General features: G+C 64.4%; 51 protein-coding genes. 26 read left to right on the top strand and 25 right to left on the bottom strand.

Annotated features, from left to right (window positions below; all coding sequences use genetic code 11):
• Nucleotides 1-43 precede the first annotated feature (43 nt).
• A complete protein-coding gene (gene secA, locus JQ631_RS31820; protein WP_212333951.1) occupies nucleotides 44-2,884 on the bottom strand; it encodes a preprotein translocase subunit SecA in 2,841 nt (946 codons plus the stop codon).
• Between the two features lie 353 nt (nucleotides 2,885-3,237).
• Here secA and JQ631_RS31815 point away from each other — a divergent pair, with 353 nt between their 5' ends.
• Both JQ631_RS31815 and argJ read left to right on the top strand, forming a co-directional pair.
• The gene (locus JQ631_RS31815; protein ID WP_212333949.1) at nucleotides 3,238-4,179 is read left to right on the top strand and encodes a peptidylprolyl isomerase; all 942 of its coding nucleotides are present in this window, start codon (nucleotides 3,238-3,240) and stop codon (nucleotides 4,177-4,179) included.
• A gap of 123 nt (nucleotides 4,180-4,302) precedes the next feature.
• The gene (argJ, locus tag JQ631_RS31810; protein ID WP_212333947.1) at nucleotides 4,303-5,544 is read left to right on the top strand and encodes a bifunctional glutamate N-acetyltransferase/amino-acid acetyltransferase ArgJ; all 1,242 of its coding nucleotides are present in this window, start codon (nucleotides 4,303-4,305) and stop codon (nucleotides 5,542-5,544) included.
• Nucleotides 5,545-5,547: 3 nt separating this feature from the next.
• Here the strand turns inward: argJ and JQ631_RS31805 are convergent, their stop codons facing one another.
• Nucleotides 5,548-6,897, bottom strand: coding sequence for a TadE/TadG family type IV pilus assembly protein (locus tag JQ631_RS31805; protein WP_212333946.1), 1,350 nt, complete (start codon nucleotides 6,895-6,897; stop codon nucleotides 5,548-5,550).
• 139 nt (nucleotides 6,898-7,036) lie between these two features.
• Here JQ631_RS31805 and JQ631_RS31800 point away from each other — a divergent pair, with 139 nt between their 5' ends.
• Nucleotides 7,037-7,447, top strand: a complete 411-nt coding sequence (locus JQ631_RS31800) for a (deoxy)nucleoside triphosphate pyrophosphohydrolase (protein ID WP_212333945.1) — start codon at nucleotides 7,037-7,039, stop codon at nucleotides 7,445-7,447.
• A 25-nt stretch (nucleotides 7,448-7,472) separates the two neighbouring features.
• Here JQ631_RS31800 and JQ631_RS31795 read toward each other — a convergent pair whose 3' ends face one another.
• Nucleotides 7,473-8,321 carry a methyltransferase domain-containing protein gene (locus tag JQ631_RS31795; protein ID WP_212333943.1) on the bottom strand — a complete coding sequence of 283 codons (849 nt, stop codon included), beginning with the start codon at nucleotides 8,319-8,321 and terminating at the stop codon, nucleotides 7,473-7,475.
• A gap of 64 nt (nucleotides 8,322-8,385) precedes the next feature.
• Here JQ631_RS31795 and JQ631_RS31790 point away from each other — a divergent pair, with 64 nt between their 5' ends.
• Genes JQ631_RS31790 through JQ631_RS31775 form a run of 4 tightly spaced genes read left to right on the top strand, consistent with a single transcriptional unit; the run spans nucleotide 8,386 to nucleotide 10,859 of the window.
• Complete coding sequence (locus tag JQ631_RS31790; RefSeq protein WP_212333941.1) at nucleotides 8,386-9,183, top strand: ComF family protein; 798 nt, start codon at nucleotides 8,386-8,388, stop codon at nucleotides 9,181-9,183.
• A gap of 46 nt (nucleotides 9,184-9,229) precedes the next feature.
• Nucleotides 9,230-9,505, top strand: coding sequence for a glutaredoxin 3 (gene grxC, locus JQ631_RS31785; protein ID WP_212333938.1), 276 nt, complete (start codon nucleotides 9,230-9,232; stop codon nucleotides 9,503-9,505).
• Nucleotides 9,502-10,380, top strand: coding sequence for a carbon-nitrogen hydrolase family protein (locus JQ631_RS31780; RefSeq protein WP_212333935.1), 879 nt, complete (start codon nucleotides 9,502-9,504; stop codon nucleotides 10,378-10,380). Before grxC ends, JQ631_RS31780 begins: the two co-directional genes overlap by 4 nt.
• The gene (locus JQ631_RS31775; protein WP_212333932.1) at nucleotides 10,377-10,859 is read left to right on the top strand and encodes a DUF1178 family protein; all 483 of its coding nucleotides are present in this window, start codon (nucleotides 10,377-10,379) and stop codon (nucleotides 10,857-10,859) included. The genes JQ631_RS31780 and JQ631_RS31775 overlap by 4 nt, the downstream gene beginning before the upstream one ends.
• Here the strand turns inward: JQ631_RS31775 and JQ631_RS31770 are convergent.
• The 3 genes from JQ631_RS31770 to JQ631_RS31760 form a co-directional block, all read right to left on the bottom strand.
• Nucleotides 10,856-11,755, bottom strand: a complete 900-nt coding sequence (locus tag JQ631_RS31770; protein ID WP_212333928.1) for an EamA family transporter — start codon at nucleotides 11,753-11,755, stop codon at nucleotides 10,856-10,858. The genes JQ631_RS31775 and JQ631_RS31770 overlap by 4 nt on opposite strands.
• A gap of 261 nt (nucleotides 11,756-12,016) precedes the next feature.
• Nucleotides 12,017-12,787: a bifunctional 2-polyprenyl-6-hydroxyphenol methylase/3-demethylubiquinol 3-O-methyltransferase UbiG gene (gene ubiG / locus JQ631_RS31765; RefSeq protein ID WP_212333925.1), complete on the bottom strand. Its 771-nt coding sequence runs from the start codon at nucleotides 12,785-12,787 to the stop codon at nucleotides 12,017-12,019.
• Nucleotides 12,788-12,801: 14 nt separating this feature from the next.
• Nucleotides 12,802-13,269: a PH domain-containing protein gene (locus tag JQ631_RS31760; RefSeq protein WP_212333922.1), complete on the bottom strand. Its 468-nt coding sequence runs from the start codon at nucleotides 13,267-13,269 to the stop codon at nucleotides 12,802-12,804.
• A 162-nt stretch (nucleotides 13,270-13,431) separates the two neighbouring features.
• On the opposite strand from JQ631_RS31760, the gene JQ631_RS31755 reads away from it, so the two are divergent.
• From JQ631_RS31755 to prfA, 3 genes are all read left to right on the top strand, one after another.
• Nucleotides 13,432-14,688: an aspartate kinase gene (locus JQ631_RS31755; protein ID WP_212333919.1), complete on the top strand. Its 1,257-nt coding sequence runs from the start codon at nucleotides 13,432-13,434 to the stop codon at nucleotides 14,686-14,688.
• A gap of 269 nt (nucleotides 14,689-14,957) precedes the next feature.
• Nucleotides 14,958-17,225: a phosphoenolpyruvate--protein phosphotransferase gene (gene ptsP, locus JQ631_RS31750; RefSeq protein WP_212333915.1), complete on the top strand. Its 2,268-nt coding sequence runs from the start codon at nucleotides 14,958-14,960 to the stop codon at nucleotides 17,223-17,225.
• Between the two features lie 57 nt (nucleotides 17,226-17,282).
• Nucleotides 17,283-18,368 carry a peptide chain release factor 1 gene (gene prfA / locus JQ631_RS31745; RefSeq protein ID WP_212333912.1) on the top strand — a complete coding sequence of 362 codons (1,086 nt, stop codon included), beginning with the start codon at nucleotides 17,283-17,285 and terminating at the stop codon, nucleotides 18,366-18,368.
• 9 nt (nucleotides 18,369-18,377) lie between these two features.
• Here prfA and JQ631_RS31740 read toward each other — a convergent pair whose 3' ends face one another.
• Together JQ631_RS31740 and JQ631_RS31735 are read right to left on the bottom strand one after the other, a co-directional pair.
• The gene (locus JQ631_RS31740) at nucleotides 18,378-18,848 is read right to left on the bottom strand and encodes a MarR family winged helix-turn-helix transcriptional regulator (protein WP_212333909.1); all 471 of its coding nucleotides are present in this window, start codon (nucleotides 18,846-18,848) and stop codon (nucleotides 18,378-18,380) included.
• A 122-nt stretch (nucleotides 18,849-18,970) separates the two neighbouring features.
• Nucleotides 18,971-19,588 carry a hypothetical protein gene (locus tag JQ631_RS31735; protein WP_212333906.1) on the bottom strand — a complete coding sequence of 206 codons (618 nt, stop codon included), beginning with the start codon at nucleotides 19,586-19,588 and terminating at the stop codon, nucleotides 18,971-18,973.
• Nucleotides 19,589-19,837: 249 nt separating this feature from the next.
• On the opposite strand from JQ631_RS31735, the gene JQ631_RS31730 reads away from it, so the two are divergent.
• The 4 genes from JQ631_RS31730 to JQ631_RS31715 all read left to right on the top strand — a co-directional run bounded on the left by JQ631_RS31730 (nucleotide 19,838) and on the right by JQ631_RS31715 (nucleotide 24,690).
• A complete protein-coding gene (locus JQ631_RS31730) occupies nucleotides 19,838-21,172 on the top strand; it encodes a substrate-binding protein (RefSeq protein ID WP_212333903.1) in 1,335 nt (444 codons plus the stop codon).
• A gap of 94 nt (nucleotides 21,173-21,266) precedes the next feature.
• Nucleotides 21,267-22,142, top strand: coding sequence for a branched-chain amino acid ABC transporter permease (locus JQ631_RS31725; RefSeq protein ID WP_212333900.1), 876 nt, complete (start codon nucleotides 21,267-21,269; stop codon nucleotides 22,140-22,142).
• 11 nt (nucleotides 22,143-22,153) lie between these two features.
• Nucleotides 22,154-23,995, top strand: a complete 1,842-nt coding sequence (locus JQ631_RS31720; protein WP_212333897.1) for a branched-chain amino acid ABC transporter ATP-binding protein/permease — start codon at nucleotides 22,154-22,156, stop codon at nucleotides 23,993-23,995.
• Nucleotides 23,992-24,690 carry an ABC transporter ATP-binding protein gene (locus JQ631_RS31715; protein WP_212333893.1) on the top strand — a complete coding sequence of 233 codons (699 nt, stop codon included), beginning with the start codon at nucleotides 23,992-23,994 and terminating at the stop codon, nucleotides 24,688-24,690. The genes JQ631_RS31720 and JQ631_RS31715 overlap by 4 nt, the downstream gene beginning before the upstream one ends.
• Here JQ631_RS31715 and JQ631_RS31710 read toward each other — a convergent pair whose 3' ends face one another.
• Nucleotides 24,691-25,116 (bottom strand): HIT family protein, encoded by a 426-nt coding sequence (locus JQ631_RS31710; RefSeq protein WP_212333890.1) that lies wholly within the window; start codon nucleotides 25,114-25,116, stop codon nucleotides 24,691-24,693.
• 91 nt (nucleotides 25,117-25,207) lie between these two features.
• On the opposite strand from JQ631_RS31710, the gene prmC reads away from it, so the two are divergent.
• Both prmC and JQ631_RS31700 read left to right on the top strand, forming a co-directional pair.
• A complete protein-coding gene (gene prmC / locus JQ631_RS31705; protein WP_212333888.1) occupies nucleotides 25,208-26,104 on the top strand; it encodes a peptide chain release factor N(5)-glutamine methyltransferase in 897 nt (298 codons plus the stop codon).
• Between the two features lie 458 nt (nucleotides 26,105-26,562).
• Nucleotides 26,563-27,354, top strand: a complete 792-nt coding sequence (locus JQ631_RS31700) for a DUF4167 domain-containing protein (protein ID WP_212333886.1) — start codon at nucleotides 26,563-26,565, stop codon at nucleotides 27,352-27,354.
• Between the two features lie 61 nt (nucleotides 27,355-27,415).
• On the opposite strand, the gene JQ631_RS31695 is transcribed toward JQ631_RS31700, so the two are convergent.
• Entirely contained in the window at nucleotides 27,416-28,159 is a 744-nt protein-coding gene (locus JQ631_RS31695; RefSeq protein WP_212333884.1) for a methyltransferase domain-containing protein, read from the bottom strand.
• 108 nt (nucleotides 28,160-28,267) lie between these two features.
• On the opposite strand from JQ631_RS31695, the gene gloB reads away from it, so the two are divergent.
• The 3 genes from gloB (at nucleotide 28,268) to JQ631_RS31680 (ending at nucleotide 30,239) form a co-directional block, all read left to right on the top strand.
• Complete coding sequence (gloB, locus tag JQ631_RS31690) at nucleotides 28,268-29,035, top strand: hydroxyacylglutathione hydrolase (RefSeq protein ID WP_212333882.1); 768 nt, start codon at nucleotides 28,268-28,270, stop codon at nucleotides 29,033-29,035.
• A gap of 23 nt (nucleotides 29,036-29,058) precedes the next feature.
• Nucleotides 29,059-29,481 (top strand): cupin domain-containing protein, encoded by a 423-nt coding sequence (locus JQ631_RS31685; protein ID WP_212333880.1) that lies wholly within the window; start codon nucleotides 29,059-29,061, stop codon nucleotides 29,479-29,481.
• A 74-nt stretch (nucleotides 29,482-29,555) separates the two neighbouring features.
• On the top strand, nucleotides 29,556-30,239 hold the full coding sequence (locus tag JQ631_RS31680; RefSeq protein WP_212333878.1) for a flavin reductase family protein: 684 nt from the start codon (nucleotides 29,556-29,558) through the stop codon (nucleotides 30,237-30,239).
• Nucleotides 30,240-30,245: 6 nt separating this feature from the next.
• On the opposite strand, the gene yddG is transcribed toward JQ631_RS31680, so the two are convergent.
• From yddG to JQ631_RS31665, 3 genes are all read right to left on the bottom strand, one after another.
• A complete protein-coding gene (gene yddG / locus JQ631_RS31675; protein ID WP_212333876.1) occupies nucleotides 30,246-31,115 on the bottom strand; it encodes an aromatic amino acid exporter YddG in 870 nt (289 codons plus the stop codon).
• A gap of 100 nt (nucleotides 31,116-31,215) precedes the next feature.
• On the bottom strand, nucleotides 31,216-31,941 hold the full coding sequence (gene phbB, locus JQ631_RS31670; RefSeq protein ID WP_212333871.1) for an acetoacetyl-CoA reductase: 726 nt from the start codon (nucleotides 31,939-31,941) through the stop codon (nucleotides 31,216-31,218).
• 236 nt (nucleotides 31,942-32,177) lie between these two features.
• A complete protein-coding gene (locus tag JQ631_RS31665) occupies nucleotides 32,178-33,356 on the bottom strand; it encodes an acetyl-CoA C-acetyltransferase (protein ID WP_212333866.1) in 1,179 nt (392 codons plus the stop codon).
• Nucleotides 33,357-33,662: 306 nt separating this feature from the next.
• Here JQ631_RS31665 and phaR point away from each other — a divergent pair, with 306 nt between their 5' ends.
• Nucleotides 33,663-34,247, top strand: coding sequence for a polyhydroxyalkanoate synthesis repressor PhaR (gene phaR, locus JQ631_RS31660; RefSeq protein ID WP_212333863.1), 585 nt, complete (start codon nucleotides 33,663-33,665; stop codon nucleotides 34,245-34,247).
• 106 nt (nucleotides 34,248-34,353) lie between these two features.
• On the top strand, nucleotides 34,354-34,971 hold the full coding sequence (locus JQ631_RS31655; protein WP_212333860.1) for a class I SAM-dependent methyltransferase: 618 nt from the start codon (nucleotides 34,354-34,356) through the stop codon (nucleotides 34,969-34,971).
• A gap of 137 nt (nucleotides 34,972-35,108) precedes the next feature.
• Here the strand turns inward: JQ631_RS31655 and JQ631_RS31650 are convergent, their stop codons facing one another.
• Nucleotides 35,109-35,996 (bottom strand): branched-chain amino acid aminotransferase, encoded by an 888-nt coding sequence (locus JQ631_RS31650; RefSeq protein WP_212333858.1) that lies wholly within the window; start codon nucleotides 35,994-35,996, stop codon nucleotides 35,109-35,111.
• Nucleotides 35,997-36,144: 148 nt separating this feature from the next.
• Between JQ631_RS31650 and JQ631_RS31645 the strand changes: the two genes are divergently transcribed.
• On the top strand, nucleotides 36,145-37,080 hold the full coding sequence (locus JQ631_RS31645; RefSeq protein ID WP_212333855.1) for an alpha/beta hydrolase: 936 nt from the start codon (nucleotides 36,145-36,147) through the stop codon (nucleotides 37,078-37,080).
• Between the two features lie 9 nt (nucleotides 37,081-37,089).
• Here JQ631_RS31645 and JQ631_RS31640 read toward each other — a convergent pair whose 3' ends face one another.
• On the bottom strand, nucleotides 37,090-37,335 hold the full coding sequence (locus JQ631_RS31640; RefSeq protein ID WP_212333852.1) for a hypothetical protein: 246 nt from the start codon (nucleotides 37,333-37,335) through the stop codon (nucleotides 37,090-37,092).
• A gap of 228 nt (nucleotides 37,336-37,563) precedes the next feature.
• Between JQ631_RS31640 and JQ631_RS31635 the strand changes: the two genes are divergently transcribed.
• Both JQ631_RS31635 and JQ631_RS31630 read left to right on the top strand, forming a co-directional pair.
• The gene (locus JQ631_RS31635) at nucleotides 37,564-38,418 is read left to right on the top strand and encodes a hypothetical protein (RefSeq protein ID WP_212333953.1); all 855 of its coding nucleotides are present in this window, start codon (nucleotides 37,564-37,566) and stop codon (nucleotides 38,416-38,418) included.
• 204 nt (nucleotides 38,419-38,622) lie between these two features.
• Nucleotides 38,623-40,206, top strand: coding sequence for a sensor domain-containing diguanylate cyclase (locus JQ631_RS31630; protein ID WP_212333848.1), 1,584 nt, complete (start codon nucleotides 38,623-38,625; stop codon nucleotides 40,204-40,206).
• A gap of 23 nt (nucleotides 40,207-40,229) precedes the next feature.
• On the opposite strand, the gene JQ631_RS31625 is transcribed toward JQ631_RS31630, so the two are convergent.
• Nucleotides 40,230-41,375, bottom strand: a complete 1,146-nt coding sequence (locus tag JQ631_RS31625) for a PLP-dependent cysteine synthase family protein (protein WP_212333845.1) — start codon at nucleotides 41,373-41,375, stop codon at nucleotides 40,230-40,232.
• Nucleotides 41,376-41,399: 24 nt separating this feature from the next.
• The gene (locus tag JQ631_RS31620; protein ID WP_212333842.1) at nucleotides 41,400-41,864 is read right to left on the bottom strand and encodes an Lrp/AsnC family transcriptional regulator; all 465 of its coding nucleotides are present in this window, start codon (nucleotides 41,862-41,864) and stop codon (nucleotides 41,400-41,402) included.
• Nucleotides 41,865-42,023: 159 nt separating this feature from the next.
• Here JQ631_RS31620 and JQ631_RS31615 point away from each other — a divergent pair, with 159 nt between their 5' ends.
• Entirely contained in the window at nucleotides 42,024-43,040 is a 1,017-nt protein-coding gene (locus JQ631_RS31615; RefSeq protein ID WP_212333839.1) for a 1-aminocyclopropane-1-carboxylate deaminase, read from the top strand.
• A 62-nt stretch (nucleotides 43,041-43,102) separates the two neighbouring features.
• Here the strand turns inward: JQ631_RS31615 and recQ are convergent, their stop codons facing one another.
• The 7 genes from recQ to JQ631_RS31580 form a co-directional block, all read right to left on the bottom strand.
• Nucleotides 43,103-44,968: a DNA helicase RecQ gene (gene recQ, locus JQ631_RS31610; RefSeq protein WP_212333837.1), complete on the bottom strand. Its 1,866-nt coding sequence runs from the start codon at nucleotides 44,966-44,968 to the stop codon at nucleotides 43,103-43,105.
• A 99-nt stretch (nucleotides 44,969-45,067) separates the two neighbouring features.
• Nucleotides 45,068-45,811 (bottom strand): polysaccharide deacetylase family protein, encoded by a 744-nt coding sequence (locus JQ631_RS31605; protein WP_212333835.1) that lies wholly within the window; start codon nucleotides 45,809-45,811, stop codon nucleotides 45,068-45,070.
• 108 nt (nucleotides 45,812-45,919) lie between these two features.
• Entirely contained in the window at nucleotides 45,920-46,921 is a 1,002-nt protein-coding gene (gene metA / locus JQ631_RS31600; protein ID WP_212333833.1) for a homoserine O-succinyltransferase MetA, read from the bottom strand.
• Between the two features lie 12 nt (nucleotides 46,922-46,933).
• Nucleotides 46,934-48,235 (bottom strand): O-acetylhomoserine aminocarboxypropyltransferase/cysteine synthase family protein, encoded by a 1,302-nt coding sequence (locus JQ631_RS31595; protein WP_212333831.1) that lies wholly within the window; start codon nucleotides 48,233-48,235, stop codon nucleotides 46,934-46,936.
• Nucleotides 48,236-48,506: 271 nt separating this feature from the next.
• Entirely contained in the window at nucleotides 48,507-50,075 is a 1,569-nt protein-coding gene (locus JQ631_RS31590) for an amidase family protein (RefSeq protein WP_212333829.1), read from the bottom strand.
• A 122-nt stretch (nucleotides 50,076-50,197) separates the two neighbouring features.
• Nucleotides 50,198-51,232, bottom strand: coding sequence for an aldo/keto reductase (locus tag JQ631_RS31585; RefSeq protein ID WP_212333827.1), 1,035 nt, complete (start codon nucleotides 51,230-51,232; stop codon nucleotides 50,198-50,200).
• An 11-nt stretch (nucleotides 51,233-51,243) separates the two neighbouring features.
• Nucleotides 51,244-52,425, bottom strand: coding sequence for an MFS transporter (locus tag JQ631_RS31580; RefSeq protein ID WP_212333825.1), 1,182 nt, complete (start codon nucleotides 52,423-52,425; stop codon nucleotides 51,244-51,246).
• A gap of 98 nt (nucleotides 52,426-52,523) precedes the next feature.
• On the opposite strand from JQ631_RS31580, the gene JQ631_RS31575 reads away from it, so the two are divergent.
• Nucleotides 52,524-53,477: a LysR family transcriptional regulator gene (locus tag JQ631_RS31575; RefSeq protein WP_212333822.1), complete on the top strand. Its 954-nt coding sequence runs from the start codon at nucleotides 52,524-52,526 to the stop codon at nucleotides 53,475-53,477.
• 136 nt (nucleotides 53,478-53,613) lie between these two features.
• Here the strand turns inward: JQ631_RS31575 and JQ631_RS31570 are convergent.
• Nucleotides 53,614-53,904, bottom strand: a 291-nt coding sequence (locus JQ631_RS31570; RefSeq protein WP_212333818.1) for a beta-barrel domain-containing protein, incomplete at its 5' end; no start/stop codon positions are given.

Raw genomic sequence — 53,904 nt, 5'->3', positions numbered from 1 at the left:
GAGTTTTGGACAATCGAAACATCTAACTCATTGAAATCACTAGCTAAGCGTACCGCCCGTGGCAGTGCTTGAACTTCTTGCCTGAGCCGCAGGGGCAGTCCTCGTTGCGGCCGACCTTGCCCCAGCTTGCAGGGTTCTTCGGGTCGCGCAGCGCGGCGTCGGTATGCTGCGGCGCCAGCGACACGTTGGCGATGGCCATTTCGTCTTCGCCGGTGTTCGGATCGAACTTGTGCGCTTCCATCTGCGGCAAGACAGGGGCTTCCTGCTCCGGCGGGACGATCTCGACCCGCATCAGCTGCGCGGTGACAGCCTCGCGCAAATGGGCGCTCATCTCCTGGAAGAGGTTGAAGGCCTCGGTCTTGTACTCCTGGAGCGGATCGCGCTGGCCGTAGCCGCGCAGGCCGATGACCTGGCGCAGATGGTCGAGCATGATCAGATGCTCGCGCCAGAGATGGTCGAGCGTCTGGAGCAGAATGGTCTTCTCGACGTAACGCATCACGTCGGGACCCCATTGCGCGACCTTGGCGGCCATATGCTCGTCGGCACGCGTCTCGATGCGCGTGAGCAGCTCCTCGTCGGCGATGCCCTCTTCCCTGGACCAATCCTCGACCGGCAGGTCGAGATCGAGCACGCGCTTCAATTCGTCCTTGAGGCCGGCGACGTCCCACTGCTCGGCATAGGCATGTTCGGGCACGTGCTTGGCGACGAGATCTTCGATGAAGGCGTGGCGCATGTCACTGACGGTCTCGGCGACGCTCTCGTCCTTCATCAGGTCGACGCGCTGGTCGAAGATCACCTTGCGCTGGTCGTTCTGGACGTTGTCGAACTTGAGCAGGTTCTTGCGGATGTCGAAGTTGCGGGCTTCGACCTTCTGCTGCGCCTTCTCGAGGGCCTTGTTGATCCAGGGATGGATGATCGCCTCGCCCTCTTGCAGGCCGAGACGCTGGAGCATGCTGTCGAGGCGATCCGAGCCGAAGATGCGCATCAGATCGTCTTCCAGCGACAGGAAGAATTTCGAGCGGCCGGGGTCGCCCTGACGGCCGGAACGGCCGCGAAGCTGGTTGTCGATGCGGCGGGATTCGTGCCGCTCGGAGCCCATGATGTAGAGGCCGCCGGGCTTCTTCACGGTCTTGGCCGGCTTCGAGCCCTTGGCAGGCTCGATCTCGACGGTCTCTTCGGCATTGAGCACGATGTCGCGGAAGTGGGCGATATCGGCCTTGATCTGCTCGACCTTCGCAGCCTTCTCGGCCTCGTCCTCGATGCCCGCGGTCTCCTGCTGGATGCGCATCTCGAGCGAACCACCGAGCTTGATGTCGGTACCGCGGCCGGCCATGTTGGTGGCGATCGTGATCGCGCCGGGCACGCCGGCTTCGGCGACGATATAGGCTTCCTGCTCGTGGAAGCGCGCGTTCAGCACAGCGAAGAGTTTTGCCGGCTTGCCCGCGCGCGCGGCGGCATAGAGCTTGTCGAGCGCGTTGTCCTTGCCGAAATCGATTTGCTTGTAGCCGTTCTTCTTGAGGAATTCGGCCAGCACTTCCGACTTCTCGATCGACGCCGTACCGACCAGCACCGGCTGCAGCCGCGCGTTCGCCCGCTCGATCTCGGCGAGAATGGCCGAGTATTTTTCGGTGTGCGTGCGATAAACCTCGTCGTCCTCGTCGAGGCGGCCGACCGGCACGTTGGTCGGAATTTCGACAACTTCGAGCTTGTAGATGTCGAAGAGCTCGTCGGCTTCGGTCAACGCCGTTCCGGTCATGCCGGCGAGCTTTTCGTACATCCGGAAATAGTTCTGGAACGTGATCGAGGCCAGCGTCTGGTTCTCGGGCTGAACCTGCACATGCTCCTTGGCTTCCAGCGCCTGGTGCAGGCCTTCCGAATAGCGGCGGCCGGCCATCATGCGTCCGGTGAACTCGTCGATGATGACGACCTCGTCGTCGCGGACGATGTAGTCCTTGTCGCGGGTGAACAGCGTGTGGGCGCGCAGCGCCTGGTTGATGTGGTGCACGACGGAGACGTTCTCGACGTCGTAGAGTGAATCGCCCTTGAGCTGACCGGCATCGCGCAGCAGCGTCTCGATCTTCTCCATGCCGCCTTCGGTCAGCGTCACCGTGCGCTGCTTCTCGTCGACCTCGTAGTCGGTCTTGTCGAGCTTGGGCAGGAATGAGTCGATGGTGTTGTAGAAGTCCGAACGGTCGTCGAGCGGGCCGGAGATGATCAGCGGCGTACGCGCTTCGTCGATCAGGATGGAGTCGACTTCGTCGACGATCGCGTAGAAATGCGGCCGCTGGACCATGTCCTCGAGCCGGTACTTCATGTTGTCGCGGAGATAGTCGAAGCCGTATTCGTTGTTGGTGCCGTAGGTGATGTCGCAGGCATAGGCGGCCTTGCGCTCGGCGTCGTCGAGACCGTGGACGATCACGCCGGTCGTCATGCCGAGGAAGCCGTAGATCTGACCCATCCAGCCGGAGTCGCGGCGGGCGAGGTAGTCGTTGACCGTGACGACGTGGATGCCCTTGCCGGCGAGCGCGTTGAGATAGACCGCCAGCGTCGCGACCAGCGTCTTGCCTTCGCCGGTCTTCATCTCGGCGATGTCGCCTTCGTGCAGCACCATGCCGCCGATCAGCTGGACGTCGAAATGGCGCTGGCCGAGCGTGCGTTTGGCGGCTTCGCGCACGGTGGCGAAGGCAGGCACCAGAATGTCGTCGAGCGTCTTGCCCTCGGCGAGCTGCTTCTTGAATTCGGCGGTACGGGCCTTGAGCTGTTCGTCGGAGAGCTTGACGAGCTCGGGCTCCAGCGCGTTGATCGCGTTGATGCGGGACTGGTATCCCTTCACCCGCCGGTCGTTGGCGGAGCCGAAAAACTTGCGGGCGAGCGCGCCGATCATGCCTAGTTCCTGTGTTCGCGATTCAACCGCGTTGCAGCCAAGAAGTTGTCACCCGCTGGCCTATCAACTCACCGTGACGCCTTGTGGCGCCAGAGCCCGGACTGCGGGGGGTCATCCGCCATATGGGTGGGAATTGGGCTAGTCTGGGTTCAACGGCCAAAAACGCAGCAAAATAAACGCCATCGCCATGGTCGCGACCGGGGAGAGATATGGCCCGGTCAGGGCCTTGTCAACGGCGGGCGCATTGCGGCTAATTCATCATTTTGACAGACTTTTCGCGTTGCCAAGCCCCTGTGATTGGGCGAGTGTCCGCCCCGCTTAAAGCAGCCCCTGCTTCAACATAAGGATTTTCCATGACCACCTCGTTCCCGGTAACCACCGGCCAGCGCTTTTGCCATGCGTCCGCCCTGGCCGGCTCCCTGGCCCTGGCGCTGTTCCTGGCGTTCGCGGGCCCGATCCGGGCGGCCGACGATCCCGTTCTGGCCAAGGTCAATGGCGCGGAGATCAAGAAGAGCGACGTCACCATGGCCGAGGAAGAGCTCGGACCGAGCCTCGCCCAGATGGATCCGGCGACCAAGGACGAGAACGTTCTCTCCTTCCTGATCGACATGAAAATCGTCTCCAAGGCGGCCGAGGACAAGAAGGTTGCCGACAGCGAGGAATTCAAGAAGCGGATGGCCTTCGCCCGCAACCGTCTGCTGATGGACAGTCTGCTGGCCCAGGAAGGCAAGGCCGCCACCAACGACGACGCCATGAAGAAGGTCTATGAGGAGGCCTCCAAGCAGATCACCGGCGAGCAGGAAGTGCGCGCCCGCCACATCCTGGTCGAGACCGAGGACGAGGCCAAGGCGGTGAAGGCCGAGCTCGACAAGGGCGCGGATTTCGCCGAGCTGGCCAAGAAGAAGTCCAAGGATCCGGGTTCGGCCGACGGCGGCGACCTCGGCTTCTTCACCAAAGAGCAGATGGTGCCGGAATTCTCGGCCGTCGCGTTCTCGCTGGAGCCGGGCAAGATCTCCGACCCCGTGAAGTCGCAGTTCGGCTGGCACATCATCAAGGTCGAGGAAAAGCGCAACCGCAAGGCACCGGAGTTCGACCAGGTCAAGCCGCAGATCGAGCAGTACGTCACCCGCAAGGCCCAGGCCGATTACGTCGCCAAGCTCCGCGCCGAGGCCAAGGTCGAGCGGCTGGACCAGCCGGCGGCCGACGCGTCCAAGGATGCCAAGCCGGCCGATGCGGCCAAGCCCTCGGACGCGAAGCCCTCCGACAGCAAGATGGCGCCCCCCGCCAAGAAGTAAGAATTCGCTGTCACTTCGGTGACGCGAAGAGTATCTAAGCCTACCTGATGCCCGGCCTCGCAAAGAGGGGCCGGGCATCTGCATATCCAGGCCTCACCAAGGCACAAGCCAAGGCACCCCGCGATGTCCTCCTCAGTCTCCCCGCTCGCCCCGAAGAACGTCCCCGATATGCCCGTCATCGCGGGCATCCGCCTTGCGACGGCCGAGGCCGGCATCCGCTACAAGAACCGCACCGACGTGCTTTTGGCGATCATGGACAAGGGCACTGCAGTCGCCGGCGTCTTCACCAAGTCGAAATGCCCGTCCGCGCCGGTCGAGTGGTGCCGCGCAAAACTGAAGGGCGGCAAGGCCCGCGCCCTCGTGGTCAATTCCGGCAATGCCAATGCCTTCACCGGCAAGACCGGCCGCAGTTCGACCGCGATGACCGCGAAGATCGCGGCGAAGGCCGTCGGCTGCAGCGAGAGCGAGATCTTCCTGGCCTCGACCGGCGTGATCGGCGAGCCGCTGGACGCGAGCAAGTTCGACGGCGTGCTGGGACGTCTTGCCGAGACCGCCGAGTCCGGCGACTACCTCGCCGCCGCCAAGGCGATCATGACCACCGACACCTTCCCCAAGGTCGCGACCGCGACCGTGAAGCTCGGCAAGGCCAAGGTCACCATCAACGGCATGGCCAAGGGTGCCGGCATGATCGCGCCCGACATGGCGACGATGCTGTCCTTCATCTTCACGGACGCTCCGATCGCGCCCGCCGCGCTCCAGGCACTGCTCAAGGCAGGCGTCGAGGATACATTCAACGCGGTGACGATCGACGGCGACACCTCGACTTCAGACACGCTGCTGGCGTTCGCGACCGGTGCCGCCGCCGTGCATGGCGCGCCAAAAATCAGCCGCGCCAGCGACCCGCGTCTGAAGGCCTTCGTGAAAGCGTTCAACCTGATCCTCGCCAATCTCTCCGAGCAGGTCGCCCGAGACGGCGAAGGCGCGCGCAAGCTGGTCGAGATCACCGTCGAGGGCGCCAAGACCAAAGCCTCCGCGCGCAAGATCGCGATGTCGATCGCCAACTCGCCGCTGGTGAAGACCGCGATCGCGGGCGAAGACGCCAATTGGGGCCGCGTGGTGATGGCGGTCGGCAAGGCCGGCGAGCCGGCCGACCGCGACAAGCTCTCGATTTCCTTCAACGGCATCCGCGTCGCCAAGAGCGGCGCGCGTGATCCGTCCTATGACGAGACCCAGGTGTCGGAAGCAATGAAGGCGCCGGAGATCGCGATCAAGGTCTCGCTCGGCCTCGGCAAGGGCCGCGACCGTGTGCTGACCTGCGACCTCACCAAGGAATATGTGGCGATCAACGGGGATTACCGGTCGTAGCGCTCACCCCGCGATCCGCGCGTCGGCGACCGCTTTCTTGAACAGTGCGTTCATCGCATCCGAGATGCCTTGCGTCGGGCTCACTTCAAAATAGAGCCCGGGCGAGGCGCAGCTCTGCATGTTCTGGGCGATCTCGCTGTTCGGCGACGGTCCGTAGGGCCCTTTGTTGAACGGGTCGATCCAACCCATGTACCAGGTGTTGGTCGGCAGCTGCAGATAGGTGGTGTAGAGCACCGCGATCTTGACGCCGCGGCCCTTCAACGTATCGCAGAGCGCGGGATTGAGCGGCGACTGGCAACGCGGCGAGATGTTGCCGAACGTCTTGTTGTACATCGTCTTGAGGCAAGCGGCGTTGCTTTCATCGGCAACACCGTCGGAGACGAAGAACAGATATTTCAGCGGCGCGGCCGACGTGCCCGCGCCCGGCGACGAGATCGCCGTGTTGATCGCCGGAAACACCGTGCTGAACTGGGTATCCTTGTCGGCGGTGTAGGCATCGTTGTTGCCGTAGACGCCCATCAAATCGATCAAGCCTGCCGCGGTCTTGGCGCTCGACAGGCTCGAGGACAGCGAGAACAATGCACGCAGGCCGATGGTCTTCGACGATGCGCCGAAATCATAGATCGCCATGCGGAACTGGTTCGAATAGGTTTCGGTGGCGCCGGCCGTATCCATCAGCGATTGAGTCGCGCTGCGCAGCACGTCGATCCGCGTCGTCACACCGAGCGTCTTGGCGAGGTTGTAATAGTTGTTCGGATCATTGTAGTCGTGGCAGGCGAAGGCGCATTTGTCGGGCGTGTTGCTCACCATCTTGCTGACGTCGGTCGGCGTCGCCGCGACCCCCATCGACGGCGAGTTGTCCAGCAGGAGATAGAAATCGACATAGAGCGGCATGTTGGCCGTCGAGGTCGACGTGCCGGTCACGGTGAGCGTGGCCTTGCCGATCAGGCCGAGGAACATGGTGTTGATATTGGCACTGAACGCGACCGTCGAGGTGACGGTCGAGCCGCTCTTGGCCACGGTCGGCGTCACGCTGTTGAGCGTGTAGCCGGTCAGATTGGCGCGGTTGGCATCGAAGATGTTCTGGGCGTCGGTCACGCCGGCGGGAATCGTGCCGTCCGACGTCATCGAGCCCGCCGCCAGGAAGGCCGGCGAGGCCTTTGCGATCGCACCGACGCTGGCCGCATCGGCCGCAGCCTGCAGCTTCGACCGGATCTGGGTCGCACGCGAGTAGTCGACGGCGCAACCGACCGCGGTGATCAGCGGAACGCAGGCAAGCGTGAATATCACAGCGATATTGCCGCGCTTGTCGCGGACGAACCTGCGAATGAGAGTGCGAAACGCGGCGCGCATGGCGAGAGCCCGGGATGGTTTTCAGAGTTCCCACCCTAGGCGCCGTCGATTAAGTATGACTTATGGCGATGCTAGAAACGCGGCCCCTGTCGGGGTTAACAAACCGTTACGGACGACCTTCAGCGAGCGACAATCACGCATGGCCGATCTCAAGCTGACACTGGTGGTCGCGTGCGCGCTCGTCGACGCCGACAAGCGCGTCCTGATCGCGCAGCGCCCCGAGGGCAAGACGCTCGCCGGCCTCTGGGAATTTCCCGGCGGCAAGTGTGAGCCTGGCGAGCGGCCGGAGCAGAGCCTGATCCGCGAGCTCAACGAGGAACTCGGCATCACCGTCGCCGAGCCGTGCCTCGCGCCGCTGACCTTTGCAAGCTACGGCTACGAGACGTTTCATCTGTTGATGCCGCTCTACATCTGCCGGCGCTGGGAAGGGATCGTCGAAGCTCGCGAAGGCCAGACGCTGGCCTGGGTTCGCGCCAACAAGTTGCGCGACTATCCGATGCCGCCGGCGGACATTCCGCTGATCCCGCATTTGATCGATTTGCTGATGTGAGTTCGGACCTCATCCCTGATGAGGATCACTCTTTCCCCGCCTTCTTCACCGCTTCCGCGAGGCTCGCCTTCGCCGAACCCGGCTTCAGCGGCTGCTGCTGGCTCGCATGCGGAGCCCAGCCTGACAGCCAGATGATGTCAAAGGTCGCACGGATGCGGCCGTCGGCATCGGCAAAACGCCCGGCATAGATTTCGGCCATCCGCAACAGCGTCGCGCGGCGGCTTGGCGCGCGCCGCCGCTCGATCAGCACATTGGCCGCGCCCATGCGGCGAAGATCCTGCATCAGCGCGAACGCGTTGGCATAGCGCACCACGACGCGATCGACGTCGGTGACCGGAAGCGCAAAGCCCGCCCGCTGCAACAACGCGCCGACGTCCCTGAGATCGGCGAACGGCGCCACGCGCGGCGACACGCCGCCTTCGCATTCGGCTTCCGCCGCGGCAAAAGCCTGCCGAAGCTCCGTGAGACTATCGCCACCGATCATCGCGGCGAGCAGCAAGCCATCTGGCTTCAGCGCACGACGGATTTGCGCAAGCACGCCGGGCAGATCGTTGACGAATTGCAGCGCCAACGCCGAGACGACGAGATCGAGACTTTCCGGCGCGAAGGGCAATGTCTCCGCACCCGCTGCATCGAGCGCGATCCGCTGGATCGAAGGCAACCGCGCGCGCAGCCCCGCGAGCCCCTCGCCCGGCGTCCAGAGATCGGCCGGCGCATGAAACTCGCGCATCACCGCGGCCAACCGATCGGACATATCCTCGGCGACCCGGTCGAGCAGGAAGCTCACGGCACCCTGCGCCTGCGCACGCCGCTGCCGCGCATGCAGCAAGGCGCGATCAAACAGAGCGGGCGGGGTTTGCGGGTTCTGAGCCATGCCGCTGGTTACGCCGATCGTGACGGTTCTGGCAATCCGGTGCGTGCGGCGCTAGCCTGCCCTCATGGAGGCCGACGCCGCCCGCACCCGTTCCATCGCCGCACCCTTTCGTGCCGCGTGGACGGCCGGGCGCCATGTCGCGACGCGCGTGGCAAGGCTCGCGCTCGACATTGCGCTGCCGACGCTGTGTGTGTCCTGCCGCGAGCCCGTCGATGGCGAGGGCGTGTGCGCGGCGTGCTGGTCGCGGCTGTCGTTCATCGAACGGCCCTATTGTCCGCGGCTCGGCATTCCCTTCGTCTATGACCCCGGCCCCGACATGCTGTCGATGGAGGCGATCGCGAGCCCGCCGGCCTATCAGCGGGCGCGCGCGGCGGTCCGCTATGACGACGTCGCACGCACGCTGGTGCATGCGCTGAAATACCAGGACCGCACCGATCTGGCGCCCGCCATGGGCCGCTGGATGGCGCGCGCCGGCAGCGAATTGCTCGCGGGCGCCGACATGCTGGTGCCGGTGCCCCTGCATTGGCGCCGGGCCTGGCGCCGTCGCTACAACCAGTCAGGCGCGCTGGCGCAGATCATCGCACGGCAAAGCGGCGTCAAGGTGCGCGGCGAGGTGCTGCGCCGGGTGCGCGCCACCGAGCAGCAGATCGGCCTGTCGCGGTCGCAGCGCGCCACCAATGTACAGGGCGCATTCCAGGTATCCCCCGACCGTCAGGCCGAGGTCCAGGGCCGGCGCATCATCCTGGTCGATGACGTCCTGACGTCAGGTGCGACACTGGATGCCTGCGCGCGCGCTCTGCTGCGCGCCAAGGCGGCCCAGGTCGATGTACTGGTCTTCGCCCGGGTTGTCGAAATCAGGTAAACTCCCATATAATTCAACAAATTCATGACTGAGAGCGCTGGACGCCATGACCGCTGCTGTCGAGATCTATACCAGGCCGGGGTGCGGCTATTGTTCCGCTGCCAGGTCGCTTCTGACCCGCAAGAAGGCGACCTTCACGGAATTCGACGTCGCCAAGAACCCGTCCTGGCGCGAGGAAATGTACGACCGCGCCGGCGAGGGCTCGACCTTCCCGCAGATCTGGATCGGCGGAACCCATATCGGTGGCTGTGACGATCTCTACGCGCTCGACCGCGAGGGTAAGCTCGACGGCCTGCTCGAAAACATCAAGGCCGCGTCATGAGCGAGAACAAGACGTTCACCGCCGCCATGGTGCAGATGCGCACCGGCCTGCTGCCCGAGCCGAGCCTCGCGCAGGCCACCAGGCTGATCCGGCAGGCCGCAGCCAATGGCGCCGACTACGTGCAGACGCCCGAAGTCAGCAACATGATGCAGCTGAACCGCAAGGCGCTGTTCGAGCATCTCCAGACCGAAGAGGACGACGCCTCGCTGAAGGCGTATCGCGCCCTCGCCGCCGAGTTGAAGATCCACATCCATGTCGGCTCGCTGGCGCTGCGCTTTTCGCCGGAGAAGGCGGTCAACCGCTCCTTCCTGATCGGGCCCGAGGGCCAGGTGCTCGCGAGCTACGACAAGATCCACATGTTCGACATCGAGCTGCCGGACGGCGAGAGCTATCGGGAATCCGCCAATTACCAGCCGGGCGAGACCGCCGTGATCTCCGACCTGCCCTGGGGCCGCGTGGGCCTGACGATCTGCTACGACGTTCGCTTTCCCGCGCTCTACCGCGCGCTCGCTGAAAGTGGCGCCTCCTTCATCACGGTGCCCTCCGCCTTCACCCGCAAGACCGGTGAGGCGCATTGGCACATCCTGCTGCGCTCGCGCGCGATCGAGACCGGCTGCTTCATCTTCGCAGCAGCCCAGGCAGGCACCCACGAGAACAAGCGCGAGACCTATGGTCATTCGCTGATCATCGATCCCTGGGGCGAGATCCTCGCCGAGGGCGATGTCGAGCCCGGCATCATTATGGCCAAGATCGATCCGGCCAAGGTCGAGACCGCGCGCCGCGCGATCCCTTCGCTCCAGCACGGCCGCCGCTTCGGCGTCTCCGATCCCAAGGCCGGGCCGGATCATCTGCACCTGGTGCGGGGATCCGCATGATCCGCTACGCGCTCCATTGCGACCGCAAGCATGAGTTCGAGAGCTGGTTCCAGAGCTCGGCGGCCTATGATTCGCAGGTGAAGCGCAAGCTCGTGAATTGCCCGATCTGCGGCTCGGCCAAGGTCGACAAGGCAATCATGGCGCCGCGCATCGTCGGCAAGAAGGGCCGCGGCCGTGCGACGCCACCACCGGAGCCGGCGACGGCCGCCGCGCCCGAGGCTGCGCCGCCCGAGTCGACCTCGCTCATGATGGCGCAGGAGAAAGAGCTGCGCGCCAAGCTGAAAGAACTGCGCGATCACATCGTCAAGAACGCCGACAATGTCGGCGAACGCTTCGCCAACGAAGCCCGCGCGATGCATTACGGCGACAAGGAGCACCGTCCGATCTACGGCGAGGCCTCGCCGGACGAAGCGAAGTCGCTGATTGACGAAGGCATCGAGGTGTCGCCGCTGCCGACACTGCCGGAAGACCGGAACTAGGTCCCCACCAGCACCGCCACACCGATGATGATCAGTGCGATGCCTGCGAGCTCGCGCGGCGCGATCGGCTGCTTGAACGAGTAATACGCCACCGCCTGCGCGAACAGCACCTCGATCAGCGCGAGCGTGCGGACATTGGCGGCGGCCGTCAGCGCGAACGCCAGAAACCAGAATTGCGAGGCGAAGGCGCCCATGAAGCCGGCGAGCAGCGACGGCTTCCACAGCCCCAGGATCGACTGAAGCACCTTTGGCGCGCGCCAGAGCAGATAGACCGTCAGGATCAGCGTCTGCACGAACAGGCCGAGCACCAGCGTGAACGAGGCCGCGGTCACGAAGGAGACGCCTGTCACGTTGATGATCGCGCCGCGAAAACCAACCGCAGACAGGGCGAACGCCGCGGCCGCGACGAGGCCGGTGATGGTCGGCTTCAACTCCGCAAAGCTCTTCTCGCCGCCCGGTCGCAGCGCGGTGATGACAACGCCGACGGTCGCGATCACGATCGCCAGCACTTTCATCCAGGTCAGATGATCGCCGAGGAAGACGAAGCCGAAGATCGCGGTCTGGATCGCCTCGGTCTTGAGGTAGGCGGTCGTCACCACGAAGGAGCGGTCGTTCATCGCCAGCAGCATCAGGCCGGTGGCGACGATCTGGCTGAGCGCGCCCAGCAGCAGCCACGGCCAGAACACGGATGGCGGCATGCCGAGATGATCGCCGGTCGTGACCAGCACGGCGCCCAAGAACAGCAGCGAGAACGGGAAGCCGAACAGGAAGCGGATATTGGTCGCGCCCCAGGTCCCCAGCGGCTTCGTGAGCGACCGCTGCATCGCATTGCGCGCGACCTGGCCGAGCGCAGCAATGACGGTGAAGGGAATCCAGAGGCTGGTGACGGTGAACATGGGGAGGGCTAATCAGAAAGTGTTGGGCCAACCTGCAAGCTGCAGCTCACGCGGTCAACCACACGGGCGTCATGGGAGCGATGCTCTCGCAACAAGCACACCGTCGTCCTGGACAAGCGAAGCGCAGATCCAGGACCCATTACCCCAAAGAGTGATTTGGCGAAGATCCGTGGTTACGAGCTCTGCGCCACAACTTCTTTCTGGGGCAATGGGTCCTGGCGTTCGCCAGGACGACACCAAATGCATGAAGGCAGTCCGCCCTCACACCATCCCCTCCGCCACCACCATGTAGTTCACGTCCATGTCCGACGAGAGCGTCCATTTGTCGGCGAAGGGAGAGTAGACGACGCCGGTCTGCTCGGTGATGACGAGACGGTTGTCGAGGAGGTGCTTGGTCAGTTCGTCGGGGGTGACGAACTTGTTCCATTCGTGGGTGCCGCGCGGCAACCAGCGCAGGACGTATTCGGCGCCGACGATGGCGAGCGCAAAGCTCTTCCAGTTGCGATTCAGCGTCGAAACCACCATCAGGCCGTTCGGCTTCAGCATCGAGGCGCAGCGCTTCAGGAAGACGCCGACGTCGACGACGTGCTCGACAACCTCCATCGCCAGCACGATGTCGAAGCGCTCGCGCGGGTCGATCTCCTCCACCGTGGTGCAGCGATAGTCGATCGACAGATGGCTCTTGTCGGCGTGGAGCTTTGCGGCGGCGATGTTGCTGACGGAGGGATCGACCCCAATGACCTGGGCGCCCAGCCGCGACAGCGGCTCGCACAACAGGCCGGCACCGCAGCCGATGTCGAGCACGCGCAGGCCGCCGAGGCAGTTGAGGCTGCGCACATTGCGCTCGAACTTGCGGCAGGCGGCATCGCGGATGTAGCCGAGCCGCAGCGGGTTGATCCGGTGCAGCGGGGCCATCTTGCCCTTGGGGTCCCACCACTCCGCCGAGAGCTTCGAGAATTTCGCGATCTCGGCGGCATCGACGGTCGAGCCCGGCGGGGTGGTTGTGGCGGAAGTATCTTGCTGCATGCTCATGGGTCAGCGCGGTCCTACCGCGTGGTGATCGAACTACGGAAGGCGAGCGGCGAGGCGATCGTCCGGATGGTTTCGCGACCTTCGCCGACGCCGTTGATGGTCACGTCGCCGTAGTTGAGAATTCGTCCAAGAATCGACTGGTTGACGTCGACACTTTCGACCTTGTCCAACGCCATTTCAAAGGTGCGGCGCTTGATGAACCCGGTCTTATGCACAACCCTGAGGTTGGTCACGTCAGTCTCGGTCGTGAAGCGATGGAACCAGCCCTTCACTGTCCAGAACAGGGCCGCCAGAGCCGACACGCCCGCCGCGACGAGGCACAAAACGACGAGCCCATCGACCGTCGTCATGCGAGACGCCAGCAGGAAGCCCAGGGCCACGATCCAGGCCAGAATGGCCGGGAAGTAGAAGATCCAGTGCGCATTGGTCGAATACAGCACCCGCTCGCCGGGCTGCAGGATTTCGTCAATATAACGCGCCATAGCCTCTGATAACCCATTGCCCGGATTGGCCCCAAGAACGCACTTGAGGAACCTGCTTGCCCCCGGCCTCGCCCCTCTGTATACGCGCGGTCGGTATCCCCCAGGGCATTCGTCCGGCGCGGGTCACCATACTGATCCTCAAGAGGGAATGCACGCGTCGTCATGAGCCGCCTCGTGATGAAATTCGGCGGCACGTCCGTCGCCAACATCGAACGCATCCGCAACGTCGCACGCCATGTGAAGCGTGAGGTCGATGCCGGCCATGAAGTGGCCGTGGTCGTCTCGGCGATGTCGGGCAAGACCAACGAACTGGTGGCCTGGTGCACCGAGGCCTCGCCGATGCACGACGCGCGCGAATACGACGCCGTCGTCGCCTCAGGCGAACAGGTGACATCAGGCCTGCTGGCCATCGTGCTCCAGGGCATGGGTATCCAGGCCCGGTCGTGGCAGGGCTGGCAGATCCCGATCAAGACCAGCGACGCCCATGCCTCGGCCCGGATCGAGGACATCGACGGCAGCGAGATCATCTCCCGCTTCAAGGATCGCAAGGAAGTCGCCGTCATCGCCGGCTTCCAGGGAATCGACCCCAGGACCAACCGCATCACGACGCTCGGCCGCGGCGGCTCCGACACCTCGGCCGTGGCGATCGCGGCCGCCGTCAAGGCCGACCGCTGCGACATCTACACCGACGTCGACGGCGTCTACACCACCGACCCGCGAATCGTGCCGAAGGCCAAGAGGCTCGACAAGATCGCGTTCGAAGACATGCTGGAACTGGCCTCCCAGGGCGCGAAAGTGCTCCAGGTGCGCTCGGTGGAACTCGGCATGGTCCACAACATGCCGATCTTCGTCCGCTCGAGCTTCGATAAGCCCGAGGATATCGACCCGCATGCCAACCAGCCGCCCGGCACGCTGATCTGCGGCGAGGAGGAGATCATGGAAAATCACGTCGTCACCGGCATCGCCTTTTCGAAGGACGAGGCCCAGATCTCTGTGCGCCAGATCGAGGACAAGCCCGGCGTCGCGGCGTCGATCTTCGGCCCGCTCGCGGATGCCAATATCAACGTCGACATGATCGTCCAGAACGTGTCTGAAGACGGAAAGACCACCGACCTGACCTTCACGGTGCCGGCCGCCGACTACGTCAGGGCCAAGGACACGATTACCGCCGCCAAGGCCAAGATCGGCTATCTCAGGCTTGATACCGCGACCGACGTCGCCAAGATTTCGGTGATCGGCAGCGGCATGCGCAGCCATGCCGGCGTCGCCGCCCAGGCCTTTTCGGCCCTCGCCGGACGGAATATCAACATCCGGGCCATTACAACCTCCGAGATCAAGTTCTCGGTCTTGATCGACACAGCCTATACCGAGCTTGCGGTGCGCACACTGCACACGCTCTACGGCCTCGACCAAGCTTAGGCTAATTTTCTCTTAGCGGTCGCAGCAAACGCGAAGGTGTACACACCTTCGCGTTTGGCAGGCGTTTTGCTTGGCAAAACAAGCCTCAATTCGCTATACGGCGAACAGGGTGGGCTGCCGCAGACTGTATTCCAGTTCAGGCGGCGCTGATTCGGCGCAAGCTGTGGTTTGCGCCTGCGCCGGACAAACAAATTGATTGTTTTTCTGGAATTTTAGGCCAGCCGCCGGCCAATATCGCCGGGCAGGCAGACGGAGGAGATTGACGGTTCATGCGGAGCGCGTCGGGAGGTCCCCGCGTCTTGTTGAGACGGCTCCGCGAAACCATGGCGGAGCAAGTCTCGGCCCAGGAGCGGCTGGACAAGATCGTGGTGCTGATCGCCGCCAACATGGTGGCCGAGGTGTGCTCGGTCTATGTGCTGCGCATCGACAACACCCTCGAGCTCTACGCCACCGAAGGCCTCAACCGCGAAGCGGTGCACCATACCGTGCTGAGCGCCCATGAGGGCCTGGTCGGCCTCGTTGCCAGCGAGGCGACACCGCTCAATTTGAACGACGCGCAAAGCCACCCGGCCTTCTCGTTCCGCCCGGAAACGGGTGAAGAGATCTATCACTCCTTCCTCGGCGTGCCGATCCTGCGCGCCGGCAACACGCTCGGCGTCCTGGTTGTGCAGAACCGCGCCAAGCGCACCTATGTCGAGGAAGAACTCGAGGCGCTGCAAACCACCGCCATGGTGCTGGCGGAGTTGATCGCCTCCGGCGAACTGTCCGCACTCGCCCAGCCGGGCGCCGAGCCTGCCGCGCGCCATTCGACGCAGAAGGCCGGCGCCATTCTCTCGGAAGGCATCGCGCTCGGCCACGTGGTGCTGCACGAGCCGCGCGTGGTCATCAAGGACTACATCGCCGAGGACCTGCCGAAGGAAATCAAGCGGCTGGACACCGCGCTCGCCAAGCTTCGCTCGGATCTCGACCGCATGCTGGAGCGTGGCGACGTCGCCGAGGGCGGCGAACATCGCGACGTGCTCGAAGCCTACCGCATGTTCGCCAACGATCAGGGCTGGTCGCACAAGCTGCACGAGGCGGTTGCCACCGGCCTCACCGCGGAAGCCGCCGTCGAGCGTGTCCAGTCCGACACCCGCGCCCGCATGCTGCGCGTCACCGATCCTTACTTGCGCGACCGGCTGCACGATCTCGAGGATCTCGGCTACCGTCTGATGCGGCAGCTGGTCGGTCAGGACCATGCGCCGTCGCGCGAGCAGATGCCCGACAATGCCATCGTCATCGCGCGTGCGATGGGACCAGCGGCGCTGCTCGACTATGACCGCAAGCGCCTGCGCGGCATCGTGCTGGAGGAAGGCACGGCCAACTCCCACGTCTCGATCGTGGCGCGCGCGCTGGGCATTCCCGCCGTCGGCGAAGTGCCGAATGCTCCCGGCATTGCCGACCCCGGCGACGCCATCATTGTCGACGGCACCTCGGGCGCGATCTATGTGCGTCCGTCGCAGGAAATCGAAGCGGCCTATGCCGAGCGGGTTCGTTTCCGCGCCCGCCGCCAGGCGCAATATCTCGCGCTGCGCGAACGTCCCTGCGTCACCAGGGACGGCGAGAAGGTCGAGCTGCTGATCAATGCAGGCCTCGCCATCGACCTGCCCCATATCGACGACACCGGCAGCGCCGGCATCGGCCTGTTCCGCACCGAGCTGCAATTCATGGTCGGCCAGAGCCTGCCGCGCACCAGCGACCAGCTCGCGCTCTACCGCGCCGTGCTGGATGCCGCGGGCCAGAAGCCCGTCACCTTCCGCACCCTCGACATCGGCGGCGACAAGGCACTCCCTTATATGGAGACGGTGATCGAGGAAAATCCCGCGCTCGGCTGGCGCGCGATCCGGCTCGGGCTCGACCGTCCGGGCCTGCTGCGCGGCCAGATCCGCGCGCTGCTCCGTGCCGGCGGCGGCCGCGCGCTACGCATCATGTTCCCGATGATCTCGGAAGTCGCCGAGTTCGATTCGGCCAAGGCGCTGGTCGAGCGCGAGCTGACTTATCTGCGCCAGCACGGCCACACGCTGCCGGAGCGCATCGACATCGGCACCATGGTCGAGGTGCCGGCGCTGCTCTATCAGATGGACGAACTCCTGAAGAAGGTCGACTTCATCTCGGTCGGCTCCAACGATCTGTTCCAGTTCCTGTTCGCGGTCGATCGCGGCAATGCCAAGGTTTCCGAGCGCTTCGACACCATGTCGACGCCGATCCTGCGCGCGTTGCGCGACATTGCGCGCAAGTCCCAGGCAGCCCAGAAATCGCTCTCGCTCTGCGGCGAGATGGCCTCGAAGCCGATCGGTGCGCTCGCGCTGCTCGCGATGGGCTACCGCTCGCTGTCGCTGTCTGCGACCGCACTCGGCCCGGTCAAGGCGATGGTGATCGACCTCGACGTCAAGAAGGCCGCAGCGATGCTCGGCCCGCTCCTGGATGCGCCGACCGGCAGCATCTCGATCCGGCAGAAGCTGACGGAATTTGCCGAGGCCGAGGGCCTGGCGTTGTAGCGGGCCTGCCGCTCGTTATCGCCGCCTCGCCTCCCTCCGCTTTTTGAGACCCAACCGATGTCGTCACTCCCCGAAGCCAAACTGGACGTCCTGCTCGCGCATCACGCCTCGCTCGAGGCCGAATCGCTGGGCCAGCTCTCCTCCGAGCGCTATGTGCAGGTCACGCGCGAGCTCGCCGAGATCAACCCGCTGATCGAGGCGGTGAAGACTTACCGGTCAGCCGTCAAGGAACTCGCCGACACAGAAGCGCTGATCGCTGATGCCGCCACCGATCCCGAGATTCGCAGCATGGCGGAAGCCGAACGCGACGAGCTCAATCCCAAGATCGAGGATCTCGTCCAGAAGATTCGCGTGGCGCTGCTGCCCAAGGACGCCATGGACGACCGTAACGTCGTGCTGGAAATCCGCGCCGGCACCGGCGGCGACGAGGCTTCGCTGTTCGCCGGCGATCTGTTCCGGATGTATGAGCGCTTCGCGAGCTTGCAGGGCTGGAAGGTCGAGGTGATCTCGGCGAGCGAGGGCACGGTCGGCGGCTTCAAGGAAATCATCGCGGAGGTGCAGGGCCGCGGCGCGTTCTCGAAGCTGAAGTTCGAATCCGGCGTGCACCGGGTGCAGCGCGTGCCTGACACCGAAACGCAGGGACGCATCCACACCTCGGCCGCCACGGTTGCCGTGCTACCCGAGGTCGAGGATGTCGACGTCGAGATCAAGAACGACGATCTGCGCATCGAGACCATGCGCGCGCAGGGCGCGGGCGGCCAGCACGTCAACAAGACGGAATCGGCAATCCGCATCACCCACATCCCGACCGGCATCGTGGTGATGATGCAGGACAGCCGCTCTCAGCATAAGAACCGCGCCTCCGCCATGAACATCCTGCGCTCGCGCATCTATGATGCCGAGCGGCAGCGCGTCGACGCCGCACGCTCGGCCGAACGCAAGGAGAAGGTCGGCTCCGGCGACCGCAGCGAGCGCATCCGCACCTATAATTTCCCGCAAGGCCGCGTCACCGATCACCGCATCAACCTGACGCTCTACAAGCTGCCGCAGGTGATCGCCGGCGAAGCGCTCGGCGAATTGACCGATGCACTGACCACCGAGCACCAGGCGGCGCAGCTCGCCGCGCAGGGCGCGGCAGCCTGAGCCCGTGCCTCAGCGCGTCTTGGCCTTGAACGATCGCAGGATCTTGGCCAATGCGGGCGCGGCCGCACCCAATTCGTCCAGATGGATGCGCGACAGCGAGCGCAGCTTCTGCTCGCCCCTCGCCGTCAGCTTGACCAGCACGCGCCGTGCGTCTTCCGGATCGGTTTCCCGGCCGATCAGCTTCAGCTTCGCCATGCGATCCACCAGTTCCACGGCGGTGTGGTGCCGGATCAGGAGGAAGCGCGCGATGGCGCCGACGCTCACGCCGCCGGTGTCGGTCAACCCCTTGATCGCCAGCAGCGCCTGATGCTGCTGCGGCGTCAAACCGGCGTTTTGCGCCGCGGTCTCGCTGAAGGCCAGGAAGGTGCGGAGCTGATAGCGAAATTGGGCCAGCGCGGCATAGTCGGCGTCGCGCATCGCGCGGCCCTTTGAGGGCGCGGTGGACGCCGCGCGTGCTGCCTTCCGCTTTGGGTCAGCCATTCCCTGCCTTCGACCTCGCGCCCGCCGATCGAGCGCACGCAGCCAAGACTAGCAAGGAAGACAGGACCGAACCAACGACGGCTGGTGCGGATGCACACATATCGGGGGCTCTCGCGAGCGGCCTATTCGAAGCCGGACAGCAGGATTTTCACCAGGATGACCTGAAACGCGATCGGGATGCGGACGCTCTTCCGTCGGATCGAGCGCTGGAGCGCACCGGCGATCTCCGCACTGGTCAGCGCACCGGCCGATGCGTTGGCGATCAACTCCGCCCACATCTGCGACAATGAGCCGCCGGACGGAAGCACCGGCTTGATGGTCACGCCGGAGCCCTGCGCCCAGTCGACGATCTCCCGCATCGTATGGGGCCCGCAATTGCGCGCGGTCGCAAGGCGCTCGGCCGTCAGCGCACGCAGCAGATCGCGCGACGGCGACCAATGGCCCTTTGGCGGCTGCTCGCCGGTGAGCTCCACCGCAAGCTCCTTCAGGACATTCTGGGCACGCACGCTCAGTCGCTTCATCGGCACCGGCGCACGCTTGGCCTGACCGGTGCCGACCGCCGGCCCCCGTTCGCCGGCCGGGCGGTTGCGCGGCTCGGGCGTGCGGGAGGTCTCGCCGGACTGCGGCGCCGGACGTTGTTCGCCGCCCTCCCCCGCCGGCCGCGCAGCCTCCTGCCGGTCCGCCTCCTGCGGCCAGGATTGTCGCTTCCGGCTACCTGCCGCTGTCGTCCGCCGCGCCATCTCTCTCGCCGAACCCGTCAGCTCGTACTCACAAAGACTAATGTATATCGCCCTTCGATATGTTTTCACGTGATAATTTCCGTTGTTCGACCAAAGACGAAATTGACAGAAGGCCTTCACAAGCAATGCTAATGTCCAAGAGCTACACGCGGATGTGACGTGCCCGGCGCGGGCAGGCCTTGAGGCCGGCTGCCGCCGGACAAGTCGTGTTTTGTCTACAAACAAGAACGACGTTCGGAGGAAACGACCATGACTGACGATCTCATCCGCCGCGGCCTTTCGCGCCGTGGCCTGCTGCAGACCACGGCAGGTCTCATCGGCGGCTCGATGCTGCCCGCCATGCCAGCCTTTGCCGAGGACAAGCCCGCGATCGGCACCTATCCCGCGGGCGTTTCGGGTTCTACCGCCTTTATCGGCATCTCCGTGCCGCGCACCGGCACCTACGCGGTGCAGGGTGAGGACGAGCTCAAGGGCTACCAGCTCGCGATCGAGCACATCAACCAGGGCCACGAGCTGATCAAGAAGATCTCGCCCAAGACCAGCAAGGGCGTGCTCGGCAAGGAATTGAAGTTCGGCGTCGCGGATTCCGCGGCCAAGCCGAACGAAGCGGTGCAGGCGCAGCAGCGTTTCATCAGCGAGAACAAGGCCATCATGATCACCGGCGGCACGTCATCCGCCGTTGCGGTCGCGCTGAACAAGCTGGCCCAGCGCGAGCATGTGCTGTTCGTGTGCGGCATCTCGGGATCGAACGACACCACCGGCAAGGACTGCGTTCGCTACGGCTTCCGCCAGAACTTCTTCGGCCAGACCGCAGCGGCAGCGATCGGCCCTGTCATGGTCAAGGAGTTCGGCAAGGGCAAGAAGGCGGCCTATCTGACGCCTGATTACACCTACGGTCACACCGTGACCAAGTCGATGCAGGACTTCCTCGCGACCGCAGGCTGGACCACCGCGACCAACCAGGTCGCGCCGCTCGGCGCTCCCGACTATTCCTCGTATCTGCTGAACGTCGCGAACTCCGGTGCCGACGTGCTCATCAACGTCAACTGGGGCCACGACGCCGTGCTGTCGACCCAGCAAGCCAAGCAGTTCGGCGTGCTCGACAAGATGAAGCTGGTCGTCCCCTATCAGGTGCCCTTCATCGCGCGCGAAACCGGCGGCCTGATGCAGGGCGTCTATGCCGCAACCGACTATTGGTGGACGATCGAGGACAAGTTCCCGCTGGCCAAGATGTTCAACGAGGCCTTCGAGAAGAAGTACGGCTACAAGCCGGAATGGGGCGCCGAGAACGCCTATGTCAGCTTCGCGCACTGGGCCCACATGTGCGAGCAGGCCGGCAGCTTCAATCCGCCCGACGTGATCAAGGCCTATGAGAAGGGCGAGACGATCCCCTCCCTCGTCGGAGACGTGCATTACCGCCCCGAGGATCACCAGTGCATTCGCCCGGTGATCATCGTCAAGGGCAAGCAGCAGAAAGACATGAAGAACAAGGAAGACTGGTACGACGTCGTCGAGATCGTCCCGGGTGAAGGCCTGATGCAGAAGCCTGATGCCTTCGGCTGCCATCTCGGCGACTACACCTGAGCCCAAGCTAACCCCTGTGACGCCGTAGGCCTTGACTCTGGACCTGCGGCGTCATCTTTTTTGACGCTCTTCGCGTCACAACAGCGATTGTCGCATGATCAGTTGGCCCAATCTCGTTTCGCAGCTTTTCAACGGGCTTGCGCTCGGCGCCCTGCTTGCGCTGATCAGCTCCGGCCTGACCATCATCTACGGCACCCTCGGCGTGCTCAACCTCGCGCATGGCGCGATGTTCATGATCGGCGGCTATGCCGGCTTCGTCACCTACCAGTACACGGAATCGTTCATCCTTGCGGTCATCGCGGGCTCGCTGTTCGTGATGCTGCTCGGCGTCGTGATGGAACGCGTCATCATCCGCCACTTCTATCATCGCCCGCACGAGGATCAGCTGCTGGTGACCTTCGGGCTCGGCATCTGCTTCGTCGAGCTCGTGCGCCTGCTGTTCTCGAGCCAGTCGCAGATCGTGCCGCCCCCGGCGCTGTTCCAGGGCATCACCAATCTCGGCTTCATGTTTTATCCGACCTACCGCCTCGCCGTCGTCGGCATCGTCGCCGTTGCGCTCGGCGCGCTGTTCATCATCCTCTACCGGACCCGGCTCGGCATGATCGTGCGCGCCGGTATCGAGGATTCGGTGATGGTCGATTCGCTCGGCATCAACGTCTACCGCGTCTTCATGGTCGTGTTCGGCATCGGCGCGATGGCCGCCGGCTTTGCCGGTATCGTCAACGCGCCGGTGGTGTCGCTGACCCCCGGCATCGGTGACGACATCCTGGTCCAGACCTTCGTCGTCGTGGTGATCGGCGGCGTCGGCTCGTTCCCCGGTGCGATCCTCGGCGGCCTGATCGCCGGCGAGATCATCAGCGTCACCTCCATGTTCAACCCCGGCTATGCCTATGTGATGCTGTTTGCGGCAATGACGCTCGTGCTCGTGGTACGACCGCATGGCCTGCTCGGCGTCCAGGGCCGCGAATAAGTGATCAGCTGATGCTCAAGCAACGCCCGTTCCTGATCGAGACACTGACGGCCATCGGCCTGATCGTGGCTCCCTTCGTGCTGCCGCATCTCGGCTTTGCGCCGAACACTGTGAACCGGATCCTGGTCTGGGGCCTGTTCGGCCTCGGCTTCGACATCCTGTTCGGCTTCACCGGCCTCTTGTCGTTCGGCCAGTCCGCCTTCTACGGCACCGGCGGCTTCGTCGCCGCCTACCTGCTGACCCGCGCCGGCTTCAGCAACGTGCTCGGCGCGCTGATCATCGGCATGATCGCGGCGGCTGCGACCGGCTATCTGATCGGCCTGATCGCGCTCCGCCGCACCGGCATCTATTTCGCCATGATCACGGTGGCGATCGCTGAGGTGTTCTTCTTCGTCGAGTTCAATCCGCTCTCGGATTTCACCGGCGGCGAGAACGGTTTGCCGGGCGTGCCGACGCCGAGCTTCAATCTCGGCTTCACCAGCATCCATTTCACCAATGGCTGGTCGCTCTATCAGTTCATCGCGCTGTGCTATTTCATCGGCGTCATCATTGCGCTTCGGATCGTCCGCTCGCCGGTCGGTGCCATCTTCAGCGCGATCAGGGACAATCCGCTGCGCGCCACCGCGGTCGGCCACAACATCCACGGCTACAAGCTGACCGCCTTCGTGATCGCCGCGGCATATGCGGGCTTCGCCGGCGGCCTGCTCGGTGTGCTCCAGGCCTTCATGCCGCCCGATGCTTTCACCTTCGACACGTCAGGCCAGCTCGTGATGCAGACCGCCATCGGCGGCCGCGGCACGCTGTTCGGGCCGCTGGTCGGCGCAACCGTCTGGCTGTTCCTTCAGGATTTCCTGCAATCCGCGCTTGGCCTCGGAGCTGCCTGGAAGCTCGTGCTCGGCGTCGTGTTCGTGCTGCTGGTCTGCTTCCTGCGTGGTGGCATCATCGGCGGCTTCGTCGATCTCTATCACCTCGTCTCCGGGAAGCGGGCCGAGAAGGCTGCGGAGACGGAGGAGACCGAAGTCGAGACGCCGCAGCAAGCCCCGCCTGCCCCACTACAGGCCAAGGAGGTCGCGCATCCCGTCTATTCCGGCCCTATCCTGAAGGCCACCGGCCTCACCAAACGTTATGGCGGCCTCGTCGCCAACAGCGACATCGATTTCAGCGTTGATCAGGGCGAGCTGCGCGGCATCATCGGCCCCAACGGCGCCGGCAAGTCGACCTTCTTCAAGATGCTGACCTGCGAGGTCCCGCCGACCTCGGGCCAGATCATGTTCGAGGGGCGCGACATCACGGGACTGAGGGTCACCGACGTCTGCCAGCTCGGCCTCACCAAGAGCTATCAGGTCAACCAGCTCTTCACGGGTCTCACGGTGCGGCAGAACCTGACGATCGCCGCCCTCGCCGAGCTGCGCGGAAAATTCCGGCTCGACCTGTTCCGCTCGCTCTCCGGTGTCAAGGGTCTGACGGAGCAGGTGGAGCACACGCTCGCGCTGGTCAATCTGACCCGCCGCGCCGACACGCCGGTGTCCGAGCTCGCCTATGGCGAGAAGCGCAGGCTGGAGATCGGGCTCGCGCTCGCCACCTCGCCCCGCCTGCTGTTGCTCGACGAGCCGCTCGCCGGCATGAGCCCGCGCGAGCGGGTCGAGACCGTCAAGCTGCTCAAATCGATCGCGCGCGGCCGTACCATGATCATCATCGACCACGACATGGATTCGCTGTTCGAGCTGGTCGAACGCGTGACGGTGCTGCAGGAAGGCCGCGTGCTGGTCTCCGGCACACCGGAGGAAATCAAGAACAACGCCGCGGTGCAGGAAGCCTATCTCGGTGGCGTGCACGGAGAGATCGCCGCATGAGCCTGATCGAGGTCAACGGCCTGAACAGCTATTACGGGGACTCCCACATCCTGTTCGACGTCGCCATGCACGTCGAACAGCACGAGGTGGTGGCGCTGCTCGGCCGCAATGGCGCCGGCAAGAGCACGACGCTGAAGAGCCTGATGGGCGTGGTGACGCCGCGCAGCGGCAGCGTGAAGTTCGACGGCATCGACATCGCCGGCCGCAGGAGCCACAAGATCGCCCAGGCGGGCATGCAGCTCGTTCACGAGGAACGCCGTATCTTCGGCAGCCTGTCCGTGGAGGAGAACATCCTCCTCGCCGGCATCACCGCGCCAAAGCGCTGGCCGCTCGGCCGCATCTACGAGATGTTCCCGCGGCTGAAGGAGCGCCGCAACAACCGCGGCACCGAGCTCTCCGGCGGCGAACAGCAGATGCTGGCGATCGCGCGGGCGCTGGTGCGCGATCCCAAGATCGTGCTGCTGGACGAGCCGTTCGAGGGACTGGCACCCGTGATCGTCCACGATCTGGTCAAGGCCTGCCGCGAACTCGCCGCCGCGGGCCAGACCATCGTGCTGGTCGAGCAGAATTTGGCGGCGACGCTGGCCCTGGCGACACGGATCTACATCATCAACAACGGCCATATCGTGCACGAAGGGCCGGCGCAGGAGCTCAAGGCCCAGCCGGAGCTGCTCCAGCGCTATCTCGGCGTCTGATCAATCGCCAAGCGCCGCGATCATCCGCTTGGCGTGCTCGGCGAGCACGGCCTTGTCTTCGTTACGCGTCTGCGCCGGCAAGAGCTCGATGCCGGCCCTGACCGGCATCACGTGCATGTGCAGGTGAAACACCACCTGGCCGCTGGCCGGCTCGCTGAACTGCTGCAGGATGATGCCGTCCGCATCGAACGCCTTCATGGCGGCGAGCGCGATCCGCTTGGCGGTCCGGGCGACCGCGGCGAGATCGCCATCCGCGATGTCGAGAATGCCGCGCGCCGGCGCTCTCGGGATCACCAGCGTATGCCCGGGCGAGCGCGGCATGATGTCCAGGAAAGCGAAGCTGCGCTCGTCCCTGAACACCTCGAAGCAGGGAATCTCGCCGCGCAGGATCTTCGCGAAGACGTTCTGATCGTCATAGGCCGTCATGGATGTCCTCCTTCGCTGCGGGTTGCGATCAAACGCGCTCCTTTCCGTTGACGCAAGCAAGGCCGCCGATCTATCCACGATGCCAGGCAGGATGGCTCCCTTGGCGACAGGCTTCGATTCCGGACACAGCGTCGAGAGTGCGCGGCGCGCGCTCACGGCGCGACTGCAAGCGGGCGGCATCGAGGAGCCATCTCTCGATGCACGCCTGCTCGTCGGCGCCGCGGTGGGGCTCGATCTGACCGGCCTGATCACGCAGGCAGACCGACACCTCGCGCCGGAAGAGGCCACGCGGCTCGAAGCATATGTGCAGCGACGGCTCGCACATGAGCCGGTCGCCCGCATTCTCGGTATCAGGGAGTTCTGGGGCCTGCCGTTCCGCCTGTCCGAGGCGACGCTGGTGCCGCGGCCGGATACCGAGACTGTGGTCGAACTGGCGCTCGAGATTTTTCGCGAACGCGCGGTCTCAGAACGGCGCCCGCTCATCGCCGATATAGGCACCGGATCCGGCGCAATCCTGCTCGCGCTGCTGCACGAGATTCCCGATGCATTCGGCGTCGGCACCGATCTCAGTCTCACCGCGCTTCATACCGCCCGGAGCAATGCCGCCGCCCTCGGCCTTGCCGACCGCGCCGGCTTCGTTGCCTGCTCCTACGCGGCGGCACTTCGCGGCCCGTTCGATCTCATCGTGTCGAACCCGCCCTATATTCCCGCAGGGGAAATTCCGAAGCTGAGCATCGAGGTGCGCGAGCACGATCCGCATCTGGCGCTCGACGGCGGCAATGACGGCTATGACGCCTATCGTGCCCTGATCCCGCAGGCGGTCGAGCGGCTCCTCCCCGGCGGGGCCCTTATCGTAGAGGCCGGACAGGGCCAGGCCGGAGACATTGAAACCTTGATGGCAGCCGCCGCGTTATCGATCGACAGGCCGCCCAAGGCCGATCTGGCGGGCATTCCGAGGGCGGTCTCCGCCCGAAAAATGCCCCCATAAAAGCCGGATTGGGCTCTAAAAAACCTCTTGGAATATCCCGTGGGAACGACTACGTTCCGGTCAACACATCGGTGCCGGCCCCGTAGACCTACGGGCGAAAGCCGGGCTCTCGGACGAGAGCTTTACTGATTAAGGTTCCAAGCCGCAGGTCCTGTTGAGCGCGATGGCCAGTTAAGCTGCGCTGCTTACCGACCGCAACGTGAACGAAAGCCTGATATTGCGCTTGAAGATTTACGCAACAAAGCAGGGCTTGTTTCGGCAGGCGATATGAATGGGTTCGCTGGCAATAAGTGCTGGCGGTGGGGAACGCGTCTTTGTTGAACGCGACGGTCGACGAACATGGCAGGGTTCAACCCGCTCTTGCGCGGTGCGCGCGAGACATGTGAACCGCTGTCACAAAGTCACTCTCTGCAATCAGTAATGCGTGCAACCTTTAGGGCTGGAATTAAAGGCAGGACATGAGAAACGGTCAGAACAAGCAGCGGATGCGCAACCGCAACAACAATAACAATAACAACAATAATAACCGGCGCGGCCAGAACCCGATGACCCGGGTCTACGAATCGAACGGCCCCGACATCAAGATCCGCGGCACCGCCTCGCACATCGCCGAAAAATATCTTCAGCTTGCGCGTGACGCGCGCTCCTCCGGCGACCCGGTCGCCGCCGAAAACTACTACCAGCACGCCGAGCATTATTTTCGCCTGATCGCGGCGGCCCAGGAACAGTTCCGCCAGAACCAGCAGCCGCGCGGCGACGAGCCCATCAGCACGAGCAGCGACGACAACGAGGACGACGGCGAGAATTTCTCGAATTTCGGCCAGGAGCCGGGCTTCGTTCCGCAGCCGCCGCAGCAACAGCAGCCCTTCATGCGCGACCGCGACGGCCAGCGTGATCAGCAGCGCGAATACCAGCCGCGCGACAATCAGCAGCCCTATCAGCGCGATCAGCAGCAGCCCCGCGAGCACCGCGAACGCGACCATCGTCCGCAGCCGCAATATCAGCAGCCGCAGCCGCCGCAGAACCAGCCGCAACCTGTCGTCGCCGATGCCGGCAGCGTCGATCGCCTGCCGTCCTTCATCACCGGCGCGCAACCGCAGGCGAATGGCGCGCCTGGCAACTTCGAAGGCGGCAATGGCGGCGGTGGCGAGCGCTATCCGCGGCGCCGGCGCCGGCCGCATAACGGCCCGCGCCCCGAGCGCGAGGCGGCTCCGGCCGCGACCAGTGACGATCTCGCCTCCGGCGAGTAAGTCACACCAATCTCTGATTTCATCGGCTAAATCGTCCCGGCTTCGCCGGGACGATTTGTTTTCAGGTCCGCGTCACCGTCGTCGAGGACGGCACCAGCACCGGCTTCAACGACGGAATCAGCCGCGCCCGTTCACGCGTGGCGGGGATCGCGCGATAGACCTGTTTGGTCGCTTCGACGATGTGGACGCCTGCGAAGGGCAGCGAGAGCGCAGCACCGGCACGCTCCCACATCTGCGCCGATTTCAGCACCCAGCGGCCAGCATAGGGCGGCATGAACAGCGCCTCGCCCCAGCCGGTCGGCGTGAACCAGGTCTGGCGCAGCAGGTCCGTGATCTGCGAGCGCGAATAGGGTCGGCCGTGGCCGAACGGCGTGTTGTCGCTGCGCGTCCACACGCCACGCCGGTTCGGGATCACCGCGATGACGCGCCCCGAGGGCGACAGCACCCGCCAGACCTCGCGCAACAGCGCGGCCGGATCATCCGACATCTCGAGCGCATGGACCATCAGGATGCGATCCACTGCAGCGTCGGGGAGCGGCAGTGAGAACTCGTCGACCAGCGTGGCCAGCGCCGGTCGTCCGGTCGGCCATTTCAACACGCCCTGGGCCGCCGGCATGAAGGCGATGCAGCGCTCCGCGTCCTCGCGGAACAGGCCGAGATAGGGCGTCGGATAGCCGACGCCGAGCACGCGCTGGCCCTCGGCATTCGGCCAGCGCTGCCTGATGCCGCGATTGATCATCTGCCGCGCCACAATTCCGAGGCGACGGGAATAAAACTCGCGAAGGTCCACGACGTCGATGGTCATGACGGCAATGTAACATGCACAACGCGGGGGCCGCGCGCTGAATATTGCATTGCCTGCGCAACGTTAACGCCATATTTGTCTGACGGGGCGGAGCGCGATGGAGATGTCATGGCTGCCGAAATTCATACTTTCAGCTGTTTAAACGACAATTTCGGTTACCTGATCCACGATGTGGAAACCAAGGCAACCGCCTCGATCGACGCGCCGGAAGCCGGCCCCATCATCAAGGCGTTGGAGCGGGAGGGCTGGCAGCTCACCGACATCCTGATCACCCATCATCACGGCGATCATGTCGGCGGGGTCGCCGAACTCAAGCAGAAATACAATTGCCGCGTCGTCGCGCCGCATGACAAAGCGGCCAGGATCGCCGATGTCGATTTGCGCGTCGCCAATGGCGACGTCGTCAGGGTCGGCACACTGCTCGGACGTGTGCTGGAGACGCCAGGCCACACGCTCGACCACATCTCCTACGTGTTCGATACCGAGAAGACGCTGTTCGCCGCCGATACGCTGTTCTCGATCGGCTGCGGCCGCGTGTTCGAGGGGACCTATCCGATGATGTGGGACTCGCTGCTGAAGCTGCGGGCCCTGCCCGACGACTTCAAGCTCTATTGCGGCCACGAATATACGGCGTCCAATGTCAAATTCGCGCTGACCGTCGATCCAGACAATGCGGCGCTCCAGGCGCGTGCGGCCGAGGTTGCGAAGCTGCGAGCGGAAAACAAGCCGACCATTCCCTCGCTGCTTGGTGATGAAAAGCGAGCAAACGTGTTCCTCCGCGCGGATGAACCGTCGATCGCAGCCAGGCTACACATGAAGGGCGCCGACGCCGCCGCGGTGTTCGGCGAGCTGCGAGAGCGCAAGAACAAATCCTGAAGCATAAATCCTGACGGGGATCGATGCCGACCGCAGCCGAGATCATCGCGCGCCTCGAACTCCGCCCGCATCCCGAGGGCGGCCACTACCGTGAGACCTTTCGCGACCAGACCACCGACGCCAACGGGCGCTCGCGATCGACCCTCATCTACTTCCTGCTCGCGCGCGGCGAACGCTCGCATTGGCATCGCATCGATGCGGTCGAGACCTGGCACTATTATGCCGGCAGCTCGCTGACGCTGCGCATTGCCCACGAGGGCTGTTCCCAGCACGAGGTGCGGCTCGGAACCGACCTCGTGAGCGGCGAGCGGCCGCAGGCGATCGTGCCGGCAGACGCCTGGCAAATGGCGGAGACATCAGGCGAGTGGACGCTGGTCGGCTGCACCGTCGCTCCGGCGTTCGAGTTCGCGAAGTTCGAGCTCGCGCCGAAGGGCTGGGAGCCTTGAGACCGATCTGGAATCGGGTGGGTTCGATCCGCAGCACGTCTTAGGACAGCGCCTCCAGTCAAGAGGAGCGCACGATGCACGGAACACTCGATCCCGCTGCCGTCCAGATCGACCCGGCCATTCTGTATTTTGGAACGCCGGTCGTCCTGATCGGGTCAACCAATGACGACGGCTCCCATAACCTCGCACCGATGTCATCAGCGTGGTGGGTCGGATGGCGCTGCATGCTCGGGCTCGCCGGCAATTCAAAAACCACCGAAAACCTGATCCGTAGCGGCGAGTGCGTGCTCAATCTGCCGTCGGCAGATCTCGTCGCCGCCGTCGACCGCCTCGCACGCACGACGGGCTCGAATCCGGTGCCGACCGGCAAGCTCCATCGCGGCTACCGGCACGAGAAGGACAAGTTCGACATCAGTGGCCTGACCGCCTCGGCGAGCGAAACGGTCGGCGCACCGCGGGTGGCCGAGTGCCCGGTGCAGATGGAGGCGAAGGTCGCTTATGTGCATGAGATGGCACAGGACGATGCGGTCTGGCGCGGCAATCTCATCGCGATCGAGGTGCGCATCACCCGCGTGCATGCACATGCTGACATCATGATGAGCGGCACAAGCAACCGCATCGACCCCGACAAATGGCGGCCGTTGATCATGAGCTTCCAGGAATTCTACGGTTTGACGCCGCAACGCCTGCAACGCTCCGAGCTTGGGCAGATTCAGGAAGGCATGTACCGGCCGCCGGGCTGGCAGCCGGCGCCTTGATGCGCCTCATCGCTTCCGCAGCACCATGTCCTTTGCCGCAATCAAGCCGCCCCCGGCGATCAGGATTGCGGCGACGGCGATGTTGGCGCTGGCCTTTGCAAAGCCGGCCGCGATGAGAAAGCCGGTCGACAGCAGCGGCGTCGCGTAAGACGCGGCGCCGAGCACGCGGATATCGCCGCGCTTCATGCCGATGTCCCAGGCGTAAAAGGCTGCACCGACGGGACCGATGCCGAGCCCGATCACCGCAAGCCATTGCAATGCGGTCTCGGGCCAAACCGTGGTTTCAAGCACAGCATGCATCAGCGCAGCGAGCACCGACGTGGCGAGGCAGAAGCCTGCGACCGCATCGGTCGGCACCGCCTTCAATCGCCGCGACAGCACCGAATAGGCCGCCCAGACGAAGGCGGCTATGAAGGCCGCGATCAATCCCGGCACCGCGCCTGGCGCGAAGCCGGAGGTATTGCCGGCGAACAGCAGCACAGTGCCGACGAGGCCGAGCACGGCGCCGATGATGTGATGCATGGCCAGCCGCTCGCCCGGCAGGAAGGACGAGAACAGCACGATCAACAGCGGCCACATGTAATTGAGCAGGCCGGCTTCAGCCGGCGGCGCGAAGCGCAGCGCGAGGAAATACAGCGCGTGATAGCCGAACAGGCCGCCGACGCCGACGAGCCATACGACAAGCGGCTGACGCAGGCTCTTCGTGGCATCGCCTCGGCCGATCCAGGTGAGAAGCCCGACAAGACCGCCGATCGCGAACGTCATGGCAGCGAGCTGAAAGGCCGGTATCCTGCCGGTCGCCACCGTCATCACTGAGAGCAGCGACCACATCAGGATCGCAGTCAGTCCAATCAGCGTGGCAGTGCGCGGGGTCATGATCAAAAGGCTCTGAGGACGCTTATGCCCGGCACGAGGCCGGGCATTTGCGTCTTCATTATCCTCTTGTCGGGCCCGAAGCTACACGCTTGGCGCCCTGTCAGGCGTGGTACTGACCGCCGTTGATCGTCAGGGTCGAGCCGGTGATGAAGCCTGCTTCGTCGGCGGCAAGGAACACGACCGCGCGCGCAATCTCTTCCGGCTCGCCGAGCCGGTTGACGGGAATCTGCGGAATCACGTTCTTTTCCAGAACATCCTTCGGCACCGCCTGCACCATCTCGGTGTTGATGTAGCCCGGCGCAATGGCGTTGACGGTGATACCGCCCTTGGCATTCTCGATCGCGAGCGCCTTGGTGAAGCCGATGTCGCCTGCCTTTGCCGCGGAATAATTGACCTGGCCGAACTGCCCCTTCTGGCCGTTGATCGACGAGATCGAGATGACGCGACCGAACTTGCGCGTGCGCATGCCCTCGATCACCTGGCGCGTCATGTTGAACAGCGAGCCGAGATTGGTGTTGATCACGGCGTTCCACTGCTCCAGCGTCATCTTGTGGAAGGCGGTGTCACGGGTGATGCCGGCATTGTTGACGAGCACGTCGACGGGGCCGAGCTCGGCTTCGACCTTCTTCACGCCCTCGGCGCAGGCATCGAAATTGCTGACATCCCATTTGTAGACGGAGATGCCGGTCTCGGCCTTGAACTTCTCCGCCGCCGCGTCATTGCCGGCATAACTCGCCGCGACCTTGTAGCCCGCCGCCTTCAGCGCCTTGCTGATCGCAGCACCAATTCCGCGCGTACCACCCGTCACCAATGCAACTCGTGCCATATCGTATTCCTTCCCTTGGACTCTTCGGACGTTTCTGCGTGATCGTTTTTAGTGATGGATTATGCGGCTGGTTTGACGGACATCAAGAACAAAACGCCCGGCGTTGAGCCGGGCGTTTGTATTTAGTCGAGGCTTGCGCAGTTGCGAAGAATATTTGATTTGCAACCGCCGCCTTTTTAATCGCGTGCAACGCACTCCCTGACGCGTGCAGCGCACGCGTCAGTTAAGTGTCAGCTTCAGTCGCGCGCCAGACACATCGCGATACCCATGCCGCCGCCGATGCACAGCGTGGCAAGGCCCTTCTTCGAATCGCGCTTCTGCATTTCGTGCAGCAGCGTCACCAGCACGCGCGCGCCGGAGGCACCGACCGGATGGCCGATCGCGATCGCGCCGCCATTGACGTTGACCTTCGACGTATCCCAACCAAGGTCCTTGTTGACGGCACAAGCCTGCGCCGCAAAAGCCTCGTTGGCCTCGATCAGGTCGAGATCGCCGACGTTCCAGCCGGCCTTCTTCAACGCCGCGCGCGAGGCCGGGATCGGGCCCGAGCCCATGATCTTCGGATCGACGCCGGCCTGCGCCCAGGACACGATGCGCGCGATCGGCTTCTTGCCTTCCTTGGCGGCCTGCTTGGCGGTCATCAGCACCACGGCGGCAGCGCCGTCATTGATGCCGGAGGCCGAACCTGCGGTGACCGTACCTTCCTTCTCGAAGGCCGGACGAAGCTTCGCCATGGCATCGAGCGTGGCGCCATGGCGGGGGTATTCGTCGGCGCTGACCACGACATCGCCCTTGCGGCCCTTGATGGTGACGGGGACGATCTCGTCGTTGAACTTGCCGGCCTTCTGCGCTGCTTCGGCCTTCTGCTGCGAAGCCACGGCGAATTCGTCCTGCTGGGCGCGGGTGATCTGCCACTGCCGCGCGACGTTCTCGGCGGTGTTGCCCATGTGATAGCCGTTGAAGGCATCCCACAGGCCATCCTTGATCATGGTGTCGACGAACTCGACGGCACCCATCTTGACGCCGCCGCGCAGGTACTGAGCGTGGGGAGCCATGCTCATGGATTCCTGGCCGCCGGCCACCACGATCTCCGAATCACCGTTGAGCAGCGCCTGGTAGCCGAGCGCAACCGTGCGCAGGCCCGAGCCGCAAAGCTGGTTGACGCCCCAGGCGGGGCTCTCCACCGGAATGCCGGCCATGATCGAGGCCTGGCGGGCGGGATTCTGGCCCTGAGCGGCGGTCAGGATCTGGCCCATGATGACCTCGGAGACCCGGCCGGGTTCGATGCCACCGCGCTCGAGCGCGGCCTTGATGGCGATCGCGCCAAGATCGTGGGCGGGAAGGGTCGCGAAGGCTCCGTTGAAGCTTCCGACCGGGGTGCGGGCGGCGCTGACGATGACGACATCGTCTGACATGGGCATCTCCTGGGGTTGAAAGGGGGCAGACGGGGCTGGGAAAACGGCTCGCCAGTCTCGAATGGCATCCTGTTAACGTCGTTGCGGCATGTCAATCGGCTGGTCTCCGAATTCATGCCGCAGCGCATTCAAAATAGCGTTCTTGGCCATTTCGCAAGCAGGTTTTTGCTGTGCAATTAACCGTGGCGCACAAAACGGTAGCGTGACCCCTTTGAAAATGCTTATTTTGTTGCGTTGCGTACTCTTCCCGCCCTGCGGCATTGGCCCTGCAGGTTCCTGTTCTCAGCGTCTTTCAAGTGAGAGCCCATGGCGAAATCAGACCAACCCACCACGATCAAGAAATACGCGAACCGCCGGCTCTATAACACCGGAACGAGCACCTATGTGACGCTGGAAGACCTCGCCGCCATGGTCAAGGATGGCGAAGATTTCCTGGTTTACGACGCCAAGAGCGGCGACGACATCACCCGCTCGGTGCTCGCCCAGATCATCTTCGAGCAGGAGAACAAGGCCGGCCAGAACCTGCTGCCGACCACCTTCCTGCGCCAGCTGATCCGCTTCTACGGCGACAGCATGCAGATGGTGGTGCCGAAATATCTGGAGCAGTCGATCGCGACACTGACCCAGGAGCAGGAGAAGTTCCGCAAGCAGATCGCCAACACGCTCTCCGGCACGCCCTTCGCGCCGCTGGAAGAGCAGGTCCGCCGCAACATGGAGCTGTTCCAGCAGACCTTTTCGATGTTCAAGCCGTTTGCGCCCAACACGGGCCGCACGGAGCAGGAGCCCGATGCCAACGCCCCGGCGGCCGCGGACAGCAACATCGATGAGCTGCGCCAGCAGATGAAGGACATGCAGGAGCGCCTCGAGCGCATGTCGAAGAAGGACGAGTAGATCTCTCCTTCACACCGGCGCGTCCGCACCCGCGGGCGCGCGAAGTCCCGATTGATTGCGGCATCGCCATTGGCGTGCCGCCCTCCCGGCCAATGCCGGAGCCGCCATGTCCGATCGCACCACGCACTGGCAGAACGTCTACGCCACCAAGGGCGAAGCCGAGGTCAGCTGGTTTCAGGAAAGTCCGGCGATCTCGCTCGAGATGATCCGCGCGGCTAATCCGGATCATGGCGCCGATATCATCGACATCGGCGGCGGAGCGTCACGACTGGTCGATGCGCTGCTGCAAGACGGATATCGCGACATCGCGGTGCTGGATCTCTCCGCCAACGCGCTCGACGCGGCGAAGAAGCGAATCGGTGCGGTCGCGTCAGCCGTCGACTGGATCGTCGCCGACGCCACCACTTGGCAGCCGGTGAAGACCTACGATGTCTGGCATGATCGCGCCGCGTTTCACTTCCTGACCGATCCGCGCGACCGGACCGCCTACGTCGGGCGCCTGCGGACGGCGGTCGCGTCGGGCGGGCATGTCATCATCGCAACGTTTGCGCCCGACGGTCCCGAGAAATGCAGCGGCCTGCCGGTGCAGCGGCACGACAGCGCGAGCCTCGCGGCGGAGCTTGGACCAGGGTTCGATCTGGTCGAGACGCGGAGCCAAATCCACCGCACGCCCTGGCAATCGACACAGGCGTTTCAATTCAGCCGGTTTCGGCGACGCCCGTAAGCGCGCAACGCCCCCTCCTCAATCCCGTCATAGCGAGCGCAGCGAAGCAATGTCTCCGCGATGGGACTCTGGATTGCTTTGCTTTGCTTTGCTTTGCTTTGCTTCGCTTCGCCCGCAATGACGGAGTGAGCGGCGATTTACGCCGCCAGCTTCACCGCATGCGCAAAGTCCCAATAGAGCTTGCGCGCCCTGGTGTAGAGCGGGCCGGGCTTCAGCTCGCGCTGATCGATGCGAATGACCGGCGCGACCTTGGCGAAATTGCCGGTCGAGAAAATCTCGTCGGCGGCGAGAAAATCCGCATAGCGCAGCGTCTTCTCGACCACTGTGACGCCATCGCCGCGGAGCAGGCTGATGACGCGCTGGCGCGTGATGCCGTTGAGGAAGGTCCCGTTCGGCACCGGCGTGAACACCACGCCGTCTTTCGCCATGAACACGTTGGAATTGCCGAACTCGGCGACATTGCCGAGCATGTCGAGCATCAGCGCGTTCTGAAATCCGCGCGACGCCGCCTCCGCAAGCGCGCGCGAATTGTTCGGATAGAGGCAGGCCGCCTTCGCATCCACCGTCGCGCATTCCGCGGTGGGCCTGCGGAACGGCGACAGCGTGATCGCATTGCCGACCGGCTTTGGCATCGGCGCCTCGTAGATGCACAGGCACCAATCGGTGGTCTCGGGATCGAACAGCACGCCACCGCCCGAGCCGTTCTGCGCCCAGTACATCGGCCGGACATAGAGTTCCGCGTTCGGCGCAAAGCGCGCGATGCCTTCGTTGGCGAGCGTCAGCCAGGTGCCGGCATCGACCACCGGCTTCAAGCCGAAATTGACCGCGGATTGATTGGCACGGGCGACGTGGCGGTCGAGATCGGGCGCGACGCCTTCGAATGCGCGCGCGCCGTCGAACACCACCGAGCCAAGCCAGGCCCCATGCGTGCGCGGCCCCATGATCGGGACATTGCCGTCATGCCACTTGCCTTCGAAGAAGGTCCAGCTCGGCGAATATTCGATCGGCTTCTTGATCTCGGCCATGTCAGGCTTCCCTCGAAAAATATCCGGGCACTATTGTCCCAATTTCTAAACGATTTGCTGCGGGGAAGCACCAACTCTCCGGCGCAGGAGGTTAAGACGACAGCGCGGCCAAACCGGCTATAGTGTCGGGCACGTCACGGAGTTTCCCATGCCGCTCGATCCGCTCGCAAAGCGCTTGTTGACCATGATGGCTGCCGCCGCTCCGCAGGCGCGGAGCCGGCCGAGCGTCGAGATGCGCAGGCAATCGCTGGCGAAGCTGATGCAGTTCGCGCGCGCCGAGGCACCGGGCGTGACCGCATCCGACGGCGTGCTGCCGGGTCCGGGCGGAGAGCTGCCCTTCCGGCTCTACTCGCCCGAATCTGCCGGCGAACGCGCTCCCGGCTTCGTGTTTTTTCATGGCGGCGGGCTCGTGGCCGGCAGCATTGCAACCCATGACCGTATCGCGGCAGCATTGGCGCATGCGACCGGCTGCCGCCTCCTGTCGATCGACTATCGCCTCGCGCCCGAACACAAATATCCCGCCGCCGTCGACGACGCGATCGCGGCCACCGAATGGGTTGCGCGCGAAGCTTCATCTCTGGGCATCGATGCCGAGCGACTCGTGATCGGCGGCGACTCCGCCGGGGCTACGCTGGCTGCGATCGTGTGCCAGGAGGCGGCGCAGAGCACGGGCCTCTCCATCGTCGCACAATGCCTGATCTGCCCGGTGCTGGATTTCGAGGAGACCTCACCCTCGCGCGCAGCCTTCGCAGAGGGGCATCTGATCGACCACGTCACCATCGAGGCCGATCTGTCCGACTATCTGCCCGAGGGACTGGACGCCGCCGATCCTCGCATCTCGCCGCTGCGCGCGACGCGGGTTGCAGGCCTGCCGACCGCGATCATCCACACTGCCGAATTCGACCCGATGCGCGACGAGGGCAATGCCTATGCGCGCAAGCTGCTCGCCGCCGGCGTTGCCGTCGAGCACGTCTGCCACGACGGCATGGTCCATAATTTCCACGCCATGGGCGCGATCCTGCCGCAGGCACAGCTGGTGCTGTCGCAGATCGGCGAGCAGGTCAGGCGCGCGGTCGAGAAATAAGCGCGCGAATCACACCCGCGCGTCGAGCACGGCCCTCGCTGCCGCGACATAGTCAGGCCAATGCGCCTCCGCATAGAGTTCGGCTCGCCGCGCGCAGGTGACATCCGGCGCATGTGCCGCGGCGATCATGCGCGCGAAGCGTTCTTCCGCAACTGTCGCACCACCAATGGCAGGGATCGGCGCGGCGGCGACGGCCGTCGGAACCACGGCGAGCCCCGCCATTCCAGCGAGCAGGATGCGGCGTGACGTGTTCATGGCTTTCGTCCTCTCATGTCCTGTCGACACAGTGCCGGGCGAGTGTGTCAGTGCGATCACGGCGAATAACCGCGCAAATTCACATCGGCATCGCCCGCGGATAGACCTTGACCACACGAACGATCACGTTCCATCTAGTGGACGGCTTCGTTACCAGAACGCCACGCGTCGGATTGTCACGTGTCCCATCGCAGCCCAATTGATCGTCCGGCATGGCGCGTTGTCGTGATGGGACTGCTTTGTCTGACAGTCCCGACAGGTGCCGCCTGCGCCACCGAGGATGAGCACATACCGGCAAAACCCGGCGTCCCGAACATCTATCTCGACCTCCGCACGACCTATGCCACGATCCCGGCGGGGACACTCGGCCTGGGCTTCGGCAACACCTCGCTCTCGGCAGCGTTCGAGGCGCTGGCGGCACAACGCGGCGCGACCTTGCCCAACGGCTTGCCGGCCGCAAAATCGATCGCCGTCGACCTGCCGCTGACCGTGGATGTCAACGATCGGGTCTCGCTCTATGGCGGTGTGTCCGGCTCGTCGGCGGATATCGGCGGAGGCTGGTCGTCCTTCGACATCACCAGCTGGAACATCGGCGTGCAGGCCGATCTCTACCAGCAGAACGGCGGCAAGATCCCGACGATCACGCTGCAATCCACCCTGACGCAGTCCGTGCCGAACGAACAGGGCATGACGAATTCGTTCAACCACGTCCTGGAATTCGACTACGCGCTTGATGAGGACGAGACGAGGGGCTGGCTCGCCGGCGTGCAATACACCCATACCGACATCGCCAGCCAACTCGCCCGGATCAAGCCGAACACAATCGTCTATGCCGGCGGCTATTACCAATGGCCCAGCGACTGGAAATTTATCGGCCGCCTCGGCGTGCAGTCATTCGGCGGCGCGCAGCTTGCGGGCCGGACGCTGGCGGCCCCCTTCACGCAGCCGATCCTGCGGCTCGACCTCGACCGCATGGATGACAGCGACAACCGCCTGTTCGGCATCACCGCGCAGATCGCGTGGATGCCGAAGCCGTCCTACCAGGTAACGGTGCGCACGCCCCTGTATGCAGTGCGCAACTGACTGCCGTCCCAGATTTTAGCCCGACTGCCGCGTTCCGACCTCGCGATTTGCGGGTGAAATGCTATCGCCTCAACCGTTCGGCATTGTGTGTCAACCGGTTGTTAATCTTCGGGCGAAAACTTCGGCCGCGTTAGATCGCCGCAAGGAACGTTCGGCGAAACTGGGCCGGCCTTTCGCTTCGTGTTTTCGCCCTGGAGATTGCGAATGTCCCGCTTGGTGCCGGAACGGACGTTCCTGGCTGGGAAGATCATCTTCAATTACGGCCAGTCGTCGATCGACTGCGTCGTGCGCCGGCTGTCCGAAGAGGCCGCCACGCTCGAGATGCAGAGCGGCCTCGGCGTTCCCGATCGCTTCCAGCTCAGGCTTCAGGGACGCGATATCCTGAGCTGCCGGATCATCTGGCGATCGGACCGTCAGGTCGGGGTCGCCTTCGAACAACCCGACGCCGTCGAGCGCCCGGCCAGCGACGAGCAGGGACGTTCGGCGGACTCGCTGATGCGCGGTCAGATGCTGGCGCTGCGTGCGGCCCTTGATCACGTGCCGACCGGGATAGTGCTGCTCGACGCCAACCTTCGGGCGCGCCTCATCAACCGGTCGTTTCGTCGGATGTGGCGCCTGCCCGATCAGGTCGCCGACAGCAATCCGTCCATCCTCACGCTGCTCTACCATGGGCGCGACACCGGAGCCTACGAGGTGCCGGACCCCGACCTCGAGACCCTGGTCAAGGAGCGTGTCCGCGTGATCGAGGCCGGCGATCCGACGCCGATCGATCTGCGCCGAACCAATGGCGACGTCGTGCGCGTCCAGGTCACGCCGTTGCCGGACGGTGGGCGCATGCTGACCTACACGCCAGTCACCGACATCGTGCGCTTCTCCGACGAGCTGAAATTGCTGCGCAACGCGCTGGAGAATGTCCAGGACGGCGTTCTTCTGCTCGACTCCGATTTGAACGCGAGCTTCATGAACCTGCGAATGCGGCAGTTCTGGGAAGTGAGCGAAGAGGAAGCCATGGCGCGCCCGGCCTATGCGTCGCTGGTGAGCCGCACACAGCGCGCGAGCGCGCCGGACCTTCCGGCGAATGAGCTGGCAAGATTCCCCGGCAAGCGCCTCGCCGAGGTCAAGGCCGGCGATCACGTGCGCGACCTTCAGACGCCTGACGGGCGGCGGATCAGGGCCCATTGCACCACGATGTCGAACGGCGGCCGGATGCTGACCTATGTCGACATCACCGATCTCACCAACAAGGCCAACATGCTGGAGCGGCTGGCGACCACCGATCCTCTGACGGGCCTCTACAACCGCCGGCACTTCCTGGAAGCGCTCGATGCGGAGTGGAGCCGCTTCCAGCGCTATTATCGTTCGGTCTCGGTCCTGATGCTCGACATCGATCATTTCAAAACGGTCAACGACCGCTACGGGCACGCGGTCGGCGACGAGGCCATCAAGGCCGTCGCCGCTGCGTGCAACGAGGGCAAGCGCAAGTCCGATCTCGTCGGCCGCATTGGCGGCGAGGAGTTCGCAGTGCTGTTGCCCGAGACCAGCCTGTCACGCGCCAGGCTCGTCGCCGAACGAATCCGCAAGCGCGCGATGGCGATCCGGCTGAACGCGCACCAGGTGCAGTTCGGTGTCACCGTGAGCATCGGCATTGCCGAGGCCACCGTCAGCATGTCGGGCATCGACGCGCTGATGGGCGCGGCCGACCAGGCGCTCTACCAGGCCAAGGACGAAGGTCGCAATCGCTGCATCGCCTGGAATCCTCCACCGCCTGCGAGCAAGGCGGCGGAGTGAAAAGACGCAGCTACGACGTTCTGTTACGGGCTCTGCGGATTGACGACGTCGTCGACATCAAGCGCCAACGGCTGCGCGGCGTCGAGGAACGACGACAAGGCCGCCTCAACCGGCGCTGGATCGAGACCGCGCGCGGCGAGCCAGGCGGGCTCGTAGTAGGTCTGCCGGTAACGCTCACCGGAATCGCAGATCAGCGTCACCAGCGATCCGGTCTGGCCGGCCTTGCGCATCTCAGAGGCCAACCGGCACAGCGCCAGGAAATTGGTGCCGGTGGAGCCGCCGACCGCGCGACGCAGCCGGCGCGACAGCACGTTCATCGCCGCGATCGTCGCCGCATCCGGGATCTTCATCATGCGGTCGACCACGCCGGGCACGAAGGACGGCTCGCAACGCGGCCGGCCGACGCCTTCGATCAACGATGGGCGCTCGCATACACGGGAACGGTCCTGCGAACGGAAGCAGTCGAAGAAAGCAGAATGCTCGACATCTGCCACGCACAGCCGCGTCGGATACTGGCGATAGCGCAGATAGCGGCCGATGGTCGCCGACGTGCCGCCGGTGCCCGCTCCCATCACGATCCAGTCCGGCAGCGGGCGCGGCTCGCCCTTCAATTGCGTGAAGATCGATTCGGCGATGTTGTTGTTGCCGCGCCAGTCGGTGGCGCGCTCGGCGAAGGTGAACTGGTCCATATAGTGGCCGCCGAGCCGGGTCGCGAGCGCGGCCGCCTCCGCATAGAGCGCGCGGCCGTCGTCGATCAAATGGCAGTTGCCGCCGTAATGCTCGATTGCCGCGATCTTCTCCGCCGAGGTCGTACGCGGCATCACCGCGTAGAAGGGCACGCCGATCATCTCCGCGAAATACGCCTCCGACACCGCGGTCGAGCCGGACGACGCCTCCACGACGGGCGTGCCTTGGCGGATGTGGCCGTTGCAGAGCGCATAGAGGAACAGCGAGCGCGCCAGCCGATGCTTCAGACTGCCGGTCGGATGCGTCGACTCGTCCTTCAGATAAAGGTCGATGCCCGACAGCGCGGGCACGATCAGCCGGATCAGATGAGTGTCGGCCGTGCGACACTGGTCGGCTTCGATAGCAGCGATGGCCTCGTCGACCCAGCCGCGCCGGTAGCTGGGCGCGACAGGATCATGCTGGCGATAGGGAAGCGGCTGCATCGGGCGAATCTCTCATGAGGCCGCTCAGAACTCCAGCGGCGCGTTGTCGACGACCTCTTTCATGACGAAGAAGGTCCGGGTTTGCCGGACGCCGGGCAGCGCAATGAGCTGCTCGCCATGGATACGATTGAAGTCCTCCATGTCGCCGACGCGGATCTTGAGGAAGTAGTCGAAGTCGCCGGCGACGAGGTGGCAGTCGAGCACGAATTTCAGCCTGGCAATCGCCTGCTCGAAAGTGGCAAAGCTCTCCGGGGTCGAGCGGTCGAGCACCACGCCGACCATCACCAGCGTGCCCTTGGCCACCTTCTTCGGCGCCACCATGGCCCGGACGGCAGCGATAAAGCCGTCCTCGAACAGGCGCTGGGTGCGGCGATGGCAAGTGGCGGGGCTGATCGCAACTGATACGGCCAGCTCGGCATTGCTGAGCCTGCCGTTATTCTGCAGCAATCTCAACATCTTGAGGTCGATACGGTCGAGGCGCGCCGACATGAAAGAAACTTTCGCAATATAGTCCTATTTCGGAAGAAATATTACCCTTAAGCACCATTTCCGCAAGATTACGCGCAGCATGCGCGCAATATTCGAGAGCACCTTCTTGCAACGCAATGATAGGGCCATCCCAGTCGCAACGCCAATCGGGATGATTCAATGAACCTCGACAAATTCGCGCGCTATCCGCTGACCTTCGGCCCGACGCCCATCGAGAAGCTGGAGCGGCTGTCGAAGCATCTCGGCGGCAATGTCGAGATCTACGCCAAGCGCGAGGACTGCAATTCCGGTCTTGCCTACGGCGGCAACAAGCTGCGGAAGCTCGAATACATCATTCCCGACGCGATCGCCTCGAACGCCGACACGCTGGTCTCGATCGGCGGCGTGCAGTCGAACCACACCCGCATGATCGCCGCCGTTGCGGCCAAGATCGGCATGAAGTGCCGCCTGGTGCAGGAAGCCTGGGTGCCGCACGAGGACGCCGTCTATGACCGCGTCGGCAACATCATGCTCTCCCGCATCATGGGCGCCGACGTGCGGCTGGTCGACGATGGTTTCGATATCGGCATCCGCAAGAGCTGGGAGCAGGCGATCGAGGAAGTGAAGGCGGCGGGCGGCAAGCCTTACGCGATTCCCGCCGGTGCGTCCGTGCATAAATTCGGCGGGCTCGGCTATGTCGGCTTCGCCGAGGAAGTGCGCAAGCAGGAGAAAGAGCTCGGCTTCAAGTTCGACTACATCATAGTCTGCACCGTCACCGGCTCGACCCATGCCGGCATGCTGGTCGGCTTCGCAGCCGATGGCCGCGCACGTAAGGTGATCGGCATCGATGCCTCATTCACACCGGCGCAGACGAAAGCGCAGGTGCTCGAGATCGCGCAGAACACGGCCAAGCTGGTCGAACTCGGCAAGGACCTCGTCGCCGACGACGTTGTGCTGATCGAGGACTATGCCTATCCCGCCTATGGCGTGCCGTCGGAAGAAACCAAGGACGCGATCCGCCTCACTGCCCGTCTTGAGGGCATGATCACGGACCCCGTCTACGAGGGCAAGTCGATGCAGGGTCTGATCGACTTGGTGCAGAAGAACCATTTCGAGAAGGGCGCGAAGATCCTGTACGCGCATCTCGGCGGCGCTCCGGCGCTGAACGGATATGCGTATGCGTTCAGGAATGGGTGAGGCTATGAACTCGTAACCCGGATTTCGCTGCGCTCCATCCGGGCTACGGCAGCGGCGCCCGCCTACCGCGTCTTGACGATCTGCAACAGCTCGTCGCCGTAATGCTCGAGCTTCTTGTCACCTATGCCAGGGATATTGCGCAATTCGTCGAGCGTGGTCGGCCAGGCTCGGACGATGCCGTCGATGGTGGCATCGTGCAGAACGACATAGGCCGGCACGCCACGCTCGCGTGCAACGTCCGAGCGCCAGGAGCGCAGGCGTGCGCGCAGTTCGGGATCGACATCGCCTTGCGGCGCATTCGTCGCCGGCGCGAGATCGCCACGCCGTGACTTGGCACGGCTGACGCGAACGCGGGCGGTGGGGGCCTCCTCGCGCAGCCACACCTCGGTCTCTCCACGCAGCACGCCGCGCGCGGTCTCCGTCAGCTTTAACGCGCCAAAAGCTTCGCTGTCGCTTTGCAGATGGCCCATCGCCACCAGCTGTCGCAGCACGGTGCGCCATTGCTTTTCGTTGAGCTCGCGCCCGATGCCGAACACGGACAGCTTGTCGTGACCGAACTGCGTCACCTTCTCGGTCAGGCGTCCGATCAATACGTCGATCAGGTGCATCGCGCCGAAACGCTGTCCGGTGCGATAAGCGCAGGACAGCAGCTTTTGCGCCAGCACCTTGCCGTCGCGCATCTTTGGCGGCGTCAGGCAATTGTCGCAATTTCCACAACTCTCGCCCCGCAAGGTCTCGCCGAAATAGCCGAGCAGCCGCTTGCGCCGGCACTGGGCAGTCTCGGCGAGGCCGACCAGCGCGTCGAGCTTGCGGATCGACACGCGCTTGAACTCGTCGGAGCCGGTGGACTCGTCGATCATGCGACGTTGCTGCACGATGTCCGAGAGACCATAGGCCATCCAGGCGGCCGACGGCTTGCCGTCGCGGCCGGCGCGACCGGTCTCCTGGTAATAGGCCTCGATGCTCCTGGGCAGATCGAGATGGGCGACGAAGCGCACGTCCGGCTTGTCGATACCCATGCCGAAGGCGATGGTCGCGACGATGACGATACCGTCCTCATTGAGGAAGCGGTCCTGGTTGCGCGAGCGCACGCTGCTGTCGAGCCCGGCATGATAAGGCAGCGCCGCAATGCCGGCATCATCGAGCGCGGCAGCGACCTCCTCGACCCGATTGCGCGACAGGCAATAGACCACGCCGGCATCGCCCGCATGTCGTTCCCGGATGAACTCCTTGAGCTGCGACACCGCGTTGCGCTTGTCCACGATCTCGTAGCGGATATTGGGTCGGTCGAAGCTGGAGACGAATTGCGGGCTGTCCGCGAGCTGCAGTCGCTGGACGATCTCCTTCCGCGTCAGCTCATCAGCAGTCGCGGTCAGCGCGATCCGCGGCACTTCCGGAAAGCGTTCGGCGATGATGGAGAGGCCGACATATTCGGGGCGGAAGTCGTGGCCCCATTGCGAGACGCAATGCGCCTCGTCGATCGCGAACAGCGCGACCTTGGCCTGCGCCAGCATCGACAGGCAGCGTGGTGTCACCAGCCGTTCCGGCGCGACGTATAGCAGATCGAGGTCGCCCGCGATCAAGCGCCGCTCGATATCCGAGGCTTCCTGCAGTGTCAGCGACGAGTTCAGCGCGGCGGCATTGACACCGGCTTCGATCAGGCCGGCGACCTGGTCCCGCATCAGCGCGATCAAGGGCGAGACTACGATGCCACAGCCTTCGCGCAACAGCGACGGCAGCTGGTAGCACATCGACTTGCCGCCACCTGTCGGCATCAGCACCAGGCAGTTGCCGCCATCGGTGACATGCCGGATAATTTCACCCTGCGCGCCGCGGAACCCCGGCAGGCCGAACACCGAATGCAGCACCGACAGCGCGTCGCGGCCATCGGCCGGCGCTGGCAGCGGAGCGGTGGAAGGGACGGACATGGGCGTGTCGGGGGGTTCAGATTCGTTCCAACGCCAGTCGCACGGCGGAGCTGGCGTTGCAAGTCCATCTTCTCGCCGAAGCGGGGGACCGACGAAAAGCTACGCTCCGATCCTGCGCAAGGCCTCGGCGACCGTCACGATGGGCATGCTGCGCTTTTCCGCCGCCTCCAGCGCGTGGCGCAACAGGGTCGGCGTGCAGCCATAGGGACTCGGCGCATCGACGACATCGTGGCCGTAGAAGATCAGCCAGCCGCCGCTTGCCAGGGCCTCGTCGAAATAGCGGTCGACACCGTCAGTGTCGATCTCACAATTGACCAGCGGCGACGCACGCAGGAGCTGAAGATCGATGACGTCGCTGTTGACGCCGGGAAGGATGCCCCGCGCCGAGCGAAAGGTTTTGGCGAGCTGCGGTTTGCGCCAGACGGAGGCGAGGCCATACGGATAGGCGAAGTTCTCGAGCCGGATCGAGGAGTCGAGGCGGAGAAAATAGCCGCGGTTCCGTTCGATCTCGCGCGCCATCGCGGTCTCGTCGAGATCGACTGCGCGGAGATGCGAGAAAGTGTGGCAGCCGATCTCGTGGCCGCCGCGATGCAGCCGAACAATCGCATCGTTCGACAGGCCATGCCAGTGATCCCCGGGCTGGTCGATCAGGCCGCCTGCGAGATAGAACGTGCCGCGTCCGCCATGCGCTTCCAGCAACGCGGCGCCCTCCCCAGCGGCGCTGTCGGGCGCATCATCGAAGGTAAAGCTCACCATCGGCGCATGCGCCGGCAACCGATGCGGAGCGGCCCGGAAATGCCGGGCTAGCCGATTGCTCAAGCGTCCGTTGAAGGCCGACAGCACGAGTGCATTTCCTGTGATTCCATGTTTCTGTACTGAAACATTTGCACGCGCCCCGAGGCAAGCTTAACCCCCGGGTAATCCTAACGCGGGACCAAAAGCCCCAGGGTGTCAACGCGCCAGTAGCGGAGCATCCGTCTCCGCGCCGAGATATTGCAACCAATTGCGAAACAGCGCCGCTGCTGCGGTACCAGCGGCGATGTCGGCGCGCACGGTGAGCGCAGGCAGATCGTTGGTCAACGCCGGATGACGCTGATGCCTCGCCCGCTTCTCGAAGCGAGCGAGCTTCTCCTCCGTCGCTGCGTCAAAATAGCTCACCGGCAGCGCGGGATAGATCTCGCGCTCCCGCGCGAGGTAGCGGCCGATGTCGCGCAGATACTCGCGCTGGAGCGACAGCGCGTCGTATTCGGGATGGCCCTGGAAAAACACGAAGCGACTGGCATATTGCCGGACGAAGACGTCGACACCGGCGCCGGCCGACTTGGTCAACACCTGATAACCGGCCTGCGCGAGATCGCGTTCGGTGACTTCGTTCAAGCGAGAATGAGAAATCTTGAGTGGTGCCGGCGCATCGCGCGTCAAAGGGTCATTGGTCACAGGCTGACAATCGAAGATGCCATGGCATTTGGCGGGCAGGCGCTGCCGTTCGACACGGTCGAGATGCAGCACCGCCGCATGTGCGGCGAGGCATGACCAGATCGTCGAGCGGGTATTGGTCTTGGCCCAGTCGATCAGCTCGGTGAGGTCGCGCCAGTACGGCTCATGGTCAAGCTCGGGCGCGATCGGCTCGGCGCCAGTCACGATCAGCCCGTCGAATGACTGGCGCTTCAGATCGGAGAGATCGGAATATTCGCTCTCGACATGCCACTTCGCTTCCTGCGAGCGCTTCACCGACGGCAGAGAGAAGCAATGGAAACGGATGCGGCGCGGCCCCGCGGCGGCCTGTAGCAGCTTCATGAACTGCCGTTCAGTCGCCTTCAGCGCTGTATCCGGCATGTTGTTGATCAGCCCGATGGTGAGCTCGGCACCGCGATGATCGCGCGCGAGATCGCCCTCGGCCGGAACCAGCGCGGGGCTTGCGATACCTTGATCCTTGGCGATCAAGACGCTCATCGGCCCGATTGCCTACTCCGCGGCCTGAAGACGCGCGGCCGGACAGGCCTTTTCCAGCGCCTGATCGATGTCCTCGATGATATCGGCGGCATGCTCGATGCCGATCGAGAGGCGAATGGTCTCCGGCAGCACGCCGGCGATGCGCTGGTGCTCCGCCGGCATCTGTCGGTGCGTGGTCGAGGCGGGATGGCAGGCCAGCGACTTGGCATCACCAATGTTGACGAGACGCGTGATCAGCTTCAGCGCGTCATAGAAAGCCTTGCCGGCCTCCATGCCGCCCTTGATACCGAAGGTGAACAGCGAGGAGGCGTTGCCGTCGAGATATTTCTGGACCAGCGGATAATAGGGGCTGTCCGGGAAGCCGGTGTAATTCACCCACGCGACACGAGGATCGTTGCGCAGGAACTCGGCGACCTTGCGGGCATTCTCGCAATGACGCTCCATGCGCAAGGCCACGGTCTCGATACCCTGTAGCAGCAGGAAGGCGTTGAACGGCGACAGCACCGAGCCCATGGTGCGCTGATAGATGCTGCGTGCGCGCTCGATATAGGCAGTCTTGCCGAAACGCTCGGCATAGACGAGGCCGTGATAGGAGGCATCCGGCTTGTTGTAGCCCGGGAAACGGTCGGCATGCTTCGCCCAGGGGAAGTTGCCGGAATCGACGATGGCCCCGCCGAGCGTGGTGCCGTGGCCACCCAAGAACTTGGTCAGCGAATGCACTGCGATGTCGGCGCCGTAGTCGAACGGCTTGAGCAGAATGGGCGTTGCGACCGTGTTGTCGACGATCAGCGGCACGCCATGCGCGTGCGCGATCTTAGCCAGCGCCTCGATGTCGCAGACATTGCCGGCGGGATTGCCGATGGTCTCGGCGAACACCGCGCGGGTGTTCTCGTCGATCAGCTTTGCGATCGCATCAGGCGCATCGCTCTCGGCGAAGCGGCCGGTGATGCCCTGGCGCGGCAGGATGTGCGAAAGCAGCGTGTGCGTGGTGCCGTAGAGCTGCGGCACGGACACGATGTTGCCGCCGTGGTCGGCGACGTTGACGAAAGCGAAATGAAGGGCGGCCTGGCCGGTCGCGACCGCGAGTGCACCGACGCCACCTTCGAGCTCGGCGATGCGCTTCTCCAGCACCGCACTGGTCGGATTGGCGATGCGGCTGTAGCGGAAACCTTCGGCCTCGAGATTGAAGAGCGCGGCGCCGTGGTCGGCGCTGTCGAAGGCGTAGGCCGCGGTCTGGTAGATCGGCACCGCAACCGCGTGCGTGGTGGCTTCGGGCTCGTAGCCGGCGTGAATCGCGATCGTTTCGTTGCGCATCGTACCACCTCCGCGTGGAGCGGGCCGCACTTATTGGCCTGTACGAGGCATGTGCGTTGTCCGCTGTCCCTCTGTTAGAGGCGGCTGGTAAAGCGGACAATAATTCGCTTAGAGATCGAGGAAGTAACCCTAATGGTTGTTGGTGAATTGGCTAAAATTTGAGTCAATTTGGATTAACCACTTCGCCGGCGTCATCGGGAAGCCCGCGCGATGACGCCGCCACGATGCTGCAAGAGGCTTCGTGCGGGCACACGAGGCCTCGAACGCCACGTCAGGCCATCGTTTCCCAGAGCCGATGGGCTAGCACGCCCGCGCGCTTCTCGATCGCGGCGGCTGCGTCCAGCGCAAGATCCTCGCGGTAGCGGCCCGCGATCAGTTGCACGCCGATCGGCTTGCCGTCATGCATGGCCACCGGCACCACGGCGCCGGGCAGACCCAGCACGTTGATCGCGGAGATGAAGCGGATCTCGCCCCAGAAGATCTCTTTCACGCGCTCGGCGCTGACGGTGTCCTCGCGCGGGCCCGGCGTCGGCTTCACCGTGGTCGGCGCCAGCACCACCGGATATTCCTCGAAGAACAGCTGCCAGGCACGGATATGGCCGTTGCGCGCCGCCGTCGCCTGCATCCAGGCCTTGAGATCGAGGACATTGGCCTTGGTCTTCATGCCGCCCCACGCCTTGTGGAAGTCTTCGGACGTCACCTTCAGCATGCCCGCTTCCTGCATCACCACCGTCTCGTTGGTGATGATGTCGCACCAGGTCTGCCAGACACCGTTGATGTCGGGCACGTCGACCTCGCTGACGCGATAGCCGGAACGCTCAAGATGATCCGCGGCCTGACGCAGCGCCGCACTGACCGACGGATCGACCTTCATGTCATCGGGGATCCTGGCCAGCGCGACCTTGATCGGTCCTTTCGGCTTCGGCCCTGTCAGGGGTGCCGGCACCCACCAGGGATCTCGCGGATCGCGCTCGCTCATGACTTCCAACGCCAGACGGACGTCACCGACATGGCGGGCGAGTGGTCCCTGCGCCGACATCAGATGCGCCAGCATCGGCCGCTCCGCCGTCGCGCTTGCGTTGAAGGCAGGGATGCGGCCCTGCGTCGGCTTGATCGTGGCGATGCCATTGCAATGCGCCGGCCAGCGCAGCGAGCCGCCGATGTCGTTGCCATGCGCAATGGTGCCGATGCCGGCCGCCACCGCCGATCCCGCGCCGCCCGAGGAGCCGCCGCACGTGATGTTCGGGTCCCAGGGATTGAGCGTCAGCCCATGCAGCGGATTGTCGGTGAAGCCGCGGAAGGAGAATTCAGGCGTGTTGGTGAGGCCGATGACGATCGCGCCTGCTTTCTTCAGGTTTCGGACAACGGGCGAATCCGACGGTGCGATGAGATCCCTGTTGGCGGGAACGCCGTTGAAATTGGGGCGGCCCTCGTAATCGACGTTCTCCTTGATGGTGATGGGCACGCCGTGCAGGAGGCCGAGCTCACCGCCCTTGGCGCGCTGCTTGTCTGCTGCGTGCGCGGCCTTCAAGGCGTCCTCGCCGAGGTCCACGACGACCGCATTCAGCCTGGGATTGACGGCATGCATCCGCTCCAGATGCGCCTCGACAGTCTCGATCGCGGAGATGGCGCCCGATCGAATCGCCGCGGCGGTGTCGACCGCCGACCACTGCCAGGCCGGTCCCTTGGGGCGGCGCGCCCCGGCGTTCTTGACAGAAGTCTTGACGGCCTTCTTGGCCGGCCTCGCGGCAGCGCCCTTGCGGACGGTGGCTTTCTTGCTCGCGGTCTTTGCTACTTTCCTTGAAGCGCTTTTCTTCTTGCTCGCCGTCTTCTTCGCCACGTCGCACCTCCCAAGATTGCGTTGCGGAGGTTACGGACGGCAATCGGACATGTACAGCGGCGTTTCTGCATGGCGCATTGGCGGCGGCCGCCAATGCGGCAAATTGTCGGGGATCGATGGACTCACACAAGTGGCGGGTTCAACCGCGCAAACCCGTCCTGGATGCGATAGGGATAATAGGGATAAGGCGGCATCACCGCACTGACCTCGTCGAGGCGCTTGAGCTGATCCGCGCTCAACGACCAGCCGACCGCACCAAGATTGTCGCGGAGCTGCGCCTCATCGCGGGCGCCGACGATCACCGAAGAGACCGTGGGGCGCGACAGCAGCCAGGCGATCGCGACCTGCGGCACGGTTCGGCCGGTCTCGGCGGCGATCGCGTCGAGCACTTCGACGATGGCATAAAGCCGCTGCTCGTCCACGGGTGGGCCGAATTGCGCCGTCGCGTGCAGGCGGCTGTCTGGCGGCAAAGGCCGATCGCGCCGGATCTTGCCGGTAAGACGGCCCCAGCCAAGCGGGCTCCACACCAGCGCGCCGACACCCTGGTCACGCGCGAGCGGCATCAACTCCCACTCATAGTCGCGGCCGAGCAGCGAGTAATAGACCTGGTGCGCGACATAGCGTGGCCAGCGGTTGCGATCGGCAACCGCCAGCGATTTCATCAATTGCCAACCGGCAAAATTGGAGACGCCGACATAGCGCAGCTTGCCGGCACGCACGAGCGCATCGAGCGTGGACAACACCTCCTCGATCGGCGTGAACGCGTCGAAGGCGTGAAGCTGGAGCAGATCGACATAATCAGTGCCAAGCCGCCGCAGTGCCGCCTCGACCGAAGAGAGCAGGCGATGCCGCGACGAGCCGGCATCCTGCGGACCATCGCCCATCGGCAGGCTCATCTTGGTCGAGATCAGTACCTTGTCGCGCCGGCCCTTGATGGCGGCGCCGAGAATTTCTTCGGAGGCACCGTTCGAATAGACGTCGGCGCTGTCGAACAGATTGACGCCGGCCTCGAGACAGATGTCGACAAGCCGGCGCGCCTCGTCGACGCCGCTGCGGCCCCAGGCCGAGAACAGTGGACCCTGGCCACCAAAGGTACCGGTACCGAAGCTGAGAACCGGCACCTTGAGTCCGGAGACGCCGAGATTGCGATATTCCATGTAATCCTCCCCTATTCCGCCGGGTACGCCGCGAGGGCGGTCTGGCTGCGATCGAGTTGAAGGCTCCACAGCGCCAGCACGAGTCCGATCACCGTGATCCCGGCCGCAACCAGCGGCAGCGTGGAGAGACTGAGCCCGCGATCGATCGTGAGGCCGCCGGCCCAGGCGCCAAGCGCGTTGCCCAGATTGAAGGCGGCGATGTTGAGGCTCGAAGCCAGGGTACGGCCGCTCGGACCGGCCGCCTCCAGCACGCGCAACTGGAGCGGCGCAACGGTCGCGAACGCCGCGATGCCGAGCAGCAGGATCAGCGCAACGGTCGGGATCTTGACCGACAGCACGGCCGCAAGACCGACCAGCACGATGGCGAGCGCGGCCAGCGTGCCAAGCAGGGCGCGGGCGAGCCCGCGATCGGCGAACCTGCCGCCGGCGACATTGCCGATCGCAAGCCCGACGCCGAACACCAGCAGGATCGGGGATACCGCCGCTTCCGAGAAGCCGGTGAAGCGCGTCAGGATCGGCTGGATATAGGTGAAGACGACGAACAGGCCGGCAAAGCCGAACACAGTCATGGCAAGGCCAAGCAACACCTGCGGGCGGCCAAGCACTGCCACTTCTTCAGCGAGCGAGACAGGCTTGTCGCCATGACCAACATGGTTGGGCACAAGCACCGCTACCACCGCAAAGGCGATCACGCCGATCACCGTCACCGCCCAGAACGCCGCGCGCCACCCAAGCATCAGGCCGAACCAGGCACCGAAGGGCACACCGAGCAGGGTTGCGACCGTAAGGCCTATGAACATGGTTGATATCGCTGAAGCGCGCCTGTCCTCGGCGACCAGGCTGGTCGCCACCACCGAACCGACGCCGAAGAAGGTGCCGTGCGCGAGCGATGTCAGCACCCGCGCCGCCATCAAGAGCTCGTAGTTGGGAGCCAGCGCGCAGGCCGCATTGCCGAACGTAAAGATCGCCATCAGCGCCAGCAGCACGGTCTTCCGTGGCATCCGCCGTGTCGCCAGCGTCAGCACGGGCGCGCCAACGAACACGCCGAGCGCATAGCCGGAGATGAGCAGGCCCGCGACCGGCACGGACACATGCATGTCGGCGGCGACCTGGAGCAGCAGGCCCATGATGATGAATTCGGTGGTGCCGATACCGAAGGCACCGGCGGTGAGCGCGAGGACGGCGGGAGGCATGCATGGCTCCAATGGATGAGACGAACCACGCAGATAGCCGCGTCCTCGCAAAACCATTAGGATGTCCGCAATCCAATCATTTGTGACGTGAGTTCAACATGGCCCGTTTCGACACCAACCGCTCCGCCGAGATGGAGGTTTTCGTCCGCGTTGTCGATCTCGGCGGCTTCACCCAGGCCGCGCGAAAACTGCGCCTGACGCCATCGGGCGTCAGCAAGCTGATCTCGCGGCTGGAGGCCCGGCTCGGCTCGCGGCTGATCAACCGCACCACGCGCAGGCTGACGCTGACGGAAGAAGGCCAGGCCTTCTACCAGCGTGCGCTACGCATCCTCGGCGAGATGGAGGAGGCCGAGCGCGAAGCGGCATCCGGCGCGACGCCGCGCGGCCGTCTCACGGTCAACAGCAACATTCCTTTCGGCATGCTGCATCTGATGCCGCTGGTCCCGCGCTTCCTCGCGGAGCATCCCGAGGTCACGCTCGATCTCGTGCTGACGGACACGCTGATCGACCTGATGCAGGAGCGCGCCGACATCGCCATTCGCGTCGGTCCACTGAAGGCTTCGCGCCTGATTGCGCGCAAGCTCGGCACCAGCCGCATGGTCGTCGTCGGCTCGCCCAACTACCTGGCACGCTCAAGCACGCCGAAGACTCCGGCGGATCTCGCAGAGCATCGCGGCATCGGCTGGACCTTTTCGCGCATCCGCGGCGGCTGGCCTTTCAAACGCGGCGACCGCACCGAGGAGGCCATGCCGCCGCCGGCCGTCCGCGTCAGCGACGGCGAAGCCGCGCGCCGCCTCTGCCTCGGCGGCGCCGGACTCGCCCGCCTCGCCCTCTTCCATATCGGCCCCGACATCAACGCCGGACGCCTCGTGCCGGTTTTACAAAACTACAATCCCGGCGACCGCGAAGACATCCACGCCGTCTATGTCGGCCACGCAGCGCCCCTGCCCGCACGCGTGCGCGCGTTCATCGACTTCCTGGCGGAGCATGTGCGGGTGAGCGATCCCGTGCTGAAGCGGACGGGGGATGGGACGTGGAGGTTGGTGGGATGAGGGCTGTATGGTGGAGAGAGTGGGATTCTCATCCCGCATCATATTCATAGCTGATCACTGAGAGCATGAGGCGGCACTTGACGCCGATACTTCGAGGCAGAGTGTATGGGCAGCATTCCAAGCGCTCGTCGTTCGCTCACCGTTCGCGGAGCGCCTTGGCGACCTGGTCCTGCAGGGGCTTGACCAGGTACGACAGGACGGTGCGGCGCCCGGTCTGGATGAAGGCGTCGACGGGCATTCCCGGCAGCAGCTTCAGGCCGTCGAGCCGCGCGACCTCGTCTGCAGGCGTCGCGATGTGGACGAGATAGTAGGAAGCTCCGCTCTTCTGGTCCTGGACGATGTCACCCGAAATCCGCTTCACGATGCCGTTGATCTCCGGCGTCGTTCGCTGATTGAAGGCGGAGAAGCGCAACACGGCGGCCTGACC

This window comes from Bradyrhizobium manausense (genome assembly GCF_018131105.1).
Classification (GTDB): Bacteria; Pseudomonadota; Alphaproteobacteria; order Rhizobiales; family Xanthobacteraceae; genus Bradyrhizobium; species Bradyrhizobium manausense_B.
Note: the sequence above shows the minus strand (reverse complement) of the source record. Positions and strands in the feature narration are given on the sequence as shown.

Bases quoted from the DNA above. Each gene is read 5' to 3' on its own strand.
- recQ (WP_212333837.1), bottom strand. From the start codon at position 44,968: ATGTCCGTCCCTTCCACCGCTCCGCTGCCAGCGCCGGCCGATGGCCGC.
- JQ631_RS31695 (WP_212333884.1), bottom strand. From the start codon at position 28,159: ATGACCATCGACGTCGTGGACCTTCGCGAGTTTTATTCCCGTCGCCTC.
- JQ631_RS31730 (WP_212333903.1), top strand. From the start codon at position 19,838: ATGACTGACGATCTCATCCGCCGCGGCCTTTCGCGCCGTGGCCTGCTG.
- grxC (WP_212333938.1), top strand. From the start codon at position 9,230: ATGACCGCTGCTGTCGAGATCTATACCAGGCCGGGGTGCGGCTATTGT.
- JQ631_RS31755 (WP_212333919.1), top strand. From the start codon at position 13,432: ATGAGCCGCCTCGTGATGAAATTCGGCGGCACGTCCGTCGCCAACATC.
- JQ631_RS31735 (WP_212333906.1), bottom strand. From the start codon at position 19,588: ATGGCGCGGCGGACGACAGCGGCAGGTAGCCGGAAGCGACAATCCTGG.
- JQ631_RS31665 (WP_212333866.1), bottom strand. From the start codon at position 33,356: ATGTCAGACGATGTCGTCATCGTCAGCGCCGCCCGCACCCCGGTCGGA.
- JQ631_RS31620 (WP_212333842.1), bottom strand. From the start codon at position 41,864: ATGTCGGCGCGCCTCGACCGTATCGACCTCAAGATGTTGAGATTGCTG.
- JQ631_RS31715 (WP_212333893.1), top strand. From the start codon at position 23,992: ATGAGCCTGATCGAGGTCAACGGCCTGAACAGCTATTACGGGGACTCC.
- JQ631_RS31720 (WP_212333897.1), top strand. From the start codon at position 22,154: ATGCTCAAGCAACGCCCGTTCCTGATCGAGACACTGACGGCCATCGGC.
- JQ631_RS31685 (WP_212333880.1), top strand. From the start codon at position 29,059: ATGCCGACCGCAGCCGAGATCATCGCGCGCCTCGAACTCCGCCCGCAT.
- JQ631_RS31615 (WP_212333839.1), top strand. From the start codon at position 42,024: ATGAACCTCGACAAATTCGCGCGCTATCCGCTGACCTTCGGCCCGACG.
- JQ631_RS31790 (WP_212333941.1), top strand. From the start codon at position 8,386: ATGGAGGCCGACGCCGCCCGCACCCGTTCCATCGCCGCACCCTTTCGT.
- JQ631_RS31635 (WP_212333953.1), top strand. From the start codon at position 37,564: ATGGGACTGCTTTGTCTGACAGTCCCGACAGGTGCCGCCTGCGCCACC.
- JQ631_RS31650 (WP_212333858.1), bottom strand. From the start codon at position 35,996: ATGGCCGAGATCAAGAAGCCGATCGAATATTCGCCGAGCTGGACCTTC.
- ptsP (WP_212333915.1), top strand. From the start codon at position 14,958: ATGCGGAGCGCGTCGGGAGGTCCCCGCGTCTTGTTGAGACGGCTCCGC.
- JQ631_RS31640 (WP_212333852.1), bottom strand. From the start codon at position 37,335: ATGAACACGTCACGCCGCATCCTGCTCGCTGGAATGGCGGGGCTCGCC.
- ubiG (WP_212333925.1), bottom strand. From the start codon at position 12,787: ATGAGCATGCAGCAAGATACTTCCGCCACAACCACCCCGCCGGGCTCG.
- JQ631_RS31580 (WP_212333825.1), bottom strand. From the start codon at position 52,425: ATGCCTCCCGCCGTCCTCGCGCTCACCGCCGGTGCCTTCGGTATCGGC.
- JQ631_RS31805 (WP_212333946.1), bottom strand. From the start codon at position 6,897: ATGCGCGCCGCGTTTCGCACTCTCATTCGCAGGTTCGTCCGCGACAAG.
- JQ631_RS31780 (WP_212333935.1), top strand. From the start codon at position 9,502: ATGAGCGAGAACAAGACGTTCACCGCCGCCATGGTGCAGATGCGCACC.
- yddG (WP_212333876.1), bottom strand. From the start codon at position 31,115: ATGACCCCGCGCACTGCCACGCTGATTGGACTGACTGCGATCCTGATG.
- JQ631_RS31585 (WP_212333827.1), bottom strand. From the start codon at position 51,232: ATGGAATATCGCAATCTCGGCGTCTCCGGACTCAAGGTGCCGGTTCTC.
- JQ631_RS31645 (WP_212333855.1), top strand. From the start codon at position 36,145: ATGCCGCTCGATCCGCTCGCAAAGCGCTTGTTGACCATGATGGCTGCC.
- JQ631_RS31575 (WP_212333822.1), top strand. From the start codon at position 52,524: ATGGCCCGTTTCGACACCAACCGCTCCGCCGAGATGGAGGTTTTCGTC.
- argJ (WP_212333947.1), top strand. From the start codon at position 4,303: ATGTCCTCCTCAGTCTCCCCGCTCGCCCCGAAGAACGTCCCCGATATG.
- metA (WP_212333833.1), bottom strand. From the start codon at position 46,921: ATGAGCGTCTTGATCGCCAAGGATCAAGGTATCGCAAGCCCCGCGCTG.
- phaR (WP_212333863.1), top strand. From the start codon at position 33,663: ATGGCGAAATCAGACCAACCCACCACGATCAAGAAATACGCGAACCGC.
- JQ631_RS31775 (WP_212333932.1), top strand. From the start codon at position 10,377: ATGATCCGCTACGCGCTCCATTGCGACCGCAAGCATGAGTTCGAGAGC.
- JQ631_RS31760 (WP_212333922.1), bottom strand. From the start codon at position 13,269: ATGGCGCGTTATATTGACGAAATCCTGCAGCCCGGCGAGCGGGTGCTG.
- JQ631_RS31655 (WP_212333860.1), top strand. From the start codon at position 34,354: ATGTCCGATCGCACCACGCACTGGCAGAACGTCTACGCCACCAAGGGC.
- JQ631_RS31770 (WP_212333928.1), bottom strand. From the start codon at position 11,755: ATGTTCACCGTCACCAGCCTCTGGATTCCCTTCACCGTCATTGCTGCG.
- JQ631_RS31795 (WP_212333943.1), bottom strand. From the start codon at position 8,321: ATGGCTCAGAACCCGCAAACCCCGCCCGCTCTGTTTGATCGCGCCTTG.
- gloB (WP_212333882.1), top strand. From the start codon at position 28,268: ATGGCTGCCGAAATTCATACTTTCAGCTGTTTAAACGACAATTTCGGT.
- JQ631_RS31800 (WP_212333945.1), top strand. From the start codon at position 7,037: ATGGCCGATCTCAAGCTGACACTGGTGGTCGCGTGCGCGCTCGTCGAC.
- JQ631_RS31725 (WP_212333900.1), top strand. From the start codon at position 21,267: ATGATCAGTTGGCCCAATCTCGTTTCGCAGCTTTTCAACGGGCTTGCG.
- JQ631_RS31595 (WP_212333831.1), bottom strand. From the start codon at position 48,235: ATGCGCAACGAAACGATCGCGATTCACGCCGGCTACGAGCCCGAAGCC.
- phbB (WP_212333871.1), bottom strand. From the start codon at position 31,941: ATGGCACGAGTTGCATTGGTGACGGGTGGTACGCGCGGAATTGGTGCT.
- JQ631_RS31700 (WP_212333886.1), top strand. From the start codon at position 26,563: ATGAGAAACGGTCAGAACAAGCAGCGGATGCGCAACCGCAACAACAAT.
- prfA (WP_212333912.1), top strand. From the start codon at position 17,283: ATGTCGTCACTCCCCGAAGCCAAACTGGACGTCCTGCTCGCGCATCAC.
- JQ631_RS31740 (WP_212333909.1), bottom strand. From the start codon at position 18,848: ATGGCTGACCCAAAGCGGAAGGCAGCACGCGCGGCGTCCACCGCGCCC.
- prmC (WP_212333888.1), top strand. From the start codon at position 25,208: ATGGCTCCCTTGGCGACAGGCTTCGATTCCGGACACAGCGTCGAGAGT.
- JQ631_RS31630 (WP_212333848.1), top strand. From the start codon at position 38,623: ATGTCCCGCTTGGTGCCGGAACGGACGTTCCTGGCTGGGAAGATCATC.
- secA (WP_212333951.1), bottom strand. From the start codon at position 2,884: ATGATCGGCGCGCTCGCCCGCAAGTTTTTCGGCTCCGCCAACGACCGG.
- JQ631_RS31815 (WP_212333949.1), top strand. From the start codon at position 3,238: ATGACCACCTCGTTCCCGGTAACCACCGGCCAGCGCTTTTGCCATGCG.
- JQ631_RS31625 (WP_212333845.1), bottom strand. From the start codon at position 41,375: ATGCAGCCGCTTCCCTATCGCCAGCATGATCCTGTCGCGCCCAGCTAC.
- JQ631_RS31680 (WP_212333878.1), top strand. From the start codon at position 29,556: ATGCACGGAACACTCGATCCCGCTGCCGTCCAGATCGACCCGGCCATT.
- JQ631_RS31710 (WP_212333890.1), bottom strand. From the start codon at position 25,116: ATGACGGCCTATGACGATCAGAACGTCTTCGCGAAGATCCTGCGCGGC.